The sequence below is a fragment of the Micromonospora sp. NPDC002296 genome (genome assembly GCF_040296145.1).
In the GTDB taxonomy this organism is placed as follows: domain Bacteria; phylum Actinomycetota; class Actinomycetes; order Mycobacteriales; family Micromonosporaceae; genus Micromonospora.
This window is the reverse complement of record NZ_JBEOWQ010000014.1, coordinates 56,517-113,564: the sequence shown is the minus strand read 5'-3', so window position 1 is coordinate 113,564 and position 57,048 is coordinate 56,517. Positions and strand designations below refer to the sequence as shown.

Annotated in this window: 52 protein-coding genes and 3 pseudogenes (2 of these 55 running past the window's edge); 36 read left to right on the top strand and 19 right to left on the bottom strand. The window is 73.0% G+C overall.

Annotated elements, in window-relative coordinates; genetic code table 11:
* Window positions 1-831: the 3' portion of a glycosyltransferase family 4 protein gene (locus ABT023_RS14325; protein WP_350885338.1), read on the top strand. The gene continues 351 nt to the left of window position 1, outside the view; the window shows 831 of its 1,182 coding nt (coding positions 352-1,182); its start codon lies beyond the left edge, outside the window; it ends in the stop codon at window positions 829-831.
* Window positions 832-886: 55 nt separating this feature from the next.
* Here ABT023_RS14325 and ABT023_RS14320 read toward each other — a convergent pair whose 3' ends face one another.
* From ABT023_RS14320 to ABT023_RS14310, 3 genes are read right to left on the bottom strand one after another with little or no spacing between them, the layout of a single operon-like run.
* A complete protein-coding gene (locus tag ABT023_RS14320) occupies window positions 887-2,692 on the bottom strand; it encodes an MmpA family trehalose lipid delivery protein (protein WP_350885336.1) in 1,806 nt (601 codons plus the stop codon).
* 3 nt (window positions 2,693-2,695) lie between these two features.
* Window positions 2,696-4,582, bottom strand: coding sequence for a hypothetical protein (locus tag ABT023_RS14315; RefSeq protein WP_350885334.1), 1,887 nt, complete (start codon window positions 4,580-4,582; stop codon window positions 2,696-2,698).
* Window positions 4,579-5,340 (bottom strand): FkbM family methyltransferase, encoded by a 762-nt coding sequence (locus tag ABT023_RS14310; protein WP_350885332.1) that lies wholly within the window; start codon window positions 5,338-5,340, stop codon window positions 4,579-4,581. Before ABT023_RS14310 ends, ABT023_RS14315 begins: the two co-directional genes overlap by 4 nt.
* 113 nt (window positions 5,341-5,453) lie before the next feature.
* Here ABT023_RS14310 and ABT023_RS14305 point away from each other — a divergent pair, with 113 nt between their 5' ends.
* The 5 genes from ABT023_RS14305 to ABT023_RS14285 all read left to right on the top strand — a co-directional run bounded on the left by ABT023_RS14305 (window position 5,454) and on the right by ABT023_RS14285 (window position 11,203).
* A complete protein-coding gene (locus ABT023_RS14305; RefSeq protein WP_350885330.1) occupies window positions 5,454-6,659 on the top strand; it encodes a nucleotide sugar dehydrogenase in 1,206 nt (401 codons plus the stop codon).
* On the top strand, window positions 6,656-7,450 hold the full coding sequence (locus ABT023_RS14300) for a glycosyltransferase family 2 protein (RefSeq protein ID WP_350885328.1): 795 nt from the start codon (window positions 6,656-6,658) through the stop codon (window positions 7,448-7,450). Before ABT023_RS14305 ends, ABT023_RS14300 begins: the two co-directional genes overlap by 4 nt.
* Window positions 7,451-7,461: 11 nt before the next feature.
* The gene (locus tag ABT023_RS14295; RefSeq protein WP_350885326.1) at window positions 7,462-8,487 is read left to right on the top strand and encodes an NAD-dependent epimerase/dehydratase family protein; all 1,026 of its coding nucleotides are present in this window, start codon (window positions 7,462-7,464) and stop codon (window positions 8,485-8,487) included.
* A gap of 44 nt (window positions 8,488-8,531) precedes the next feature.
* Window positions 8,532-9,716 (top strand): polysaccharide biosynthesis protein, encoded by a 1,185-nt coding sequence (locus ABT023_RS14290; protein WP_350885324.1) that lies wholly within the window; start codon window positions 8,532-8,534, stop codon window positions 9,714-9,716.
* A 230-nt stretch (window positions 9,717-9,946) separates the two neighbouring features.
* Complete coding sequence (locus tag ABT023_RS14285; protein WP_350885322.1) at window positions 9,947-11,203, top strand: PP2C family protein-serine/threonine phosphatase; 1,257 nt, start codon at window positions 9,947-9,949, stop codon at window positions 11,201-11,203.
* Here ABT023_RS14285 and ABT023_RS14280 read toward each other — a convergent pair whose 3' ends face one another.
* Window positions 11,204-11,569 (bottom strand): STAS domain-containing protein, encoded by a 366-nt coding sequence (locus ABT023_RS14280; protein ID WP_350885320.1) that lies wholly within the window; start codon window positions 11,567-11,569, stop codon window positions 11,204-11,206.
* Window positions 11,570-11,770: 201 nt separating this feature from the next.
* Between ABT023_RS14280 and ABT023_RS14275 the strand changes: the two genes are divergently transcribed.
* Entirely contained in the window at window positions 11,771-12,169 is a 399-nt protein-coding gene (locus tag ABT023_RS14275; RefSeq protein WP_350885318.1) for an ATP-binding protein, read from the top strand.
* Window positions 12,170-12,261: 92 nt separating this feature from the next.
* On the opposite strand, the gene ABT023_RS14270 is transcribed toward ABT023_RS14275, so the two are convergent.
* On the bottom strand, window positions 12,262-13,092 hold the full coding sequence (locus ABT023_RS14270; RefSeq protein ID WP_350885316.1) for an arginase family protein: 831 nt from the start codon (window positions 13,090-13,092) through the stop codon (window positions 12,262-12,264).
* 94 nt (window positions 13,093-13,186) lie between these two features.
* Here ABT023_RS14270 and ABT023_RS14265 point away from each other — a divergent pair, with 94 nt between their 5' ends.
* Window positions 13,187-13,753, top strand: coding sequence for an Lrp/AsnC family transcriptional regulator (locus ABT023_RS14265; protein ID WP_350885314.1), 567 nt, complete (start codon window positions 13,187-13,189; stop codon window positions 13,751-13,753).
* Here ABT023_RS14265 and ABT023_RS14260 read toward each other — a convergent pair.
* Window positions 13,701-18,308: an ATP-dependent helicase gene (locus tag ABT023_RS14260; RefSeq protein WP_350885313.1), complete on the bottom strand. Its 4,608-nt coding sequence runs from the start codon at window positions 18,306-18,308 to the stop codon at window positions 13,701-13,703. The genes ABT023_RS14265 and ABT023_RS14260 overlap by 53 nt on opposite strands.
* 198 nt (window positions 18,309-18,506) lie before the next feature.
* Here ABT023_RS14260 and ABT023_RS14255 point away from each other — a divergent pair, with 198 nt between their 5' ends.
* On the top strand, window positions 18,507-18,920 hold the full coding sequence (locus ABT023_RS14255; protein WP_350885311.1) for a hypothetical protein: 414 nt from the start codon (window positions 18,507-18,509) through the stop codon (window positions 18,918-18,920).
* A 16-nt stretch (window positions 18,921-18,936) separates the two neighbouring features.
* Here the strand turns inward: ABT023_RS14255 and ABT023_RS14250 are convergent, their stop codons facing one another.
* The 4 genes from ABT023_RS14250 to ABT023_RS14235 form a co-directional block, all read right to left on the bottom strand.
* Window positions 18,937-19,845: an aminoglycoside phosphotransferase family protein gene (locus ABT023_RS14250; protein ID WP_350885309.1), complete on the bottom strand. Its 909-nt coding sequence runs from the start codon at window positions 19,843-19,845 to the stop codon at window positions 18,937-18,939.
* A gap of 582 nt (window positions 19,846-20,427) precedes the next feature.
* A complete protein-coding gene (locus tag ABT023_RS14245) occupies window positions 20,428-20,781 on the bottom strand; it encodes a hypothetical protein (protein WP_350885307.1) in 354 nt (117 codons plus the stop codon).
* A gap of 110 nt (window positions 20,782-20,891) precedes the next feature.
* A complete protein-coding gene (locus ABT023_RS14240; RefSeq protein ID WP_350885305.1) occupies window positions 20,892-21,077 on the bottom strand; it encodes a DUF397 domain-containing protein in 186 nt (61 codons plus the stop codon).
* The gene (locus ABT023_RS14235; RefSeq protein WP_350885303.1) at window positions 21,074-21,838 is read right to left on the bottom strand and encodes a Scr1 family TA system antitoxin-like transcriptional regulator; all 765 of its coding nucleotides are present in this window, start codon (window positions 21,836-21,838) and stop codon (window positions 21,074-21,076) included. Before ABT023_RS14235 ends, ABT023_RS14240 begins: the two co-directional genes overlap by 4 nt.
* A gap of 253 nt (window positions 21,839-22,091) precedes the next feature.
* On the opposite strand from ABT023_RS14235, the gene ABT023_RS14230 reads away from it, so the two are divergent.
* The 11 genes from ABT023_RS14230 to ABT023_RS14180 all read left to right on the top strand — a co-directional run bounded on the left by ABT023_RS14230 (window position 22,092) and on the right by ABT023_RS14180 (window position 32,503).
* Window positions 22,092-22,370 (top strand): hypothetical protein, encoded by a 279-nt coding sequence (locus ABT023_RS14230; protein ID WP_350885301.1) that lies wholly within the window; start codon window positions 22,092-22,094, stop codon window positions 22,368-22,370.
* Complete coding sequence (locus tag ABT023_RS14225) at window positions 22,370-22,636, top strand: hypothetical protein (RefSeq protein WP_350885299.1); 267 nt, start codon at window positions 22,370-22,372, stop codon at window positions 22,634-22,636. Before ABT023_RS14230 ends, ABT023_RS14225 begins: the two co-directional genes overlap by 1 nt.
* Window positions 22,637-22,771: 135 nt before the next feature.
* Entirely contained in the window at window positions 22,772-25,615 is a 2,844-nt protein-coding gene (locus tag ABT023_RS14220; protein WP_350885297.1) for a Na+/H+ antiporter subunit A, read from the top strand.
* Window positions 25,616-25,632: 17 nt separating this feature from the next.
* Complete coding sequence (locus ABT023_RS14215; RefSeq protein WP_350885398.1) at window positions 25,633-26,085, top strand: Na(+)/H(+) antiporter subunit C; 453 nt, start codon at window positions 25,633-25,635, stop codon at window positions 26,083-26,085.
* Window positions 26,082-27,596 (top strand): Na+/H+ antiporter subunit D, encoded by a 1,515-nt coding sequence (locus ABT023_RS14210; RefSeq protein WP_350885295.1) that lies wholly within the window; start codon window positions 26,082-26,084, stop codon window positions 27,594-27,596. The genes ABT023_RS14215 and ABT023_RS14210 overlap by 4 nt, the downstream gene beginning before the upstream one ends.
* Window positions 27,593-28,291, top strand: a complete 699-nt coding sequence (locus tag ABT023_RS14205; RefSeq protein ID WP_350885293.1) for a Na+/H+ antiporter subunit E — start codon at window positions 27,593-27,595, stop codon at window positions 28,289-28,291. The genes ABT023_RS14210 and ABT023_RS14205 overlap by 4 nt, the downstream gene beginning before the upstream one ends.
* Window positions 28,288-28,551: an MrpF/PhaF family protein gene (locus tag ABT023_RS14200; protein ID WP_350885291.1), complete on the top strand. Its 264-nt coding sequence runs from the start codon at window positions 28,288-28,290 to the stop codon at window positions 28,549-28,551. Before ABT023_RS14205 ends, ABT023_RS14200 begins: the two co-directional genes overlap by 4 nt.
* On the top strand, window positions 28,548-28,886 hold the full coding sequence (gene mnhG / locus ABT023_RS14195; protein ID WP_350885289.1) for a monovalent cation/H(+) antiporter subunit G: 339 nt from the start codon (window positions 28,548-28,550) through the stop codon (window positions 28,884-28,886). The genes ABT023_RS14200 and mnhG overlap by 4 nt, the downstream gene beginning before the upstream one ends.
* Window positions 28,887-29,028: 142 nt before the next feature.
* Window positions 29,029-30,384: a hemolysin family protein gene (locus ABT023_RS14190; RefSeq protein ID WP_350885287.1), complete on the top strand. Its 1,356-nt coding sequence runs from the start codon at window positions 29,029-29,031 to the stop codon at window positions 30,382-30,384.
* Window positions 30,381-31,448, top strand: a complete 1,068-nt coding sequence (locus ABT023_RS14185; protein WP_350885285.1) for a hemolysin family protein — start codon at window positions 30,381-30,383, stop codon at window positions 31,446-31,448. Before ABT023_RS14190 ends, ABT023_RS14185 begins: the two co-directional genes overlap by 4 nt.
* 125 nt (window positions 31,449-31,573) lie before the next feature.
* On the top strand, window positions 31,574-32,503 hold the full coding sequence (locus tag ABT023_RS14180) for a sporulation protein (protein WP_350885283.1): 930 nt from the start codon (window positions 31,574-31,576) through the stop codon (window positions 32,501-32,503).
* Between the two features lie 52 nt (window positions 32,504-32,555).
* On the opposite strand, the gene leuE is transcribed toward ABT023_RS14180, so the two are convergent.
* Window positions 32,556-33,224 (bottom strand): leucine efflux protein LeuE, encoded by a 669-nt coding sequence (leuE, locus tag ABT023_RS14175; protein ID WP_350885396.1) that lies wholly within the window; start codon window positions 33,222-33,224, stop codon window positions 32,556-32,558.
* Entirely contained in the window at window positions 33,221-34,465 is a 1,245-nt protein-coding gene (locus ABT023_RS14170; protein ID WP_350885281.1) for a bifunctional pyridoxamine 5'-phosphate oxidase family protein/GNAT family N-acetyltransferase, read from the bottom strand. Before ABT023_RS14170 ends, leuE begins: the two co-directional genes overlap by 4 nt.
* A gap of 38 nt (window positions 34,466-34,503) precedes the next feature.
* Here ABT023_RS14170 and ABT023_RS14165 point away from each other — a divergent pair, with 38 nt between their 5' ends.
* Window positions 34,504-35,841 carry an aminotransferase class I/II-fold pyridoxal phosphate-dependent enzyme gene (locus tag ABT023_RS14165; protein ID WP_350885279.1) on the top strand — a complete coding sequence of 446 codons (1,338 nt, stop codon included), beginning with the start codon at window positions 34,504-34,506 and terminating at the stop codon, window positions 35,839-35,841.
* A 132-nt stretch (window positions 35,842-35,973) separates the two neighbouring features.
* Here ABT023_RS14165 and ABT023_RS14160 read toward each other — a convergent pair whose 3' ends face one another.
* Entirely contained in the window at window positions 35,974-36,624 is a 651-nt protein-coding gene (locus ABT023_RS14160) for an MFS transporter (RefSeq protein WP_350885277.1), read from the bottom strand.
* A gap of 253 nt (window positions 36,625-36,877) precedes the next feature.
* Here ABT023_RS14160 and ABT023_RS14155 point away from each other — a divergent pair, with 253 nt between their 5' ends.
* From ABT023_RS14155 to rny, 9 genes and pseudogenes are all read left to right on the top strand, one after another.
* Window positions 36,878-37,279, top strand: a complete 402-nt coding sequence (locus ABT023_RS14155) for a uracil-DNA glycosylase family protein (RefSeq protein WP_502890668.1) — start codon at window positions 36,878-36,880, stop codon at window positions 37,277-37,279.
* A 75-nt stretch (window positions 37,280-37,354) separates the two neighbouring features.
* The gene (locus tag ABT023_RS14150; RefSeq protein WP_350885275.1) at window positions 37,355-38,023 is read left to right on the top strand and encodes a hypothetical protein; all 669 of its coding nucleotides are present in this window, start codon (window positions 37,355-37,357) and stop codon (window positions 38,021-38,023) included.
* A 594-nt stretch (window positions 38,024-38,617) separates the two neighbouring features.
* Window positions 38,618-39,025, top strand: a pseudogene (locus ABT023_RS14145) (uracil-DNA glycosylase family protein); the annotation flags it as partial.
* Window positions 39,026-39,225: 200 nt separating this feature from the next.
* Window positions 39,226-40,545 carry an MFS transporter gene (locus ABT023_RS14140; RefSeq protein ID WP_350885273.1) on the top strand — a complete coding sequence of 440 codons (1,320 nt, stop codon included), beginning with the start codon at window positions 39,226-39,228 and terminating at the stop codon, window positions 40,543-40,545.
* A complete protein-coding gene (locus ABT023_RS14135; protein ID WP_350885271.1) occupies window positions 40,536-40,736 on the top strand; it encodes a DUF3046 domain-containing protein in 201 nt (66 codons plus the stop codon). The genes ABT023_RS14140 and ABT023_RS14135 overlap by 10 nt, the downstream gene beginning before the upstream one ends.
* Window positions 40,737-40,923: 187 nt before the next feature.
* Window positions 40,924-41,970, top strand: a complete 1,047-nt coding sequence (recA, locus tag ABT023_RS14130) for a recombinase RecA (RefSeq protein WP_350885269.1) — start codon at window positions 40,924-40,926, stop codon at window positions 41,968-41,970.
* Between the two features lie 14 nt (window positions 41,971-41,984).
* A complete protein-coding gene (locus ABT023_RS14125; RefSeq protein ID WP_350885267.1) occupies window positions 41,985-42,680 on the top strand; it encodes a regulatory protein RecX in 696 nt (231 codons plus the stop codon).
* A gap of 103 nt (window positions 42,681-42,783) precedes the next feature.
* Window positions 42,784-43,488, top strand: coding sequence for a 3-keto-5-aminohexanoate cleavage protein (locus ABT023_RS14120; protein WP_350885265.1), 705 nt, complete (start codon window positions 42,784-42,786; stop codon window positions 43,486-43,488).
* A 547-nt stretch (window positions 43,489-44,035) separates the two neighbouring features.
* A complete protein-coding gene (gene rny / locus ABT023_RS14115) occupies window positions 44,036-45,802 on the top strand; it encodes a ribonuclease Y (RefSeq protein ID WP_350885263.1) in 1,767 nt (588 codons plus the stop codon).
* A gap of 98 nt (window positions 45,803-45,900) precedes the next feature.
* Here the strand turns inward: rny and ABT023_RS14110 are convergent, their stop codons facing one another.
* The 4 genes from ABT023_RS14110 to ABT023_RS14095 all read right to left on the bottom strand — a co-directional run bounded on the left by ABT023_RS14110 (window position 45,901) and on the right by ABT023_RS14095 (window position 49,355).
* Entirely contained in the window at window positions 45,901-46,773 is an 873-nt protein-coding gene (locus ABT023_RS14110; RefSeq protein ID WP_350885261.1) for an amino acid ABC transporter permease, read from the bottom strand.
* Window positions 46,774-46,870: 97 nt separating this feature from the next.
* Window positions 46,871-47,527 carry an amino acid ABC transporter permease gene (locus ABT023_RS14105; RefSeq protein WP_350885259.1) on the bottom strand — a complete coding sequence of 219 codons (657 nt, stop codon included), beginning with the start codon at window positions 47,525-47,527 and terminating at the stop codon, window positions 46,871-46,873.
* A gap of 77 nt (window positions 47,528-47,604) precedes the next feature.
* Window positions 47,605-48,540 carry a glutamate ABC transporter substrate-binding protein gene (locus tag ABT023_RS14100; protein ID WP_350885257.1) on the bottom strand — a complete coding sequence of 312 codons (936 nt, stop codon included), beginning with the start codon at window positions 48,538-48,540 and terminating at the stop codon, window positions 47,605-47,607.
* Window positions 48,541-48,599: 59 nt separating this feature from the next.
* Window positions 48,600-49,355, bottom strand: a complete 756-nt coding sequence (locus ABT023_RS14095) for an amino acid ABC transporter ATP-binding protein (RefSeq protein ID WP_350885256.1) — start codon at window positions 49,353-49,355, stop codon at window positions 48,600-48,602.
* 195 nt (window positions 49,356-49,550) lie between these two features.
* On the opposite strand from ABT023_RS14095, the pseudogene selD reads away from it, so the two are divergent.
* Window positions 49,551-50,623: pseudogene (gene selD / locus ABT023_RS14090) on the top strand (selenide, water dikinase SelD).
* Between the two features lie 161 nt (window positions 50,624-50,784).
* A complete protein-coding gene (locus ABT023_RS14085; protein ID WP_350885252.1) occupies window positions 50,785-51,264 on the top strand; it encodes a hypothetical protein in 480 nt (159 codons plus the stop codon).
* A 166-nt stretch (window positions 51,265-51,430) separates the two neighbouring features.
* Here ABT023_RS14085 and ABT023_RS14080 read toward each other — a convergent pair whose 3' ends face one another.
* On the bottom strand, window positions 51,431-51,664 hold the full coding sequence (locus tag ABT023_RS14080) for a DUF2277 family protein (protein WP_350885250.1): 234 nt from the start codon (window positions 51,662-51,664) through the stop codon (window positions 51,431-51,433).
* A 51-nt stretch (window positions 51,665-51,715) separates the two neighbouring features.
* Between ABT023_RS14080 and miaB the strand changes: the two genes are divergently transcribed.
* Window positions 51,716-53,287, top strand: a complete 1,572-nt coding sequence (gene miaB / locus ABT023_RS14075) for a tRNA (N6-isopentenyl adenosine(37)-C2)-methylthiotransferase MiaB (protein WP_350885248.1) — start codon at window positions 51,716-51,718, stop codon at window positions 53,285-53,287.
* Window positions 53,288-53,498: 211 nt separating this feature from the next.
* Here the strand turns inward: miaB and ABT023_RS14070 are convergent, their stop codons facing one another.
* A complete protein-coding gene (locus tag ABT023_RS14070; protein WP_350885246.1) occupies window positions 53,499-54,707 on the bottom strand; it encodes a DUF349 domain-containing protein in 1,209 nt (402 codons plus the stop codon).
* Between the two features lie 150 nt (window positions 54,708-54,857).
* Here ABT023_RS14070 and ABT023_RS14065 point away from each other — a divergent pair, with 150 nt between their 5' ends.
* The 3 genes and pseudogenes from ABT023_RS14065 to dapF form a co-directional block, all read left to right on the top strand.
* A complete protein-coding gene (locus ABT023_RS14065; RefSeq protein WP_350885244.1) occupies window positions 54,858-55,631 on the top strand; it encodes a class III extradiol dioxygenase subunit B-like domain-containing protein in 774 nt (257 codons plus the stop codon).
* 14 nt (window positions 55,632-55,645) lie between these two features.
* A pseudogene (miaA, locus tag ABT023_RS14060) lies at window positions 55,646-56,566 on the top strand (tRNA (adenosine(37)-N6)-dimethylallyltransferase MiaA); the annotation flags it as partial.
* Between the two features lie 7 nt (window positions 56,567-56,573).
* Window positions 56,574-57,048: the 5' portion of a diaminopimelate epimerase gene (dapF, locus tag ABT023_RS14055; RefSeq protein WP_350885240.1), read on the top strand. 362 nt of this gene lie beyond the right edge of the window; only the first 475 of its 837 coding nucleotides appear in the window; its start codon is at window positions 56,574-56,576; its stop codon lies off the right edge, out of view.

Below are 57,048 nucleotides of genomic sequence, written 5' to 3'. Positions count from 1 at the left end.
GCCCGCCACCCGGTCATCGCGCTGGTCCACCACGTGCACCGTGAGCAGTGGCCGGTGGTCTTCGGCCCGTGGATGGCCCGGATCGGCTGGTGGATCGAGTCGCGGCTGGCGATCCGGGTCTACCGGACCTGCCGGTACGTCACGGTGTCCGAGTCGACGCGCACCGAGCTCGCGGGGCTCGGCGTCGACCCGGGCCGCATCGCGGTCATCCACAACGGAACGCCGGCGGTCGTCGGTTCGCCGGTGCCGCGTACCGCCCATCCGAGCCTGGTGGTGCTCGGCCGGCTCGTGCCGCACAAGCGGGTGGAGTTGGCGCTGCGCGCCACCGCGCTGCTCGCCGCGGAGCTGCCGGAGCTTGAGCTGGTGGTGGCCGGCCAGGGCTGGTGGGACGAGCCGCTGCGGCGGCTCGCCGCCGAACTCGACATCGCCGACCGCGTCCGGTTCACCGGGTTCGTCCCTGAGGAGCGCAAGCACGAGTTGCTGTGCCGCTCGTGGGTGTCTTTGGTGCCGTCGCTCAAGGAGGGCTGGGGGCTGACCATCGTGGAGGCCGGTGCCCGGGGCACCCCGTCCGTCGCGTTCCGCGCCGCCGGTGGGGTCGCCGAGGCGATGGCCGACGGGCAGACCGGCATGCTGGTCGACGACGAGTTCCAGTTCTTTGAGGCGGTCCGGGCGTTGCTGGTGGACGCGGACCGGCGCGCGGAGATGGGCACGGCTGCCGCGGCCTATGCGCGGCGCTTCACCTGGTCGGTGTCGGGGGAGGCGTTCGCCGATGTGGTCGCCGGACAGTTGCCGGCGACCACGCCGCAGCTAACGGATCAGCGGTTGCCGTAGACCTTGGTGACGGCGGTGTCGGTGGTCTCCTCGGCGACGTGGTCGGCCGACGGGCTCACCGCTCCGACCGTTGCGACGAGGCCGATGACGCCGAGCGCACCGCCGAGGACAGCAGCGACGGCGAACGTGGCCAGCTTGGCCATAGCTCTACCTCCCCGGGTTCGTGAGTGCGCGGAATATACCACGATCTTTGTCGACTGAGCAGGAGGGACAGGAGGGCGAGAACCACGATCGCCGCGGCGACCAGGTGCGCGGCGGCTGCGGGCCACCGTCGCCCGGCGGGTGGCGGCGGTGCGGCGGCCGGGTTCTCCCACAGCTCAAGGTGCGGACCGGCGAAGACCGGACGCAGCCCGGCGAGGGCCGTCGCGGGCGGCTCGTCGCCGGGTTCGCGCCGGACCAGCACCCACCGGACCCCCAGCTCGGCGAGCGGGCCGCCCGCGTCGAGAACGGCACGGACCCGCGCCGCCCGTGGGTTCTCGCCGTCGACCGTCACGTCGCCGACCCGCAGCGCGTCGTTCATCAGCACCGGGGAATCCAGGTAGCGCGGCGCGGGGTCGCGCACCACGGTGTCGTCGGCCCAGCCGTAACGCTGGTAGCCCTCGAAGGGCAGCGAGAGCACCTCGCCGGGTGTGGCGGCGACCCGCGCCGCCACCGCGTCCCAGTCGGCCGGGTAGCGCACCGGCCGGAGCTGCCCGGCCGCGCCGAAGGCCAGGTCGGGCAGGACCGCCACCGGCAGCAGCGCGGCCGCGACCAGCACGACCCGGCCCGCATTGGCGTCGAGGCGGCGGGCCAACCTGCCGGCGAGCACCTCGGCGCCGAGGGCCACCCCAAGCGCCAGCAGGACCGCGTACGGGATCAGGAACTTCTGGCCGTCGCGCAGCAGCCCGGCGCCCGGAACCGTGCCGATGAGCCGTTCCAGGACCGACGCACCGGGTCCGGTGCCCGCCGCGGCGAGCAGGAACGCGCCGGCCGCGAGCAACCCCAGCCGCCCGGCCCCGCCCGGCCACCGCCGGCGCAGTTCCCGCACACCCACCACGGCCACGGCGAGCAGCACCAGCGTCGCGGCCGGCACCAGCGGCGAGGACCGGCTGTCGGGAACGGTCTGGGCGTTCCAGATGCCGCCGGTGCCGGCCAGCGCGGTCCACGCGCCGCCCCAGTTCTCGGCCCGCGCGGCGAACGCGGCGACGCCCTGCGGGTCCGAGCGGCCGTCGGCGGCACTCGTCGCGGCGGCGACCAGCCAGGGCGCGTTGATCGCGGTGAGCGCGCCGAGGGCGGCGGCGGTCGACCGGCGCCGGCCCGGGAAGCCACCGGGCAGCAGCACGGCCACGGTGCACAGCGCGATCACGCCGCCGGTCGGGGTCACCGCGGCCGGCGCCGCCGCCAGCACCAGGCGGGCCAGCCCGCCGGGCCGGCCGGTGCGCACGTCCCGCACCGCGGCGATCAGCCAGGGCAGGGCCGCGTACGCCAGCAGGAGGCCCCACTGCCCGAGCAGCAGCCGCTCGGCGAGGTACGGCGTCCAGGCATAGGCGAACGCGCCGGCCACCCGGGTGAGCGTCCGCCCGGTCGGCATCAGCCGGGCCATGCCCAGCGCCGCCAGGTAGACGATCGCGACCAGCGCGATCCGCTGCACCAGCCAGCCCGGCGCGACGAGGTTGGTGACCGAGACCAGGGCGTCCAGCGGGACGGCGCGGGGCAGCGCGTCGGCCGGCGCGACCATCTCCCAGTTCAGCGGCTGACGGGGCACGAAGACCATGTCGTAGCGCAGCACGTAGCCGGGCAGGACCAGCGGGGCGAGCACCACGGCGGTGATCGCCGCCGCGACGGCGTGCGGCACGGCGTGCGGGATCAGCCGGTGGCGCACCGGCTACCCGACCGGCTGTGGCACCAGCGCGCCGATCTCGATCTCGTCGGTGCAGAGGGTGGCCGCCGGGTCGTCCACCGCGAGCTGGACCTCGTTGCCGCCACCGGGCACGAGCAGGAACATCGCGTTGAGCCCACGGTGCACGTCGAACGGCACCAACTCGCCGTCGCCGAGCCGGAACGTCGCGGTGGTGTCCCGGTCGCTGAGGTACCCGATCCGGACCACCTGCCAGTAGTCGACGACCGTCCCCCGCAGCGGGATCCGCGCGGTCCGGCCCCCCGCGACCTGGTAGCCGCAGCCCGGTGCCGGCCCGGGTGCCGCCTTGACGCCCTTGACCCAGGCGGGGCGGACGTGGCCGGAGGCGTCGAAGACCCAGAGCTTGCGGGCCCTGGTCACGAAGGTCGGTCCGTCGTCGAGCGGCGCGAAGAATCGCGACTGCATGTTCCACGGGTGGGACAACCCGGGGACCACGATCTCGGGTACCGGCTGGTCCATGAACACCGTTCCCGGCTCGGCGGCGGCCAGTTCGGCGCGGGCCGTGTGCAGGTAGTCGCGACTGGCCTTGGACCGCCAGTCGGTGCCGAAGTCGACGCCGCTGTAGACGCTGCTGGCGATCAGCAGGACCAGGCCGACGGCGAACGCGGTGGCGAACGGCTGGGGGTGGTTGCGGATCAGCGCGGGCTCGGCGGCACCGGCCGGTTCGGCGGGCTCCGTGGCGTCGGCGGGCTCCGTGGCGTCGGCCGGTTCGGCCCGGCGCAGGCCGCAGAGCGCCACGCCGGCGCAGAGGGCCGCGACGAGCAGCACGTCACCGAAGTAGCGCGGCACCAGGCCGGCCACGCCGCTGAACCCGGACCCGAGCCGGGTGGCGCCGATCAGCCCGGCCGCCAGCGCGGAGTAGAGCGCCAGCAGGGTCCACGCCCGGACCGCCACCGCGCGGCGCAGCCACACCGTGCCCCCGACGACCGCCGCCACGATCGCCCACGAGACCCACTGCGCGGCCTGGACCGGGGCGGCGACGGCGGGGCCGTCCGAGGCGTCGAGCCAGGTCCACGGGCCGCCCACCAGGCCGGCGGGGAGGGACTGCCCGTAGAACTGCTGGAGGAAGGCGCCGACCTCGCCCGCCGAGATCGGCGCGCGTAGCGCGGACACCGACATCGACAGGTAACCGGCCAGGTACACCACGGAGATCCCGGTGAGCACCAGCCAGGCGGGCCACCAGCGGCGGATCGTGGTCAGCACCGCCCGCAGCGGCCCGCCCGGCGCGTAGAGGCAGAGGGTCAGCAGGAAGACCGCCGCGACCACCAGCAGCGCCTTCTCGAAGAAGAGCAGGGCCACGACGACCGACGCGCCGAGCGTGACCAGGTGGCGGCGCCGGCGGGTACGGATGTAACGCACCTGGGCCCCGATGGCCACGATCATGGCCAACTGCATCGGCAGCAGGTTGACCCCCACCGCCCACCACGCGCTGACCTCCAGCGTCAGCGGGTTGAACACGAACAGGCACAGCGGCACCAGCAACGCCCAGCCCGCCGGGAGCAGGAGGCGCAGCAGGCGGTAGAAGGCGACGCTGACGGCCACCTGACCCAGCACCATGAGCGCGGCGTACGGCCAGTACTCGTACTCGGTCAGCCGGTGGGTGACCCAGGTGAGCAGCCGGGCGGCCGGCATGAGGTGGTTGTTGTAGAGCGCGAACAGGTGCCCCGGTGCCAGGCCGCCGGCGTCGGCCTGGGCGATGATCGGGAAGTCGTCGGCGGTGAGGAACCCGCGTGTGGTGATCGACGCCCGCCAGAACACGCTCGCGGTGATCAGTACGACGGCGGCGACGTGGATCGGGTCGACGCGCCGGGCGGCCGTGGTGTCGGGCGTGGCCGTGGCCGCCGGTTCGGTCATCGGGGCGGCTCCTCGCGACGGAACAGGACCATGTTGACGTAGCGCGGCCGTGGGTGGACGACCCGTCGGGCGAAGCTCTGCGCCACCCGGCCGACCGCCGCCCGCTGGTGCGCGACCAGGTCGAAGCCGGCCAGCGGCACCCAGCGGTCGTCCGGCATGACGTGCGGCCGGTAGCCCCACCCGTCAAGCAGCGCGAGCACCGGGTCGATCGGCTGGATCCGCTCCTCCAGCTCGATGAGCAGAAGCGGGCCGTCCCGCCGGATGGTGCGCTCGGCGCCGCGTAGCGCCGGCAGCTCGTGGCCCTCGACGTCGAGTTTGACGAACCGCACGTCGGTGAGGCCGAGACCGTCCACTGTGATCCGGTCGACGGTGATCGACGGGCCGTCGCCACGCTCTACCGACGAGGTGCCGATACCGGGGCCGCCGGCGGGGACGAACAGCTCGGCCCTGCCCGGCCGGTCGGAGGCCACCGCCTCGACGACCCGCACGTCCGGGTAGGCGGCGGCCACGCACCGCGCCAGCTCGGCGGCCGGTTCCACCGCCACGACCCGGTCGGCCAGCCGCCGCAGGCCGCGCGTCCACGGGCCGTACCAGGCGCCGACGTCCACAGCGGTGCCGCCGCGCGGCGCGTAGGAGGGCAGCCGGGCGAGCTCCGGTTCGACCCGCGGATAGGCGAGCCGAACGGCGGCCCCGACGGCGCGGGCCGGCAGCCTGGCGGCGAACCGCGAGCTCAGTTCCGTGGACAGCGTGCTGGCCATGGTGTGGAACCTTAGTCCCTTACCTACGGATGGGTAGACCCGAGGTTTCCTCGCCAGTAACCTGCACTGGCCGGCGGGCGATTTCCGTGCCGGGCCGGCGGAAGGATGCGGCGATGACACAGGCGGACGGTGCGGCGACGGTCGATGTCTGCGTCGTGGGCGGCTGCGGCCGGGTCGGCCTGCCGCTGGGCATCGCGCTGGCCTCCCGCGGCCTGAGCGTCGTGCTGTACGACATCGACGCCGCCGCGGTCGACCGGGTCAACTCCGGTTCGCTGCCCTTCGCCGAGGAGGGCGCCGCGGAGCCGCTGACCGAAGCGCTGGCCGCCGGCCGGTTGCGCGCGAGCACCGAGGCGACGAGCGTCGGTCTGGCCGACACCCTGGTCGTGGTCGTCGGCACCCCGGTCGACGAACACCTCAACCCCGACCTCAGCGCGGTCCCCCGGGCGTTGGAACGCTGCGCCGAGCACCTGCACGACGGGCAGCTGGTGGTCCTGCGCAGCACGGTCTACCCGGGCGTGACGGCGCTGACCGAGAAGCTGCTGGCGAGCAGGGGCCTCACGGTCGACGTGGCGTTCTGCCCGGAGCGGATCGCCGAGGGCCGGGCGATGACCGAGCTGTTCACCCTGCCGCAGATCGTCGCGGCCCGGACGCCGCGGGCCATGGAACGGGCGGAGCTGCTCTTCCGCCGGCTCACCGACTCGATCGTCGCGTTGGAGCCGGAGGAGGCCGAGCTCGCGAAGCTGTTCACCAACACCTGGCGGTACGTGAAGTTCGCGACCGCCAACCAGTTCTGGATGATGGCCAACGACTTCGGCCTCGACTTCGCCCGCATCCGGCACGCCGTCGCGTTCGACTACCCGCGCGCGGCCGACCTGCCGATGCCCGGGTTCGCCGCCGGGCCGTGCCTGCTCAAGGACACCATGCAGCTGGCCGCGTTCAACCGGAACAACTTCGTGCTCGGCCACTCGGCGATGTTGATCAACGAGGGCCTGCCGCTGTACCTGGTCTCCCGGCTGGAGGACCGGTTCGACCTCGCCACGATGACCGTCGGCATCCTGGGCATGGCGTTCAAGGGCGGCAGCGACGACTCCCGCAGCAGCCTGGCGTACAAGCTGCGCAAGATCCTCAGGCTCAAGGCGGGGGAGACCCTGTGCACCGACCCGTACGTGGCCGACGACCGGATCCTCCCGCTCGACGAGGTGCTCAGACGCGCCGACCTGCTGGTGATCGCCGCACCGCACGCCGACTACGCCGACCTCGACACCGACCAGCCGCTGATCGACATGTGGGGCCTGACCGGACGGGGCGTGCGGGTGTGACGCCCCGGGTCACGGTGGTCATCCCGGTCTACAACGAGGGCGAGGACGTCGTCCGCTGCCTCGACCGCATCCTGCGCGAGGTGCTGCTGCCGGCCGAGGTGCTCATCGTGCACGACATGCCGGAGGACACCACCGTCCCGTACGCCCGGGAGGTCGCCCGCCGCGACCCGCGGGTCCGCCCGGTGCTCAACACGTACGGGCCCGGGCCGGCCAACGCGATCCGGTTCGGCATCGACGCGGCGCGGGCACCGGTCGCCGTGGTGACGATGGCCGACGGCTGTGACGACCCACGGCAGATCGACGACCTGGCCCGGCTCGTCGACCGTGGGGTGGTGGTCGCCGCCGCGTCCCGCTACATGCCCGGCGGGCAGCAGGTCGGCGGGCCGCGTTTCAAGCGGATGGCCTCCCGGTGGGCCGGGCGCACCCTGCGGCTGCTGGCAAGGGTCGGCACCCGCGACGCGACCAACAGCTTCAAGGCGTACGACACCGACTTCGTCCGCGAGGTCGGCATCGAGTCCCGGACCGGGTTCGAGATCGGCATCGAGCTGACCGCGAAGGCGACCCGGTTGCGCCGCCCGGTCGCCGAGATCCCGACGATCTGGCTGGATCGGCAGCTCGGCGAGTCGCACTTCGACGTGGGACGGTTCCTGCCCAGCTATCTGCGCTGGTACTTTTTCGCGTTCGGCCGGCGGCTGACCGCGCAGCAGCTCGCGGCGCGGTGGGCGGCCCGGCGTCCGACGCCGGCCGCGCCCGCGCCGGACGTGACGACCGACGCCGACGTGGCGCGGTAGAGGAGGTACGGATGGCGACGGTGCTGGTCACCGGCTCGGCGGGGTTCATCGGCGGCTACCTGGTGGAGGAGCTGCTCGGCCGCGGGCACGAGGTGGTCGGGCTCGACAACCACTCGAAGTACGGCCCGGTGGCGCACAGCTACGACGACCATCCCCGCTACCGGTTCGTCGAGGGCGACGCACGCGACGCCGCGCTCCTCGCCGACCTGCTCGCCGGCTGCGACCACTTCGTCGCCGGCGCCGCGATGATCGGCGGGATCTCCTACTTCCACGCGTACGCGTACGACCTCCTCGCCACCAACGAGCGGATCATGGCGGCGTCCTGCGACGCGGCGATCGCGGCGCACCGGGCCGGCCGGCTGCGCAAGGTCACCTACATCTCGTCGTCGATGGTGTACGAGTCGACCGACCGCTGGCCGAGCCGGGAGGGCGACGAGCGGCGGATCCCGCCGCCGCTGTCCTCGTACGGCTTCCAGAAGCTGGCGGTCGAGTACTACGCGCGGGCGGCCTGGGACCAGTACCGGCTGCCGTACACGATCGTGCGGCCGTTCAACTGTGTCGGGGTCGGCGAGGGGCGTGCGCTCGGCGAGGCGGAGGTGCTCTCCGGCAACGTCAAGCTGGCGATGTCGCATGTGGTCCCCGACCTGGTACAGAAGATCGTCAAGGGGCAGGACCCGCTGCACATCCTCGGCACCGGCGAGCAGGTGCGCCACTACACCTACGGCGGCGACCTGGCGCGCGGGATCGCGGTGGCCATCGAGCACGAGGCGGCGCGCAACGAGGACTTCAACCTGTCGACCGCCGACTCGACCACGGTACTGGAGCTGGCCGAGCTGATCTGGCGCAAGATCAAGGGCCCTGACGTGCCGTTCCGGTACGTCAGCGACGAGCCGTTCGAGCACGACGTGACCAAGCGGGTGCCGGACGTCGCCAAGGCCCGCGAAGTGCTCGGCTTCACCGCGACGACCGGCCTGGACGCCATGCTCGACGAGGTGATCCCATGGGTGACCCGGGCCGTGCACGACGGCCGCCTCTGAGCCGCGCCGAGCCACCCTCCCCTCCGGCGGCTGGTGCCGTGACCATGACGACGTCCGCCCGGCGGCGGATCGGCATGTCCGGGGCGGCGGTGGCCGTGGCGGGCGCGCTGACCAACGGCCTCGGCTACCTCGTGCCCGTCCTCGGCGCCCGGCAGTTCGGCCCCGGTGACCTGGGCGCGCTGGCCACCGTCCTGGCGATCGCGGCGATCGCCGGCGTTCCCGGGGTGGGGCTGCAGATCGCGGTCGCGATCCACCGGGCCCGCACGGGCGGCGCGGCGAGCGGCCGGATCGGCTGGCTGACCGCCGCCGTCTGTGCCGGCGCCGTGGTCGTCCTGACGCCGGTCCTGAGCGCGCTGCTGGACCTTCCGCCGGCCGTGACGCTGCTGCTCGCGGTCTACACCGGCGCTGTGGTGGCGGCCGGCAGGTGGCTGGGCGAGCTGCAGGGTGACGAGCGCTTCCTGCGCCTGGCGCTCGGCATGGCGGTGCTGGCCGTCGGCCGGTACGGGGGTCTGATCGCCGGCCTGTTGCTCGGCGTCGGCCTGACCGGGTCGGTCCTGGCGGGTACGGCCGTTGCGCTGCTGGTCCCGCCGGTCCTGGCCCACCTGGCCCGTTCGCGGGTCGACGCGTCGGGCGGCCACGGCATCACCGCCCGTCAGGTCCTCACCGCCTGCTCGGCGACGCTCGCCATGCTCGTCGTCTCGTACGCCGACCTGATCCTGGCCCGTCACCTCCTGCCCGCGGACGCCTCGGGCGGGTACGCGGTCGGGGCCGTGCTCACCAAGGGGGCGCTGTGGGCGCCGCAGGTGGTCACGGTGCTGGCGCTCCCGCGCCTGGCGCAGGGCAACCGGCGGGCGCTCATGATCGCCGCCGGGCTGGTGGCCGGTTGCGGCACGTTGCTGGTGGCGGCGTCGGCGCTCGCCGGTGGGCTCGCGTTCCGGCTGGCGGGCGGCGCGGACTACGTCGGCCTCGGCCGCCACGCGCCGCTCTTCGCCGCCACCGGTGCCCTGTACGCGCTGGTGTTCGTGCTGGTCAATGCCCAGGTGGCGGCGGGCGCGCGGTGGCCGTCGGCGCCACTGTGGGCGGCGACGGCCGGCCTGGTCGTGGTTGCCGAGTGGATGGTGCCGCACACCTTTGCGGCGATCCTGTGGTGCGCGGTCGGCACGGGCGCGGTGGCGCTCACGCTCACCGCGCTCGCGACCCGCCGGGGAGGCGCGCGGCCGGTGCCGTGACCGGTGCCCCTCCGCGCCGATGCGTGCGCCGATGCCCTCCGCGCCGATGGTGTGCGCTGATGTCAGCCACGTCGCCGGGTCGCCCAGGGCGGGTCGTCGACCGAGGGCGGACCGTATGATGGGGCCAGGCCCATCCACCGGCCCTGCACTGGACCTGGTTGGGGCTGTCGACGCTGCGGTGACGGTCCTCGTGCTCGGCGATGGCAGGCCGGGTCTCGTAGGCTCCGAGAGTGGAAAGCAGCCGGGGGCGGATCATGGCCCATATGTTGGATGCGGCGGAGAACGCGTCGCCGGTCGAGGCGGTCGAGGCGGTCACCCGGGAACTCGGTGTGGCGCTGCGGGCACGTAGCGTCGCGTTCCTGATCGCGGACCTCAGCGGTCGGGCGCTGGTCCGGTTGGCCCACGTGCCGCTCGACGGTGCCAGCGGGGGCCGCCGGGACGGCGATGAGGTCGCCACGGTGATGCCCTTCGACGCCGGTCCCGCCGAGCAGGCGCTACGCACCCAGACGGTGCAGGTTGTCGCCCAGCCTGACGGGTGGACGGTGTTGACCCCGGTGACCGATCGCGGTGAGGCGATCGGCCTGCTCGAGATGATCCTGCCGGCCGAGCCCGCTCCGCAGGCGCTGGAGGAGATCGCCCGCACGGCGCACGTGCTGGCGTACGTGGTGATTGCCAACCGGCGGTACACCGACCTTTTCGAGTGGGGGCAACGCACGACCCCCTTCACCCTGTCCGGGGAGATCCAGCGCCGCCTGCTGCCCGGCTCGTTCACGTGTGAGGGCAGTGCGTTCACCCTGTCCGGCTGGCTCGAACCTGCCGCCAGCATCGGCGGGGACACCTTCGACTACAGCCTTGCCCGGGACGTGTTGCACTTCAGCGTCACCGACGCGATGGGCCACGGGGTGGCCAGCGCGCTGACGGCCACCCTGGGCGTGGGCAGCCTGCGCAACAGCCGCCGCCGCGGGGTTGGTCTGGTGGAGCAGGCCGAGGCCGCGAACACCGACGTGGCCGCACACACCGGTGTGCCCGGCAGTTACATGACCGCGGTCCTCGGCCGTCTCGACCTGCGCACCGGGGTGTGCGCGCTGCTCAACGCGGGGCACGTGCCGCCGCTGCTGGTAAGCGGCGGGGACACCCGGGCGCTGTCGCTCCCGGCGAACTTCCCCCTGGGCATGTTCGCCGAGGCCGATTACCGCGCCGGCGAGATCACGCTGCGACCCGGCGACCGTCTGGTAGTGGTCACCGATGGCATGCGGGAGCGCAACGCCGCCAACCTGGATCTACCGACCATGTTGCGGTCGATCACCAATCTGCACCCGCGCGAGGCCGTCCGGGCGTTGGCCGATGCGGTGCTCAAGGTCAGCGGACCGACTCTGGCCGATGACGCCACCCTGTTCATCCTCGACTGGCACGACGGGCACGGCGAGGACCGGCGTACCAGCGCCGGTGCCGACCAGGCGCGGGCCAGCACCGCGCTGCCCGACTGACTACCGGCCTGTCGCGTCGTCCGTGGACGGCACGCCGGCTTCGGCCGCCTGCACACTGTCATAGACCTGGATAGCTCGATTCACCGACGTGACCGTCAGGACGCTGTGCACGGCGGGCTGCGCCGCGGCGAGGCACAACCGACCGTCGAGGTCACGCAGCGCCTTGAACATCATCACCAGCGCGCCCAGCCCGCTTGAGTCCATGAATCCGACCCCGGCCAGATCCACCACCACCTGGCGGTCACCGGCGTCGACCAACCGTTGCAGACTCTCGCGCAGCTGCGGGGACGTCGCCATGTCCAGCTCGCCGTCCACCTCGAGCACGGTGCAACCCCGGCCCGGCCGGACCGACAACAGCAGACTCACAACGACCTCCCCACGCCGATGATCCTCGCTTACCCTATCCGCCGGCGGGCGAACCGCCCTCGGGCCGGGGCACGTCGAACCGACTTCTTGACCGTTTCACCTCAGCGCCCTCGGGTAGTGGTGATCGCAGCCGGAGCATCCCGCCTTAGGGTGTGACGTAGTGGTCCGGCGGGTCACGCACGGGCCGGGAGGAGCTACGCAATGCGGTTGAGTATGGCGCTGTCACTCCCGCGTCAACCGTCCTCGGTGACCCGGGCCCGCCATGTGCTCGCCACCCTGCTGAGCCTCACCGACGCCGCCGAGGACTCTCGCGGCCACCTCGCCGTGTTGATCACCGAGGCATGCGCCAACGCGGTGCTGCACGCCGACCCCGACAGCGCCGTCGACATCGCCATCGTCATCGAGGACGACGTGTGCCTGCTCAACGTCGGCAACCGCGGCAGTACCCCCGATGGCGCCGGACTCGACGCTGAGCTTCCCGCCCCGCTCACCGTCGGTGGCCGCGGACTGCCCCTGATCGCCGCGCTCTCCGACACGGCCGCCTTCGTCGCCGGGCCGCCGGACCAGGTGCTGCTACGCATCACCAAACATCTCGGTTGATGTACGAAAGCCGCGTCACCACCCTCCGTAGCTCCCCCCCCGGGGATGCGGTGGCGGGTGGCGATGGGCGGATCTCGTGGTGCGTCAGGGCGTCAGCCCTTGTGGAGTAGCGGCTGAAGGGCGTCCAGCAGCGGACCGGGGTGGATCGGGACGCCGTTGGGGTATTCCCCGGCCTCGAACTCGCCGATCTCCAGCCCGACGACGTCGAACTCGCTCATGGCGAGCGCGGCGGATCTGAGGTCGCCGAGCGTGAGGCCGCCGGGCACGAGGTAGTCGGTGGGCACGATGCCGGGCTCGAGGACGTCGCAATCGATGTGCACGTAGACCGGCCGGCCGGCGATCGCGGCCCTCAGCCTCTTCGCCAGGTCTGGGCCTACCCCGACCAGCGTGATCACGCCGTCATCGATCAAGGGCTGTTCGGCTGGGTCGATGTCGCGTACCCCGCAGAGGATCGCGTTCTCTGGTTTCAGTCCCTGTCCCAGACCGGAGTCCCACATCCCGAGCGGGCCACTGAGGGCGAGGCCTCCGAGGTAGCCGGTGGTGGTGCTCCGGGGTGTGTTGAGGTCTGCGTGCGCGTCGAACCAGACGACCACCGCATCGGGGCGGTGCCTGGCGACGACCGGGAGCGTGGCCAGGGCGACCGCGCAGCGGCTCAGCGCGGTGACGGGAAGAGCGCCGTCGCGGAACAGCTCGTCGAAGTGCTCCGACATGGCGTGGAGCGCCGGTCGGGCCAGGGCCAGTTCCTCGTCCCAGTTCGCGCACAGTGCGGGCTGGGGCGACCCGATGACGACCGGCGTCGACCCCAGGCGAGCTGCGAGTTCGGCTGCGATCATGCCCGATCCCCGCATGGCGTGGTCGTTGTGGTCGCCGGCGCGGGCCGCGAAGTGGGTAATCACCGGTTCCGAGGTGTCGGAGGCGGACACGGGTTCTCGCTTTCCCAAGAGCTGGCAGTGACGACCTGACCGTAGGAGCAGTCGAAGTGGTGACACAATGAGCAGGTAGCACGCAATCTGCTGGGTGTGCCAGCAGATTGCGCAGAGGAAGGGGGCGATCTGCGTGCTGGATGATCTCGATCACCGGCTGATCTCAGAGTTGCGTCACGACAGCCGCGCTCCGGTTGCCGTCCTGGCCCGGGTCCTGGGTGTGAACCGGTCGACGGTGACAACGAGAATCGAGCGGCTCCGCGACTCCGGGGTGATCGAGGCGTTCACGGTCCGGCTGAGCAACGACGTCGACCGGGACGCCATCCGGGGCGTCACGATGGTCAGGATCGAACCGAACCGTGGCCAGGACGTGGTGCGGGCGGTGCGGGGCTACCCCGAGGTCGAGACGCTGTTCTCCACGATCGGGGCCTGGGACCTGGTCCTACAGTTGCGCGCCGCCTCCCTGTCGGAGTTGGATCTCGCACTGGAGAGAATCCGTGGACTCGCGGGGGTCCTGGACACGCAGACGAGCCTGCTGTTCAACTCGCTGACGGGTGGCGGCTCAGCCGCTGGGGCAGACCGCCCGGCGGCGACTGCCGCGGGCGCGGTCAGCCGCGTAGGCGCAGGCCGCGCGGAGTCGCCCGGAAGCCGGCGGCGGTGAGCGCGTCGCGCAGCGGGGACGCGGAGATCGCCTCCCCATCGGCCCGCTCCACCGACATCGCGCCGAGCGCGCCGGAGTGCACCGCGTCGGCCAGGGCCTTGCCGGCCGCCGCGAGGGCGTCCGGGTCGTCGGCGAAGGAGAGGATCGTCCGGCCGCCGCGCTCGACGTAGAGCACCAGGTCGCCGCCGACCAGCACGACCAGCGCGCCCGCCTTGCGGCCGGCCCGGTGCCCGGTGGCCGGGGCCGCCCCGTCGCCGGAGTCGACCACGCGCTCGGGCCAGGGCAGCGCCGCGCCGTACGGATTGGCGGGGTCGGTGGCGGCCAGCACCAGGGCCGCGCCGCCCCGGCCCCGGCCAGGCCCGGCCGGGTCGGCGAGGGCGCGAATCCGCTCCACCGCCCCGGGCACCGCGAACTGGGCCGCGCCCAGCCCCTCCACGAAGTACCCCCGCCGCGCCGCGCCGCGCTCCTCCAGCGCCGACAGCACCGGGTACACGGCCGCGAAGCCGCCGGTGACCTGCTCGGCGACGACCGCGCCCCGGGTCACCACGCCGTGCCGCTCCAGCAGCACGTCGGCCAGGGCGGCGGCCCGCCGGGTGGGGTCCAGGTCCCGTTCCGGCAGGCGGGACCAGCGGCCGGCGACGGTGGGCGGGCCGGTGCGGCTGGGCAGCGCGACCCGACCGGGGCGGCGGTACCGGGTGCGCGGGGCGGTCGGCCGGGACCGGTGCGCCCCACCGCCGCCGAGCGCCGCCCGCAGCGGGGCGAGGGTGTCGTTGGTGAGGTGCCCGGCCCAGACCAGGTCCCAGAGCGCGGCGGTCAGCGTGGTGTCGTCGGTGGACTCCACCCGGTCGGACAGCGACCGGAAGAACAGCGCCTGCCCGTCGGCGAGCGCGTCCAGCACGGCGTCGTGCAGCGGGGTACGGGTCAACGCGTCGTCGGGCGGGGGGAGCAGCAGCGGCGCGGAGTCGGCATACGCGAGGGTGACCCAGCCGTCGCCGCCGGAGATCGCCCCGGCCCCGGCCCAGACCACCTCGCCGCCGGCGCACAGCTCGTCGAGCTGGGCGGGGGAGTAGTCGGCGACCCGGCCGGGCAGCACCAGGCGTTCCAGCGCGGACGCCGGCACCACCGCGCCCTGCAACTGCTCGACGGCGGCGGCCAGCGCCTCCACCCCCCGCGCCGACGCCCCGACCTGCTGCCAGCGGGGCAGGAACGCGGCGAGGGCCCGCGGCGGCACCGGCTCGATCTCCCGGCGCAGCGCGGCCAGGGACCGGCGGCGCAGCAGCCGCAGCACCTCGGCGTCGCACCACTGGGTGCCCACGCTGTCGGGGGCGAACTCGCCGGACACCACCCGCCCGGTCGCGGCGAGCCGGCGCAGCGCCTGTTCCACCACGAACACCCCGAGCCCGAACCGGGCCGCGCAGGTGGCCGCGGCGAACGGGCCGTGGGTGCGGGCGTACCGGGCGACGAGGTCGCCGAGCGGGTCGGCCACCGGGGCGAGGTAAGCCTCGGCCACCCCGACCGGCAGCGCCACGCCCAGCGCGTCGCGCAGCCGGGCGGCGTCCTCGACGATCACCCAGCGGTCCTCGCCGGCGATGCGCAACCGCAGGACCCGGCGGGCCGCCGCCAGCTCGGTGAGCCAGTCGACCGGGGCGCCGCGTTCGGCCAGCTCCGCCTCGGACAGGTCGCCGAGGGTGCGCAGCAGCTCGACGGCGTCCTCGGCGTCGCGGGGGCGGCGCTGCTCGGTGCGCCAGCGCAACTGCCGCTCGGTCTCGGCGAGCACCGCCGGGTCGAGCAGCTCCCGCAGGTCGACCCGGCCGAGCAGCTCGCCGAGCAGCGCCGAGTCCAGCGCCAGGGCGGCGGCCCGCCGCTCGGCGAGGGGGGCGTCGCCCTCGTAGAGGAACGCGCCGACGTACCCGAAAAGAAGCGACCGGGCGAACGGCGACGGCTGGGTCGTCTCCACCTCCACCAGGCGGACCTTGCGGGCGGCGAGGTCGCGCATCAGCCCGGCCAGCGCCGGCTGGTCGAAAACGTCCTGGAGGCACTCCCGGGCGGCCTCCAGGGTGACCGGGAAGTCGGCGTACTCGCGGGCAACGTCGAGGAGTTGGGCGGCGCGTTGGCGCTGCTGCCACAGCGGCTGCCGGCGGCGCGGGTCGCGGCGGGGCAGCAGCAGCGACCGGGCCGCGCACTCGCGGAACCGGGACGCGAACAGCGCGGATGTGCCGACCGACTCCTCGACGAGCTGGGTGATCTCGTCGGGCTCGAAGACCACCACGTCGGCCCCGGGCGGCTCCTCGGCGGTGTCCGGCAGCCTCACCACGATCCCGTCGTCGGACGGCATGACCTGGGCGTCGACGCCGTAGCGCTCGGCCAGCCGGCGGCCGATCGCCAGCGCCCAGGGGCCGTTGACCCGGGCCCCGAGCACCGAGTGCACGGCGAGCCGCCAGTCGCCCAGCTCGTCGCGGAACCGCTCGACCAGCACCGTCCGGTCGTCCGGCAGGGACCGGGTGGCGGCCTGCTGCTCCCGCAGGTACGCCATCAGGTTGCCGGCGGCCCAGTCGTCCAGCCCTCCGGCGCGCAGCGCGGCCACCGCCGCCTCGTCGCCCTGGCGCAGCAGGACGCGCACCCGGGCGCCGATGGCCCGGCCCAGCTCCACGGGGCGGCCGAGCTGGTCGCCCTTCCAGAACGGCATCCGCGCGGCCTGGCCGGGGGCGGGCGACACCAGCACCCGGTCGGGGGTGATCTCCTCGATCCGCCACGAGGACGAGCCGAGCAGGAACACGTCGCCGATGCGCGACTCGTAGACCATCTCCTCGTCCAGCTCGCCCACCCGGGCGGCCCGCTCCGCACCGGCGAGGAAGACCCCGAACAGGCCCCGGTCGGGGATGGTGCCGCCGCTGGTGACGGCGAGCCGCTGCGCGCCGGGCCGGCCGGTGAGCACGTCGGCGGCCCGGTCCCAGACCAGCCGGGGCCGCAGCTCCGCGAACGCGGTCGACGGGTACCGGCCGGAGAGCATGTCCAGCACGGCGTGCAGCGCGGAGTCGGGCAGCTCGGCGAAGGGCGCGGCCCGGCGGACCAGGACGGCGAGGTCGCCGACCCGCCACGGTTCGAGGGCGACCATCGCGACGATCTGCTGGGCCAGCACGTCGAGGGGGTTGCGCGGGTGGTGCAGCTCCTCGATCGCGCCGTCGGCCATCCGCCCGGCGACCACCGCGCAGGACAGCAGGTCGCCCCGGTGCTTCGGGAAGACCACGCCCCGGGAGACCGCGCCGACCTGGTGCCCGGCCCGGCCGACGCGTTGCAGGCCGGCGGCGACGCTGGGCGGGGCCTCGATCTGCACCACCAGGTCCACCGCGCCCATGTCGATTCCCAGCTCCAGGCTGGAGGTGGCCACCACGGCGGGGAGCTGCCCGGATTTGAGCGCCTCCTCGATGTGCTTGCGCTCCTCCCGGGAGACGCTGCCGTGGTGGGCGCGGGCGATCACCGGGGCCGCCCCGGCCGCCGCGCCGGACTGGGCCATCACCTCGGCCGGTGGCCGGCCGCCGGAACCGGTGGGGGCGGCTCCGGCTGCGGCGGGTCCGGCGGGGGCGGCGGCCAGCTCCTCGGCGGCCAGCTCGTTGAGCCGGGCGCAGAGCCGCTCGGCGCTGCGCCGGGAGTTGGTGAAGACGATCGTCGAGCGGTGCGCCCGGACGAGGGAGAAGACCCGCTCCTCCACGGCCGGCCAGATGGAGGCCCGGCGCGGGCCGGGGCCGCCCAGATCGTCGGGGGGCTGTTCCCGCTCGTCGAGGCGGGTCATGTCCTCCACCGGGACCTGGACGCTCACCTCGATGGTCTTGGCGCTGGGCGGCTGCACCACGTCGACCGGGCGGGCCCCGCCGAGGAACCGGGCGCAGGCGTCGACCGGCCGGACGGTGGCGGACAGGCCGATCCGCTGGGCGGGGGCGGGCAGCAGCTCGTCGAGGCGCTCCAGGGAGAGCGCGAGGTGTGCGCCGCGCTTGGTCCCGGCGACCGCGTGCACCTCGTCGAGGATGACCGTCTGCACGCCGCGCAGCGAGTCCCGCGCGGCGGAGGTGAGCAGCAGGAACAGCGACTCGGGGGTGGTGATGAGGATGTCCGGCGGGGTGCGGGCGAAGGCCCGCCGCTCGTCGGCGGGGGTGTCCCCGGTGCGCATCCCCACGGTGATCTCCGGCGGGGCCACGCCCAGCCGGGTGGCGGCCTGCCGGATGCCGGCGAGGGGGGCGCGCAGGTTGCGTTCGACGTCGACGGCGAGCGCCTTGAGCGGGCTGACGTAGAGCACCCGGCAGCGCTGCCGGGCCTCGGCCGGCGGCGGTGATCCGGCGAGTCGGTCCAGCGACCAGAGGAACGCCGCGAGGGTCTTGCCGGAGCCGGTGGGCGCGACGACCAGGGCATTTCGGCCCGCCGCCACGGAACGCCAGGCACCGACCTGGGCGGCGGTGGGTGCGGCGAAGGCCGCGGCGAACCACTCCCGGGTCGCCGCCCCGAACCCCGCCAGCACCCGCGCCGCGTCCGCCGCGCCCGGCCCGGCCGTCACCTCTGCCACGCCCCCATCCTGCCCCGGGGGTGGGACATCCAGGCCGCCCGGAGAGACGGCCCACGTCCAACCCAGTCCGGGTGGCTGTTCGACTGCGGCGATATGCGCGTAGAAAGTGCGTTTTCTTCCGTTAAGTCTTACTTAACTGCTTGCTTGTGCAGCGCAACCTAAAGTAACTTCACCCCAACGCTAGGGTGAGGAGAGCGGATGGCTGTCGAGGAACGAGGCGCCGGGTTCGGCGCCGACGTGCTCATTCGCAAGGTCGACAGCCATCTTGCCGCACTCCGCGCCGGCCTGCACGGCCCCGAGCTGGAGCTGGCCGAGCGGCTCGCGAGCTGCCTGCGGGAGCTGGTCCGGCAGACCGCCCAGTCCAGCGCGGCCGACCGGGGGCAGGTCCGCGCCGCCGTGCACTACTTCGTCCTGCGTCGGGAGAGCCGCGGTCGGCTGCTTTCCGTACGCTCCCTCGCCGCCGCCCAGCGCGTGGTCAACAAGGTGGTGCTCCTGCTCGGCCGCCCCGACCTGCTGGTGGAGACCCGCCGCGATCCGCTGTTGGAGGACGGCCCCCGCCTGCGGTTCGAGACCCGCCCCGAGCCCCGACCGCACGATTGTGCGAACCGGTGAACTCTTCGGAAAGGCTTCAGTGCGTGGCGGCGTCGGTGAGGATCGTTTCGAGCCTTGTCCGGCATTCGGTGACAAAGGCGGGCCAGGTGTTCCAGTAGTAGGCGATTCCGCTGATGCCAACGGCAATGGCCCATGCCCGAGCACGTGTCCAGGTGAGATCGTCGAGGTTCGCGGCGTTCCAGTAGGCCTGTCGCGCTGGATGCGGCAGGTCCCAGATAGCGGCGTGCTCGGCAGCGGGGAAGCCGACGGAGAGACCCCCAAAATCGATGACGGCGTGCAGCCGGCCCTTTGCTACCAGGAGGTTGGAGGGCCTGAGGTCCCCGTGAAGCCACACGTGGGGGCCCGACGGCTCAGGCAGCCTGATTGCGGCACGCCAGAGCTGTTCCAACGTTTCGACATCGAGTCCGGTGTCAATGGTGGTCCGGCATTCCTCGAAACAGGTGCTGATCCACTCGTCGCAGGCATTCAGGCTGCCTCCGCGGTACCAGCTCAGTTCACCAGCGCGAGCTGCACCCATGAGGTCGATGTTGTGCAGCTCGTGGACGAACGTCGCCAGCTCGGTTCCGAAAGCGGCCCAGTCCCGGACGGTACTCGGCTCAACTTCGGCCCCGTCGATCCAGCCGTAGATCGACCAGGGCAACGGGAACTCGGGGGCTGGCGTGCCGGCGGCGACCGGCTCCGGGATCCGATACGTCAGAAGTGGCCCCAGCCGTGGGAGCCACGTCCGCTCCTTGTTCAGGGACCGAGCCTTGTCGGCTGTTCGCGGAAGCCGGACGAGTAGATCGTTTCCCAGCCGATACATGGTGTTGTCCGTGCCGGCACCTGCCGGCGACAGTGACAGCGAAGCCCAGTCGGGGTGCTGAATCTGCAGAAGTGACCTGACGACTTCCTCGTCGACCGGGATCTCGTTCTCGTGGAGCTTCACGCCACAGATCCTTCCGTCGGAGGAGACACAAGACCAGCCGATTCTCGGCAGAGTCTTCTGGTCCCAGGCGTCTGGGCCGGGGTTGACGGCCGGGGCCCCGGCAAAGTCGTGAGGGTCTCCGGCTTGGCGGGGCCCTGGGATACGCGCGTTGCCCGCACCGTCGGCCCCTGCCGGGTCGGTCTGCCCTGCGTTGGTCCCTATGGAGCTGCCCCGTTTGTGCGGTCGGTGGAGCGGGAGCGTGGACGGGGCAGCTCCATAGGGACCGAAGGGCAGGTCCCCGAGACCGGGTGGGGGCGTATTCGTCAGGCCGCCGCCCGACTGCCTGGTGCACGGGGCGGTATGGGGCGGTGCAGTGGCGACCTCACGGGGCATGTGCGGGAGGGGGGACATGACTGAGGACCGGCGAGACCGAGGCCCCGGCCAGGATCTCGGGTCACCCGCAAGGAGCGGAACGGAATCTCCGGATCGAGGCCAGCAGTTCGACACACCTACGTTGTTTTCGAGACCAGAGATGGCGGGTGGTCGCGGCATGAACACGACCACCCGCCTTCAGCTCTCAGTGGTCGGAGAAATCGACGGGTGTCAGTAGGACTCGCGCGGGGTGTGGGTCGACCGAAGGCACTCGTAGTCGACGATCAGCATGACCCGGTAGCGACCGAGCGTCGCCATCCTTTCATACATCGACTCCACCTGATCGAGAGTGGGACGTCCGATGAAACCCACCTCCAGCGAGTACGGATGGCTTTTGAACGGTTCCAGTTCGGCCGGGTCAAATGTGAGCCATACCCTCCACAGGTCGTTTCCGCCGGCGTACATTTCCTGACCCGAGCCCTCCCGTTTCAGGTCGAAGCCGAGGGCCTGGCCCAGATGGCGGGCCAACTGGTCGAGCCGAGACTCAGACCCGTCCGCCACGCCGAGCATCAACTCCACTTCCACACTCGCCACTCCCTTGTCGGCCGGTGTTCATTCGGGATTCATGAACCCGTCCCGCGCCGGCCACGGAACAGGCCCCCGGCGTATGCCGAGGGCCTGCGGGTCGAGTGGGGTCAGCCGACGCGCTTCGCCAGGTCGACGAGGCCGCGCCACGCGGCCGGCGAGAAGGAGAGGGTTCCGCCGTCGCGGTCCTTCGTGTCGCGGACGAGGACGACGCCGGGCAGGTTGTCGGCGACCTCGACGCAGTCGCCGCCGTTGCCGCCGCTCTTGGTGCTCTTGCGCCACTGCGCGCCGGTCATGTCCATGCTGCTGCCGCTTCCCTCAGGAGGTCCAGGGACTGCGACCGGGACAGGGCCTCGCCCCGGATGCGTTCCCACCGTCGTTCGAGAGTAGCAAGCTGGGACGCCTGATCGATGATGTGCGCCTGGGCCTGGCTGTCCACGTGTGCCACCCGCGTCCCGCCGGGAAGCTCGGCGATCGTGAATGGGCCGTCGAGCCCCGGATAGGTCGGGGCGTCGCGGGGAACGATGTGCAGTTGGACGGTGGGAAGCTCCGCGCAGGTCGCCAGGTGGGCGAGCTGGGCCGTCATGGTCGCCCGCCCGCCGGCCGCCGCCCGTCGGATCACCTGCTCGTCGATGACAACGACGGTCAGCGGCGCTTCGTCGCAGGTGAGGATCGCCTGCCGGTTGATACGGGCCGCGACCAGGTCTTCGACCTCGGCCGGCGGTAGTGGCTGCCCGTGGAACGTGGCGCGCGCGTACGCCTCGGTCTGTAACAGGCCCGGAACCCACGCGAGCTGGAAGGCCCGCAGCGCCACCGCCGCGCGCTCGATGTCGACCCACGGCCGGAACCACACCGGTTCGCGTCGCAGGGCATCCGGCCACAGCTCGGCAACGTCCTTTCCGAGTATCTTCGCAATTTCGGCACGGTGCCGGGTCTGCGGAATGCGCCCCGGGTTGGCCCAGCGGGCGACGGTCTTCGGGTGAATCCCAATGCGACCCGCCAAGCTTTCGGAGGTCTCGCACGCCTCCGCGAGGGCCGCGACGAACGCATGATTCATGCCTGAGTCCCTTCAAGAGCAAACAGAACGTCCGAAAGAAATCATCTAACGCTGTGTGATTGCTCCGCAACCCTCGGCAGGCTGTCATTAGGACGGCGTGGGTTGGCAGGCAGTAAGTGCGCCCCGGCCCGCGTTCGTCGAGGGGGCCGCCCGGTCCTTCCGACCCACCCGAGCGGGTGGCCCCCTCTCCAATCTCCACGGACAGGGGAATCACCGTGCCGAACCGAACAGGACCTCACCCCGGAAGACCGTGGTGAGCGCCCGACCGATCCAACCGGGCGACGTGCTGCGACTGACCCGCGCCGCGAGCCCGCAGTTCGTCAAGCCGATCACCGTGCGGGTCATCCGCGAGATGAAGAACCAGCACACGTACCACGGCTGGACATGGGTCGAGGCGTACGAGCTGAATACCGCAGGCGACGCGGTCGCGAAGCGCGAGCTGTTCGTGCTGCGTGAAGGGCTGCACCGGCTCGCCGCGCCCCTGCGGCAGGCCACGCCGGTCCGGGGCGCGAGCCCCACCCGGGCGTCCTGATGCCCCGCCCGCACCTGCCGATGCGGCCCGCCTGGCTCTGCCGGGTCTGCGCCGCGCAATGGCCCTGCCCGGCGGCGCAGCTCGACCTGGCCACCGAGTTCCACGGCCACACCGTCGCGCTCGCCTTCTACCTGGCCGCCATGATGCACGACGCCATGGACGACATGTACCGACTCGGCGGCCACCCCGACAGAACGGCGATGCACGCCCGGTTCCTCGGCTGGCTGTCCCTGACACGCCGGCCACGCCGCACCGAACGCCACTGACCGCGCGCCGCCCCTTCTGCCCGCCGACGCTCCCTTAATTCCGGCAAAACCGCCCATAGGGCCGCGAACTGGCGTCTGATCGCTCATAGGCGCTTCCCTCGGCGCGCACGGCTGCCACCTCGACCGGGAGCGCGGGTGCTCGTACTGCTGATCCTTCACCTCGTGGCGGCGCTCGTCGCGCCGCTGCTGGTCCGGTGGTGGGGGCCGCGGGCCTGCTACCCGCTGGCGCTCGCGCCGGCCGCCGCGTTCGGCTGGGCGCTGGCCCGCACGCCTGTGGTGCGCGACGGCGGCGCGGTGGTCGAGACGTACCCCTGGGTGCCGCAGCTACGGCTGGAGCTGGCCTTCCGGATGACCACCCTGTCCTGGCTGATGACCCTGCTCGTCGGCGGCGTGGGGGCGCTGGTGCTGGTCTACTGCGCCCGGTACTTCTCCGCCGGGTCGGCGGGGCTGGCCCGGTTCGCCGCCGTGCTGGTCGCGTTCGCCGGCGCGATGCTCGGCCTGGTGCTCTCCGACGACCTGCTGCTGCTCTACGTCTGCTGGGAGCTGACCACGATCTTCTCGTACCTGCTGATCGGGCACAGCACCGAGCGGCGGTCCAGCCGCTGGGCCGCCGCCCAGGCGCTCATGGTGACCACCCTCGGCGGGCTGGCCATGCTGGTCGGGTTCCTGATGCTCGGCCGGCACGCCGACGGGTACCGCTTGTCCGCCATCGCGGCGGCCGACCTGCCGCACGGCGGCTACCTGGCCACGGCCGTGCTGTTGGTGCTGGCCGGGGCGCTGAGCAAGTCGGCGGTGCTGCCGTTCAGCTCCTGGCTGCCGGCGGCGATGGCCGCGCCCACGCCGGTCAGCGCCTACCTGCACGCGGCGGCGATGGTGAAGGCCGGCGTCTACCTGCTCGGGCTGCTCGCCCCGGTGCTCGCGGCGGCCGGGCCGTGGCGGCCCGTGGTGGTCACCGCCGGGCTGCTCACCATGCTGGCCGGCGGGTGGGCGGCGCTGCGCCAGACCGACCTGAAGCTGCTGCTGGCGTACGGCACGGTCAGCCAGCTCGGACTGCTCACCGTGGTCCTCGGGGCGGGCACCCCGCAGGCCGCGCTGGCCGGTACCGCGATGCTGCTCGCCCACGCCCTGTTCAAGGCGGCGCTCTTCCTCGTCGTCGGCGCGATCGACCACACCACCGGCACCCGGGACCTGCGGGAGCTGTCCGGGCTCCGCCGGCAAGCCCCACTGCTGGCCACGGTCGGGACGCTCGCCGCGGCCTCGATGGCCGGGGTGCCCCCGCTGGTCGGCTTCGTCGCCAAGGAGGCGGTGCTCGCCGCGTTCACCGACCACCCGCTGGTCCTCGCCGGGCTGGTCGCCGGGACCGTGCTGACCGTCGCCTACAGCGCCCGCTTCGTCTGGGGCGCGTTCGCCGACCGGCCGCCCCTCGCGCCCGTCGAGCCGGACCCGGTTCCCGTCGCCATGCTGGGGCCGCCGGCCCTGCTGGCCGTCGCAGGGCTCGTCGTCGGGCTGCTCGCCGGCCCGCTGGGCCGCCTGCTGCGCCCGTACGCCGAGCTGCTCGGCCCGGTCGACGAGGGCCTAGCGCTGTGGCACGGGCCGACCGCCGCGCTCGGCCTCTCCGCCCTGGCACTCGGCGGCGGAGCGGTGCTGTTCGCGCTGCGCGGCCCGCTCGCCCCCGTGGTGGAGCGGGTCCGCGCGCCGGTGGACGGCGCCCGGGGGTACGAGTGGCTGACCCACCAGTTCGACCGGATCGCCATCGAGGTCACCAGCGTCACCCAGCGCGGGTCCCTGCCCCAGTACCTCGGCACCATCCTGATCGTCCTGGTGGTCGTGCCCGGCGGGGCGATGCTGGCCGCGCGCCCCTGGCGGCAGGGGATCGTCTTCTGGGACAACCCGTTGCAACTGATGGTGGGGCTGGTCATCGTGGTGGCCGCGTTGGTGGCCGTCGGCGCCCGCCGCCGGCTCACCGCGATGTTGCTGGTCGGGGTCACCGGCTACGGCATCGCGATGCTGTTCGTCCTGCACGGCGCGCCGGACCTGGCGCTGACCCAGTTCCTGGTGGAGAGCTCCACCATCGCGGTCTTCGTGCTCGTGCTGCGCCGGCTGCCCGAGCGGTTCTCCGCCCGTCCGCTGCGCCGCAGTCGCTGGGTACGCCGCTCGATCGGCGTGGCCGTCGGCGTGGTGCTCGGCGGGTTCTCCCTGGTCGCGGCCGGGGCCCGGACCGCGCCGCCGATCTCGTTGGCCTTCCCGGACCTGGCGGTCGCCGCCGGGTACGGGCGCAACGTCGTCAACGTGACCCTGGTCGACATCCGGGCCTGGGACACCATGGGCGAGATCTCGGTGCTGGTGGTGGCCGCGACCGGGGTGGCCAGCCTGATCTTCGAGCGCTCCCGGACCGGTCCCCGCCCGCGCCGCCCCCGCCGCCCCGAGACGCTCCGCCACCCGGGGCCGCAGCGGCCGGTCTGGTTGCGCGGCGGGCCGACCCTGCGGGAGCACCGCCGATCGATCGTCTTCGAGGTGGTCACCCGGCTGCTCTTCCACACCATCGTGCTGTTCTCCCTGTTCCTGCTCTTCGCCGGTCACAACGCGCCGGGCGGCGGCTTCTCCGGCGGCCTGGTGGCCAGCCTCGCCCTGGTCGTGCGCTACCTGGCCGGCGGCCGGTACGAGCTGGCCGAGGCGGCCCCGGTCTCCGCCGGCACGATTCTCGGCGCGGGCCTGGCCGTGTCGGTCGGCACCGGCGTGGCCGCCCTCGTCGCCGACCGGTCCGTGCTGGAGAGCGTGAAGATCGACCTCGTGCTGCCCGGCGTCGGAGACCTCCACGTCGTCTCGTCGCTCCTCTTCGACATCGGCGTCTATCTGATCGTGGTCGGCCTGATGCTGGACATCCTGCGCAGCCTCGGCGCGGAGATCGACCGGCACATCGAGGCGGCCGGCCAGCGCGAGCGCGGGCTGGTCGTCGACCAGAAGGGGAAGCTGCGGTGAACGGAACCGGGACGACCATGGTGCTGGTGGTGGTCGTCGGTGTGCTCGCCGGCACCGGCGTCACCCTGCTGCTGGAGCGCAGCCTGACCCGCATCCTGCTCGGCGTCATCCTGCTCGGCAACGGGGTGAACCTGCTGGTCCTGCTCGGTGGCCGATCCGGTGCGGCCCCGGTGGTCGGCACCGGCCCGGTCGACCGGATGAGCGACCCGCTGACGCAGGCGATGGTGCTCACCGCCATCGTGATCACCTTCGGGCTCACCGCGTTCCTGCTCGCCGTCGCGTACCGCAGCTGGTACCTGCAGGGCAACGACGAGGTGCAGGACGACCTGGAGGACCGCCAGGTCGCCGAGTTGGCCGCTCGCAACGAGCTGCCCGCGCCCGACCTCGGCGGCGAGGGGCCGGACAACGACCCGGAGCAGGTCGCCCCGGAGCCGCACCTGCGCCGCCTGCGGCGGACGGAGGAGCCGTGACCGGTCACCAGGCGCTCGTGCCGCTGCCGGTGGTGGTGCCCCTGCTGGGCGCCGCGCTCACCCTGCTGCTGACCAACCGGCCCCGGCTGCAACGCGATGTCAGCGTGGTCGGGTTGAGCACCAGCCTGGTGGTCGCCGTGGTGCTGCTGGTCGAGGCGTACCGGCACGGGCCGGTGGTGGTGCGGATCGGCGGATGGCCCCCACCGGTGGGGATCGTGCTGGTGGCCGACCAACTCGCCGCGCTGATGGTGGTGGTCTCCTCGGCGGTGACGCTGTGCGTGCTGCTCTACTCGATCGGCCAGGGGCAGGGGGAGACCGGCGAGTCGGCCCCGCTGACCATCTACCACCCCACCTACCTGGTGCTCACCGCAGGCGTGACCAACGCCTTCCTCGCCGGCGACCTGTTCAACCTCTTCGTCGGCTTCGAGATCCTGCTGGCCGCGAGCTTCGTGCTGATCACGCTCGGCGGCACGGAGGTCCGGATCCGGACCGGGTCGATGTACGTGGTGGTCAGCATCCTGTCCTCGATGATCTTCCTGGCCGGGGTGGGCCTGGTGTACGCGGCCACCGGCACCCTCAACATGGCCCAGCTCGCCCAGCGGCTCGACGCGCTGCCGGACAACGTACGGCTCTGCCTCCAGCTCATGCTGCTGCTGGCGTTCGGGATCAAGGCGGCGGTGTTCCCGCTGTCGGCCTGGCTGCCGGACAGCTACCCGACCGCGCCCGCGCCGGTCACCGCGGTCTTCGCCGGCCTGCTCACCAAGGTCGGCGTGTACGCGATCATCCGCACCGAGACCCTGCTCTTCCCCGGCGGCCAGGTCTCCGGGCTGCTGATGGTGGTGGCCGGGCTGTCCATGGTGATCGGCATCCTCGGCGCGGTCGCCCAGTCGGACATCAAGCGGATCTTCTCGTTCACGCTGGTCAGCCACATCGGCTACATGATCTTCGGGGTGGCGCTGAGCACCGTCGCCGGGCTGGCCGGGGCGATCTTCTACGTGGCGCACCACATCACCATCCAGACCACCCTGTTCCTGGTCGCCGGGCTGGTCGAGGAGCGGGCCGGCAGCACCGACCTGCGCCGGCTCGGCGGGCTGGCCCGGGTCGCCCCACTGGTCGCGGTGCTCTTCTTCGTGCCCGCGATGAACCTCGCCGGCATCCCGCCGTTCTCCGGGTTCCTCGGCAAGTTGGGCCTGCTCCAGGCCGGGGTGGCGGTCGGCGGCCCGCTGCCCTGGGTGCTGGTCGCCGCCGGCACCGCCACCAGCCTGGTCACCCTCTACGCCGCGTCCCGGGTGTGGAGCATCGCGTTCTGGCGGGAGCCCCGGCTGGCCACCACCGAGCCGACGGTCCGGCTGCCCGCCCTGATGGTCGGCGCCACCGCCGCCCTGGTGGTGCTGGGGCTGGGATTCACCGTGGCCGCCGGCCCGCTGTTCGGGGTCAGCACCGACGCGGCCACCGACCTGCGGGCCCGCACCCCGTACGTGCGGGCCGTGCTGCCCGGCGGAGTGCCGTGACCGGGGCCCGCCGCCCGGACTCCTCCGACGGCCCGCGGCCCACGGGCGGGCCGGCCCCCGGACGGGACGGCCCGGACGGGCCGTCGGCCCGGGGCCGGAACCGGGCCGTGCGGTGGCGGGACCGGTTGACGGCCCTCGCCTGGATGGTCGGGGTCTGGAACCTGCTCTGGGGCCGGCCCTCCTGGGGCAACCTGCTGGGCGGGCTGCTGGTCGGCGTGGCCGTGCTGGTGTTCTTCCCGCTGCCGCCGGTCACCTTCGGCGGCCGGCTGCGCCCCTGGGCGCTGCTCGTGCTGGCGGGCCGGTTCGTCACGGAACTGGTCGGCGCCAGCGTCCACGTGGCCCGCGTCGCCGTGCAGCCCGGCTACCTGCCCCGCGGCGCCATCATCGCGGTACGTCTGCGGGTGCGCACCGACCTGAACCTGGCGCTGACCGCCGAGGCGATCTCGCTGGTCCCCGGCACCCTGATCATCGAGGTCGACCGGGAGCGCGGCCTGCTCTACGTGCACGTGCTCGACGTACGCGGCCCGGCGGACCTGACCGACAGCCGGGACCGGGTCCTCGCCACCGAGGCCAGGATCGTCCGCGCGATCGGTTCCGCCGCCGAACTCCGCCTGCTGGACACCCCGGCCCCGGACGTGCCCGCCCCGGCCGTCGCAGATCCCGACCCTCCCACCGACAGGGGGCCAGACCAGTGACCTTGCTGCTCGCCGCCGTGCTCACCGTGCTCTTCTCGGTGACCGCGCTGCTCGCTCTGACCCGGCTGTACCGGGGCCCCTCGCTGCTGGACCGCGTCGTCGCGGCCGACGTGCTGCTCAACACGATGGCCGGCGCGGTCGGGGCGGAGGCGGCGGTAAACCGGCACGCCACCACCCTGCCGGTGCTCGTGGTGCTGTCCCTGCTCGGCTTCGTCGGCGCGGTGGCCGTGGTCCGCTTCGCGGTCCGGGAGGAGTCGTGAGCGCGGGCGCGGTCGCCGACTGGCTGGGCGCGGCCTGCCTGGTCGCCGGCGGACTGCTCAGCCTCGCCGCCGGGATCGGCGTGCTGCGCTTCCCGGACGTGCTCGACCGGATGCACGCGGCCACCAAGCCGCAGGTGCTCGGCGTGCTGCTGCTGCTCGTCGGGGTGGCGTTGCGACTGCGCACGGCGTCCGACATCGGCATGATCGTCCTGGTCGCGGTCTTCCAGTTGGCCACCGCGCCGGTAGCCGCCCAGATGGTCGGCCGGGCCGCGTACCGCTCGGGCCGGGTCGACCGCTCCCTGCTCGACGTCGACGAACTCGCCGAGGAGCGGTGAGGGCGTCCCTCAGCGGGCGCTCAGCCGACGCCGATAAAATGGGCCACATGATCGACTCTTCTGCCCAGGAGGGCAGCAGTAGCCAGCCGGGTCGCGCCCGGCATCTTCCCGTCCCGACGGCCCCGGGAGCCCTGAGCGACCCGTGTTGATCGTCGTAGGACTCGTCCTCATCATCGTTCTCACCGCCGCCACGGGCTACTTCGTGGCCCAGGAGTTCGGCTACGTCGCCGTGGACCGGGGGCGGCTCAAGCAGCTCGCCGCCGACGGCGACCAGGCCGCCTCCCGGGCCCTCGAGGTGACCGGTCGGCTCTCCTTCATGCTCTCCGGCGCGCAGCTCGGCATCACGGTGACCGCCCTGCTGGTCGGTTACGCCGCCGAGCCCTACCTGGGCGCGGGGCTGGCCGAGCTGCTCGACGTGGCCGGGGTGTCCACCGCGGTCGCCCTGCCGCTGTCCGTCGTGCTGGCCCTGCTCATCGCGACCGTCGTGCAGATGGTCCTCGGCGAGCTGGCCCCGAAGAACCTGGCCATCGCCCGAGCCGAGCAACTGGCCCGGGCGTTGAGCCGGTCCACCCTGATGTACCTGAAGGTCGCCGGGCCGGTGATCACGCTCTTCGACAAGGCCGCCGTCCGGCTGCTGCGTCGGATCGGCATCGAGCCGATCGAGGAGCTGCCCAGCGGCGCCACCCCGAAGGACCTCGAACAGATCATCGCCGAGTCCCGGGAGGAGGGGCACCTGAACGCCGAGATGTCCGACCTGCTCGACCGTGGGCTCGACTTCCGGACGCTGACCGCCGGGGAGGCCATGGTGCCCCGGGTCGACGTGCACACCGTCCGGGCACACGAGCCGCTGAGCCGGGTGGTGGAGCTGCTCGACACCGGGCACTCCCGGTTCCCCGTCCGCGGCACCGAGGGCGTCGACGACCTGGTCGGCGTCGTCGGCATCGCCGACGTGCTGGCCGTGCCCCCGGCCGAGCGCGCGACCACCCCGGTCAGCGCGGTGGCCGGGCCCCCGCTGCTGGTGCCGGAGACGCTGCCGCTGCCGACGGTGCTGGATCGGCTCCGGGTCGGGCACCGACAGCTCGCCTGCGTGGTCGACGAGTACGGCGGCTTCGCCGGCGTGATCACGCTGGAGGACATCGCCGAGGAGCTGGTCGGCCCGATCCGGGACGAGGACGATCCGCCGGATCGGGCCCCCGCCCGGCAGGACGACGGCTCCTGGGTGGTGCCGGCCCGCTGGCGGATCGACGAGGTCGCCGACAGCACCGGCATCGCCCTGCCCGAGGCCCCCGAGTACGACACCCTCTCCGGGCTCGTCATGCGCGAGCTGGGCCGGGTGCCCGAGGTGGGCGACCGGCTGGAGATCGCCCTGGTGGCCGACGGCGACGCCCGGACCGAGCGGCGCGCCCTGGTCGAGGTGCTCGCGGTGGACCGGCACGTCGCCGACTCGGTGCGGCTCCGGCTCACCGGGGTCACCGCGGGCGAGGGGGAGGCGGCATGAGCCCGGGAGTTGCGCTCATCGTCTCCGTGGTGCTGCTGGCGCTGAACGCGTTCTTCGTGGCCGCCGAGTTCGCGCTGGTGGCCAGCAAGCGGTACCGGCTGGAACAGGCCGTCGCCGAGGGCGGCGGCCGGGGGGCCCGCGCGGCCCTGGACGGCGTGCGCGAGCTGTCCCTGATGCTGGCCGGCGCGCAGCTCGGCATCACGCTGTGCACGCTGGGCCTGGGCGCGTTGGCCGAGCCGGCGATCGAGGGCCTGCTCAGCCCGCTGCTGCACGCCGTGGGCCTGCCGACGGCGGCCAGTCACATCGTCGCGCTGGTGTTCGCCCTGACCCTGGTCACCTTCCTGCACCTGGTGGTCGGCGAGATGGCCCCGAAGTCCTGGGCGATCACCGACGCGGAACGCTCGGCGACCCTGCTGGCGCTGCCGTTCCGGGCCTTCGCCCGGGTGGCCCGGCCGGTGCTGTCGCTGCTCAACGCCCTGGCCAACGCGATCCTGCGGCTGGTCCGGGTGAACCCGCAGGACCAGCTCGCCCAGGTGCACGGCCCGGCCGAGCTGCGCATCCTGCTGGAACAGTCCCGCGAGCACGGGCTGCTCGGCGCCGAGCAGCACCAGTTGCTCACCAGCATGCTGGAGCTCCAGGGCACCACGGTCGCCCAGGTGATGGAGCCGTTCGACCGGATCGTCACGGTCCGCCGGGACGATCCGGCGGAGCGGATCGAGGAGGTCTCCCGGGACAGCGGCCGGTCCCGGCTGGCGGTGCTGGACTCCGGCGGCGAGGTGTGCGGGCTGGTGCACGTCCGGGAGGCCGTGCGGGCCACCACCACCGGCCGGGCGGCCACCGCCGGCGAGCTGATGAGCGCCGCGTTCACGCTGCCGGGGACGGCGTCGGTGACGGAGGCGGTGACCGCGATGCAGGGCCGGCAGGCCCAGCTCGCCCTGGTCCGCAACGGCGGCGGACCGACCCGCCCGATCGGCTTCGTGGCGCTGGAGGACCTGCTGGAGGAGGTCATCGGCGAGTTCGACGACGAGACCGACCCGGTGCCCAGGGGCCGCCGGCTGCGCTGAGGACCGTCCGGGGGCCGGTCCGGCGACCAGCCGGGCCGCCGCCGGCGTCCGCGCCGGTCCGGCAGGACTGTCCGGCCGCCGACCGGGAAAGCCGTGCCACCACCGAGGGGTACGGAGGGAGCGGCGTGCGGCTGACCGGGGTGTCGCCGGAGTCCGGCCGGACCGGGCTCGCGGTGCACACCACGCTGGCGAACCCGAGCACCCGCCCCGGGTTGCGGCTGCCCGGGCGGGTGACGCTGCACGCCGGTCGCGACGACGTCCCCGTCCGGCGGCTCCGGCTCGGCCTGGTCACCCAGGTCGAGCCGGACGACCCGGGCGCCCCCCGCCGGCTCGTGCAGTTCCACCAGGTGCCGATCGCCGGGGCGTTCGTGGTGCCGGCCGGGCGGCGGCGGGCGGTCGACTTCGCGCTGCCCCTGCCCTGGGAGACCCCGGTCACGATCTTCGGTGGGGTGCCGCTGATGAGCCTGCGGATGGGCCTGCGCACCGAGGCGTCGGTCGACGTCGACCTGGAGCAGGGCGCGATGGTCCCGATCTTCGTGCACCCCCTGCCGACCCAGCAGCACATCCTCGCCGCCCTGGACGCGCTCGGGTTCAGCCTGCGCCAGGCCGGCCTGGCCGCCGACCGGCTGCCCGGGGTGGAGCAGGCGCTGCCGCTGCACCAGCGGCTCGGCTGGTGGGTCGCGCCGCTGTACGCCGGCCCGATCACCGAGTTGGAGGTGATCTTCGTGGCCAACTCCGCCGGCCTGGAGGTGATCCTCTGGGCCGACCGTCGGCTCTCCCTGGCCGGGGTCACCCACCAGAGCATCAGCCGGTTCCGGGTCTGGCATGCCGGCGCGGACCGGGCCGACTGGGTCGCCGTGGTGGACGGCTGGCTGCGACACGCGATCAACCGGCACGCCGCGGCGGCGGCGCACGGTCACTGGTCGGCCCGGATCAGCGAGTCGGCGCACGTGAGCCGCCGGCCGGACCAGCCGGTCCGGCCGGGCTACGGGCTGGGTGGCACCGCCGGCGGCGCGGGCATCGGCGGGGGCGGGGGCGGCGGCGACGGCACCTGAGCCGGCACGCCGCCCCCGGTGGTGGCGCTGGCGGGCGGGCGGTCGTGCCCTCCTACACCGAGGCGGTGGCGAGCTTGACGCTGAAGCCGAGGAAGAGCGCGGCCACCCCGGTGGTCGCCCCGGCGGCCAGCCTGCGGCGCTGGCGGAACTGGGCGGCCAGGTACGTCCCCGCGAAGATCAGCATCGTCAGGTACAGCACGCTGGTCACCTCGGCGATCAGCCCGAGCAGCAGGAACGACAGCGCCGGCCAGGCGTACCCGGGGTCGACGAACTGGATGAAGAACGAGACGAAGAACAGGATCGCCTTCGGGTTGAGCAGGCTGATCACCAGCGCCCGCCGGAACGGGCTGCGCAGCTCTGCCGGCTCGGCGGCGTCGATCAGCCGGGGCGCGGCCGGGTCGTTGCGGTCCCGCCAGCGCCGCAATGCGCCGAGCAGCATCGCCAGCCCGACCCAGCCCAGGTACGCCGCGCCGACGTACTTCACCACCAGGAACAGCGGCGGGTACGCCTGGAGCAGCGACGCCACCCCGGCGGCGGAGAGGACCATCAGCACCGAGTCGCCGAGGAACACCCCGGCGGCGGCCCGGTAGCCCGTCCGTACCCCGCGTTTGGCGGCGGTGGAGAGCACGAAGAGTGAGTTCGGGCCGGGGAGCAGGATGATCGCCACGGTCCCCAGCAGGTATGTCCAGATGTCGGTGATGCCCAGCACGCCCGACATCATTGCGCCGGGGCCGGCGCAGGGGAAACCCATTCCCGCAGCATGGCCTGTGCATTCGGCCACTCGTCGACGATCATCGAATACTGGACGGTGTCCCGCCAGGAGCCGTCGGGCCGGATGCGGTGCCGGCGCAGCACCCCCTCCCGGGTGGCGCCCAGCCGCTCGATGGCCCGCTGCGAGCGCTCGTTGCGCAGGTCGGTGTGCCACACCACCCGCTCCGCGCCCAGCTCCTTGAAGGCGCGGGTGAGCAGCAGCAGCTTCGCCTCGGTGTTGACCCCCGTCCGCCACCAGGGCCGGCCCAGGTACGTGTACCCGATGGCCACCGTCCGCAGCGCCGGGTCGACCTCGTAGAAGGAGGTGGTGCCGACCGCCGTCCCGGTGACCGCGCACCGCTGGACCCAGGGCACCCGCTCGCCCCGGTGGTGGGCCGCGAGTGCCGCCCGGATCAGCTCGGCCGTCCCGGCCGGATCGGCCGGCTGCGGCCAGCCCAGGTGCCGCCACACCTCCGGATCGGCGGTGGCGGCGTGCAGTTCGTCGGCGTGCGCGAGGTCCAGCGGTTCGAGCACGACGTGCGCGCCCCGCAGGGTGGCCGGCTCCAGCCACGGCGACCGTTCGGCCCGCAGGTACGCCGGCAGCGGCGCGGTCACTCCGGGGGCCGGCTCGGCCGGCCCGGCGGTCAGCCGCAGCGGCAGCACCCCGGCCCAGTGCGGCAGGTCCAGGTCGGTTTCGTCGTCGCGCACCCCGCCGGCCCGGGACCGGACGGACACCTCGCGCAGCGGCAGCGCCAGCACGGCCGTCTCGGCGAGTTCCCGGCGGCTCGGCGGCCGGCTGTCCGCGCTGCGCCCGGCGGCGGCCTTCTCCACCAGGGCGGTCATCGCGGCGGCCTTCTCCCCGGCGTCGGTGACCAGGTGCGCGGTGCCGTGCGCGACCACCGACCGGTAGTTGGCACTGTGGTGGAACTGCGAGCGGGCGTAGACCAGCCCGTCGAGCAGGGTCACCGCGACGCAGACCGGCAGGCCGTCGCCCCGGGCGGCGAGCATCGACGGGCTTCCGGTGGAGCCGTGCAGGTAGAGGGTGTCGCCGATCCGGACGTGCAGGGTGGGCAGCACCCGGGGCTCGCCGTCCACGGTGAACCCGAACGCGCAGTGGTACGCCTCGTCGATGACGGCGTGCGCGGCGGCCCGGTCGTAGCTCATCCGGTCGCGGGTGCGGGTGGCGGTGGTCCGGGGCGTGGGTGGGTACATGCGACAGCCCGCCTTTGTTCTAGTACAATACCAAAATTGTGTCAGCACATTATCAGGTGAGCGGTGGTACGGCCGCCGAGATCTCGGCCAGCGTGGAATCGGGCATCCGGTCCGGCGAACTGCCGGCCGGGGCGGCGCTGCCGCCGGTGCGGGCCCTCGCCGCCGAGCTGGCGGTCAGCCCGGCCACGGTCGCCCGCGCGTACCAGGAGCTGCGTCAGCGCGGGCTGCTCGCCACCGCCGGCCGGCACGGGACCCGGGTGCGCCCCCGGCCGCCGGTGGCCACCCGCCGGGCGTTGCGGCCGAGCCCCGCCCTCGGCGCCCGCGACCTGTCCCGCGGCGAGCCCGACACCCGGCTGCTCCCGCCGCTCGGCCCGCACCTCGCCGCCCTCGCCGCCGAGTTCGCCGCCCCCGTGGGGTACGCCTCGGCCGGCGTCCTGCCCGAACTGGCCGCCGAAGCCCGGGAGCGGCTCGCCGCCGACGGGGTGCCCGCCGACGAGCTCACCGTGACCGGGGGCGCGCTCGACGGCATCGAACGCCTGCTCGCCGCCCACCTGCGGCCCGGCGACGCGGTCGCCGTGGAGGACCCGGGCTGGGCCAACCTGCTGGACCTGGTCGCCGCGCTCGGGCTGCGCGCGATCGGCGTCCCGGTCGACGACGACGGGCCGGTCGAGGCCGGGGTACGGGCCGCCCTGGCCGCCGGGGCGCGGGCCCTGGTGGTGACCAGCCGGGCGCAGAACCCGACCGGGGCGGCCGTCTCCGCCGACCGGGCCGCCGCGCTGCGCGCCCTGCTCGCCGGCCGCGCCGGCCTGCTGCTGATCGAGGACGACCACGCCGCCGAACTGGCCCGGGTGCCGCTGCACCCGCTCGCCGGGGCCACCCCGACATGGGCCTTCATCCGGTCGGTCAGCAAGCCGTACGGCCCCGACCTGCGGCTCGCGGTGCTGACCGGCGACGAGGCCACGGTGGCCCGGGTCGCCGGCCGGGCCCAGGCCGGCGCCGGCTGGGTCTCCACCGTGCTGCAACGCCTCGTGCTGGCGCTCTGGCGTGACCCGGCCACCGCCGCGCTGGTGGACCGGGCCGGCGAGAGCTACGAACGCCGCCGGGGCGACCTGCTCGCCGCCCTGGCCGCCCGCGGCCTTACCGGTCACGGCCGTACCGGCATCAACGTCTGGCTCCCCGTGCCGGACGAGACCAGCGCCGTCACCGCGCTGCGCGACGCGGGCTGGGCGGTCGCCCCGGGCGCGCTGTTCCGGATCGCCGCCGAGCCCGGGCTACGGATCACGGTCAGCTCGCTGGCCGCCGCCGAACTCCCGGCGCTGACCGCCGCACTGGCCGCTGCCGTCCGCCCCGTCCCCCCGTCCGGTTTCACCGCCTGACCCGCCGGGCCGAGATAGCTCAAAGGCTCTCCCAGTGCTTCTCACCTGAGGGCTGAGCCTTCTTGCGATCTCAGAGAGTGTTCGATCGGGTTGGGCGCGCTCGGCTTGCCTCGCCGACAGCCGCCCGCTTCCTCATGCCGACGGTGTGGTCGGAGGCTGAGCCGGCGGGGACGCGCGCCGCGTCAGCACAACGATCCCGCTCACGGCCGTGACCAGCAACGCCACCACCTCGACTGGGATGGCCAGCACGAACGGAAATCTCCATGTCTGTGCCAGAAACGTCCCCGCCACGGCCCCCAGACACAGCGTCAGCACGACCGCGCCGGCTACGAGCGACGCCACCCACACGCGCCGCGCCCCCGTCTGCGCGACCAGCACGGCCGTGACGCCCCAGGCCAGACCGGCCCCGAACCCGGTCACCGCGCGGCCGAGCAGTAGCGAACCGCTTCCTGGGGCAAGCGCGGTCAGCAGTGTTCCGAGAACCAGCAGCACGATCGCGGACAAGGTGACGGAAGTGGGCCACCGCCGGCCGACGAGAGCGCTGACCGGAACCGCCAGCACTGCAGGAAGCAGGTACGCGACGAAGATCCAAAGCATCGTTGAGGTCGGCAGACCCATGGCCCGCTGGATCGCGGCCAATGCCGGCCCGACAGTGACGGCGAGCAGGAAGGCGCCCACCGACGCGGCAAGTGCTGGTCCGATCACCAGCCACACTGGGCGGACGCCGGAGCGTGGGCCATCCGAGGGAACCTGGTTGGCGGTGCCGGGGAGGGGCGGGGTCACTTGGGCAGCATATGGCCCCTGGGCAGTGCGGCAGGTACCGGTATCAGCGGCTGGCGCGATCTGGGCCGGAACTATGAGTGGGCGGTTGGGAAGTTGTGTCCTTTGTGGGCTCGGCGGTGGGGCAGCGAGGATGTCGGTTGGCCGCGGACCGATGCGTGAATGTGAGCCGCGCCCGGGCCGGCTGGCGGCGAGCGAGGACGTGTCGGGCGGGGGTGCCCGCGTGGGCGCGGGGATGGAGGGTAAAAAGATCGCCATGACCGACAAGACCGACACCGCCCCTGGTGCGCAGCAGTTCATCCCGCCGCGGGCCGACACCATCGACGAGTTGCGTGCCGCCGCGCGCGGTTGCCGGGGCTGTGAGCTGTACCGGGACGCCACCCAGACCGTCTTCGGTCGCGGCGACGAGGCCGCCCGGGTGGTGCTGGTCGGCGAGCAGCCCGGCGACCTGGAGGACCAGAAGGGGCTGCCGTTCGTCGGGCCGGCCGGCCGGCTGCTGCGCCGGGCGGTCGACGACGCCGGGCTCGACCCGAGTCAGCTCTATCTGACGAACGCCGTCGCGTTCCGCCCTGTAGATGCTGCTGTCTGCGCTGCGCCGGTTTGCTCACGGCGGCGCTCGCTTGGCCCGTCAGGAGCCGAGTGGGGCCGCCTACGTTGAACAGCGACGAAAGATTCGATTGAAAAATTTCCCGTGAAACTTGTGGTGCGCGTGAGATATCGATAGATTCGTTCCATGACCGGTCCCGGTGTCGATGGGGTCGTGCGTGATCTAGGGTTTTCGCGCGCGGTCCTTGCCGCGCTAATCCCTTCGCTGGTGAGGCGAATCCGGGCTGCCAAGGCAGCCATCGAGGCGATGAATGTGCTCTACCCCGAGCAGGTTTCCAACCTCGCTGGCGATCCTTCCGCCCCTGACCTGGGTCAGGTCGATGAGTGGCTGATCATCGGACGCACCGCCGACGGCCGCGAAGTTGTGACTCTTCCAGTGCCTCACGAGCGTAAGCCAGCTAGCGTTCAACATCGATCTCGACCCGGAGTGATGGAGGCTAGCCCTCTGGCTGCAGAGGGCGCACTCACCACTGATGATCAACTAGAAGCCTTGGCGAGCGCTGCGGCCGGCACTACGGGCAGACCAGTCGAGGCGGAGCCGGTAGAGATCCGCGTGTTGTCGGATTGGGCCCTTTCGTATCTGAGAGAGCACCCGGGGGAGCATTTCAGTGTGCGTCGCCTGCGCGAGGTTGCTCTCGCGCGGTTGAACCTGAGTTCGGAACAGGTTGAGCATGACAGGTTCCGTCTCGCTCTGATTGAGGCGCGAACTCAGGATTCCGCGTTGGTTCAGCCGAACCGCAAGGCGTGGATGTATCGACGAAACGCAAGCGTGTCATCAACTGAGCGTGACGAGTGAGCAAAGTGTTGTGGAGGCGTCTGCATCCCAGCCTCACTACCACCACCAGGGGGCGCGCACCCCCAGCTGGCTCGCTGCCACCCGAAAAATCCCTCCGAGTGAAAGGAGGTCCCCCGTGCGACGTCACGGCCGAGGACCACTGGGGCCGGGCGGGGCCTGGAAGAGCGGACAGCGTGTGGAGCGGAGCGGGATCTACGCCGATCAGTATGGCGTTCAGTCCGTGCACTGGATCCACTCAACCTTCCCTCCCTGTATCGGGAGGAAAGGTGAGGGAGCGCTTCGTCAGCTCGTTCGGGCCCTACCAGACCATCAGCTAGCTGCATAGGACGCGCGTCGGGATCGGTGTTGCACCACCGGTCCCGACGCCCATGCTGCCACAGCAGCGAGGCCAGGGCATGACTCCCCCTAATTTGTGCCCGGTACGCAATACTCGAAGCCGTGGCGGGTGCCCGGTCTGTATCCAACCGTGTGCTTTGAGTCAAGCATCGGACCGCAATGCGCCGATCAAGGCCTTTTCGGTGGGTGTGTCTACAAACCTCGCCGACGCCCATCAGGCTGCTGGCCTAACGTATGCATCTACAAACCCAGAAGTACGCGGTCAAGCACTTCCGCTTCGAGCTGCGCGGCAGGCGGCGCATCCACCAGACCCCGGACCGGGTGCACGTCACCGCGTGCCGGCCCTGGCTGGTGGCCGAGTTCGCCCGGCTGCGCCCGGACGTCGTGGTGGTGCTCGGCGCGACCGCCGCGAAGGCGCTGCTCGGCCCCGCGTTCCGGGTCACCCGGCAGCGGGGCTCGCTGATGCCGTGGCCGGCCTCGGCCCAGCACCCGGAGGACTTCGCCCGGGTGCCGGTCGACTCCGCCGGGAAGGTCGCCGACGCCCCGGCGGCCCGGCTGCTGGCCACCATCCACCCGTCGGCCGTGCTGCGCGCCGACGACCAGGACATCGCGTACGCCGGCCTGGTCGCCGACCTCACCGTCGCCGCCGGCGCCCTCTCCGCCTGACCGACCCGCCCATCCACCCAGGATGCTCTCCCGGGTCGATCCTGGACAGTTGTCGTCCCCGGGGCCGCCTTCTGCCCGGCGACGGCGATCGGAAGTTCGGCCTGTGGCAGACCAGGGTGCCGGCCGGGGCCGGGCTGCGCAAGGATGGGGCAGCCCACCGCCCCTTACCGGGAGCCCACCGCCCTTCCCGAGGAGTCCCGATGGCCACCGACCTCACGGCGCCGGCCCCGAGCCGGATCGACGTCGCCCCGATCCAGCGCCGGACGGTGCGGTTGCTCTTCGTGACCCAGATCATCGGGGGTGTCGGCGTCACCATCGGCGTCACGGTCGGGGCGCTGCTCGCCGCCCGGATCGCCGGCACGGCGGTCGCCGGCCTGGCGCAGAGCGCCGGGGTGGTGGGCGGCGCGCTGCTCGCCGTCCCGGTCACCCGGATCATGACGGGGTACGGCCGCAGACCCGGCCTGGTCACCGCGTACCTGGTCGGGGCCGCCGGGGGCGTGCTGGTGGTGCTCGCCGCGATGACCCGCCAGGTGCCCCTGCTCTTCCTCGGCATGCTGCTGTTCGGCGGCGGCACGGCCGCCAACCTCCAGGCCCGCTACACGGCCGTCGACCTCGCCGAGCCGGCCCGCCGGGGCCGCCAGCTCTCCGTGGTCGTCTGGGCCACCACGGTCGGGGCGGTGGCCGCGCCGAACTTCGCCGCGTTGGCCGACCGGACCACCCGGGGCTGGGGCCTGCCGCCGCTGGCCGGCCCGTTCGCGTTCAGCGCCGTGGCGTTCACGCTCGCCGCCGGCGTACTGCTGGCGCTGTTGCGGCCGGACCCGCTGCTCACCGCGCGCCGGCTCGCGGCGGCCGAGGCCCCCGAGGCGGCCGGGGAGCCGGCGGCGATCGGCCGGCGCGGGGCGGGCATGCGGGCGGCCTGGCGGGTGGTCCGCGCGCGGCCGGCGGCCCGGCTGGGCATCGCCGCCGTCGCGGTCGGCCACCTGGTGATGGTCGCGGTGATGTCGATGACCCCGGTACGCCTCGGCGAGTACCACTCCGACGCCGCCGTGCTCGGGGTGGTCGGGGTCGTGCTCAGCCTGCACATCGCCGGCATGTACGCGCTGTCCCCGGTGGTCGGCTGGCTCACCGACCGGCTCGGCCGACGCCCGGTGATCCTCGGCGGCCTGGCGGTGCTGCTGGCGGCCTGTGCGGTGGCGGGCGTCTCCGGGCACCACACGGCGGGGCTCTCGGTCGGCCTGGTCCTGCTCGGGCTGGGCTGGTCCGGGACGATGGTGGCCGGCTCCACCCTGCTGTCGGAGTCGGTGCCCACTGCCGTTCGGCCCAGCGTGCAGGGGCTCTCCGACCTGACGATGGGCCTGGCCGGGGCCGCCGCCGGCGCGCTGAGCGGGTTCGTCATGCAGGTGGCCGGGTATCCGACGCTCACCCTGCTGGCGGCGATCGCGACGGTGCCCCTGCTGGCGCTAGCGTTGCGTCCGGCGTCCGTACCGGCGCCGGACGAGGAGGACCGACAGTGCGGCTGACCGACTTCTGGACCCGGCTGGAGGAGGTGTTCGGGCGGGGCTACGCGGCCAGCATCGCCTCGGACCAGGTGCTGTCCCAGCTCGGCGGGCGGACCATCGAGCAGGCGCTGAGATCGGGTGAGCAGACCCACGTGGTGTGGCGGGCGGTGGTCGCCGCGTACCCCGACCGGGTGCCTGCGCGGCTACGCTGAGCAGCCATTTCTTCCGGTCCGCGTGTCGCTTGCCGACTCGTACACCTGTTCGGCTATTGTCCACAGCGTGGTGCTCGTCCACAGCTCACGGCCGGTCGGCTGGTTTTCTGTCGGACCCAGCGCCTAGCGTGTCCGCGTGACGAGAAGCTCAGCAGCAAAGACGCCGGCGAAGGCAGGGGTGGCAAACATGGCGGCAGGGCCCGACCGGGAGAAGGCGCTCGACCTTGCTCTCGCCCAGATCGACAAGCAGTTCGGCAAGGGCTCGGTGATGCGGCTGGGGGAGCGGCCGGTTGTCCAGACCTCGGTCATCCCGACCGGTTCCATCGCGCTCGACGTGGCGCTCGGCGTGGGCGGTCTGCCCCGCGGCCGGGTCGTCGAGATCTACGGCCCGGAGTCCAGCGGTAAGACGACGGTGGCACTGCACGCGGTGGCCAACGCCCAGCGGGCCGGCGGCATCGCCGCCTTCGTCGACGCCGAGCACGCGCTCGACCCGGACTACGCGAAGGCCCTCGGCGTCGACACCGATGCCCTGCTGGTCTCCCAGCCGGACACCGGCGAGCAGGCGTTGGAGATCGTGGACATGCTGGTCCGCTCCGGCGCGATCGACATCATCGTGATCGACTCGGTGGCGGCCCTGGTGCCGCGCGCCGAGATCGAGGGCGAGATGGGCGACAGCCACGTGGGCCTCCAGGCCCGGCTGATGAGCCAGGCGCTGCGGAAGATCACCGGTGTGCTCAACAACACCGGCACCACGGCGATCTTCATCAACCAGCTCCGCGAGAAGATCGGCGTGATGTTCGGCAGCCCGGAGACCACCACCGGTGGCCGGGCGCTGAAGTTCTACGCCTCGGTCCGGCTCGACGTGCGCCGCATCGAGAGCCTCAAGGACGGCACCGACGTGGTCGGTAACCGCACCCGGTGCAAGGTCGTGAAGAACAAGGTCGCCGCGCCGTTCAAGCAGGCCGAGTTCGACATCATGTACGGCAAGGGCATCTCCCGGGAGGGCTCGCTCATCGACGTGGGCGTGGAGCAGGCGATCATCCGCAAGTCCGGCGCCTGGTACACGTACGACGGCGACCAGCTCGGCCAGGGCAAGGAGAAGGCCCGGGAGTTCCTCAAGGAAAACCCGGACGTGGCGGCCGAGATCGAGAAGAAGATCCTGGAGAAGCTCGGCGTCGGGGTCGGCGCGGGCGACGCCGCCGGTGGCCCGGAGCTGCCGCCGGTCGACTTCTGACCGGTAGCTGACCAGTGGCAGGACGACGCGCCCGGACGGGGCGGGGCTGGGATGCCAGCCCGCCCCGGTCGGGCGATGCCGACACTCCGCCCCGTCCCCGGCGTGGCCGCCCCGAACCGGCGACCGACCCGGAGGCCGGCGGACAGGCCCCGTCCCGGGACGAGGCCGAGGTGGCGCGGGAGATCTGCCTGCGCCAGCTCGCCCTGCGCCCGCGCACCCGGGCCGAGCTGGCCGCCGCGCTCGTCAAGCGGGGGATCTCCGAGGAGGTTTCCGCCGCAGTGCTCGACCGGTACGACGAGGTCGGCCTCATCGACGACGCGGCCTTCGCCCGGGCCTGGGTGTCCAGCCGGCACGCCGGCCGAGGGCTGGCCCGCCGGGCGCTCGCCAACGAGCTGCGCCGGCGCGGCGTGGACGGCGAGGTGGCCACCGAGGCGCTCGGCGAGCTGGACGAGGAGACCGAGGCCGAGACGGCCCGGGTACTGGTCGAACGGAAGCTGCGCACGGCCCGGGGCGAGCCGGACGCGGTGTTCCGCCGGCTCGTCGGCATGCTCGCCCGCAAGGGCTACCCGCCCGGCGTGGCGATCCGGGCGGTGAAGGACGCGCTCGCCGCGCAGAGCGACGAGGCGGCCGAGTTCGCCGACCGGATCGACGCCGACGCGCTCGCCGACGCGGAGGGCGACGTCGACCGGGACAGCCGTAGCCTCGACTGACCGGCGCGGCCGGCCGTGTGGGATGTCCGGCGGAGGTGGTGGGCGTCCCTGTGGGGTTCGTCAGGCGGTGACCGGCGAGGGCTGTGGTGGGAAGGCGGCATCGATGTTGAAGGCGTGTCTCAACGGCGGCCGGAGCCGGGCCGAACACCCCGCCGTGCCGGTTACCCCGGCCGAGTTGGCCGCCGACGCGTATCGCTGCGCCGCCCTCGGGGTCGCGGCGGTACACGTCCACCCACGCGACGCCGACGGCGCGGAGTCGCTCGCCCCGGCGGCGGTCGACGCGGCGGTCGCCGCGCTGCGCGCCGCCTGCCCCGGGCTGCCGGTCGGCGTGAGCACCGGCGCGTGGATCGAGCCGGATCCGGCCGCCCGGGTGGCCGCCGTGCGGGCCTGGCGGGTGCCGCCCGACTTCGCGTCGGTCAACGTGCACGAGGTCGGTGCCGAGCAGGTGGCGGCGGCGCTGGTCGAGCGGGGCGTGGCCGTCGAGGCCGGCGTCTGGACCCGGGACGCGGTCCGGGCGTACCGGGGCTGGCGGGTGCCGGCCCTGCGGGTCCTCGTCGAGTGCATGGCCCCCGATCCGGCGGACGCGCTGGTCGACGCGGCCGGCATTCTCGCCGCCCTGCCGCCCGGTGGCCCGCCGGTGCTGCTGCACGCCGAGGGCCCGGCGGTGTGGCCGATGCTCGCCGAGGCCGTCGGTCGCGGGCTCGACACCAGGATCGGGCTGGAGGACACCCTCGTGCTGCCGGGCGGCGCGCCGGCCGCCGACAATGCCGCGCTGGTCGGCGCGGCCCTCGCGGGTGGAGCCCACTGAGCCGAGCAGGGCTGATACCCCGACGGCGGGCGTGCCACGCCACCTTTGTCCGGCGGTGTCCGGCGTCGGATCGGCGTTCGGTGACCCCTTAACTTCGCTCCGTTCGAGGGGTTTGATCATGAGTCCTTGACCAGACGGCCCCCGGAGACCTAGCCTCGCCATACAGGCTCACATTGCCCGACCAGCGCAGGCTAAGCGCACAACATAGATCGTGTAACAGAACAGCATCACTTTGGCCGGCTCGCCGGCCTGCGGTGTCAGCTCCGACAGGCCGGACCGGAGCTGGTGCGACAACTGCATCCGGCTGCCGACGATGCCCGCGGGCACCGCCGGTGGTGAGAGCTACCCATGGCCAGCCGCTCAGGTCGGGCGTCTCAGAGTCGCAGCGTGCGTGCCCAGTGGCACGAGCACTGCGGCGCCGACGTTCAGGGGAGGCGGCCATGACGGGGTGGCACAGGTACACCGGTGGTCCCGACAGGACGGCCGTGGGTCGCGGCGCACCGACCCGTCGGCTTGTTCCGGCCCGCGTCGACGTGGCGGTGCGGTCGTGAACGCCTTCGATGCCCTTATTCTCGCCGTGGTGCTGGTGCTGGCCGTCGTGGTGGTCGGCGCGGTGCTGGTGGGGCTGCGCACGATGCGCCGGATCAGCGCCGCTCCCCGCCCCGAGGACCCGGCCTTCGTCGCCGAGAAGGACCGCCAGGAGCAGTCCCTGGCCGCGCTGCGCACCGCCGCCGACGAGGTGAACAGCACCATCGACGTGGCCAAGTCCGCCGCCGCCGCGGCGCGCGCCGAGGCCGCCGCCGCGAAGGCCGAGGCGAAGGCGGCCCGCTCCGAGGCCGGGCGGGTGCTCGACGGCGCCCGCGCGGAGGCGGACACCGTCCTGGAACGGGCCCACAAGCAGGCCGAGGCGGACGCCGAGCAACTGCGCACGGCGGCTCGGCGCAGCGGCGAACGCGAGGTGGCGGTGCTCGCCTCTACCACCCGGGAACAGGCCGCCGAGGTGGAGCGGCGGGCCGCCCGGATGGACGAGCGGGAGCGGTTGCACACCGAGGAGGTGGAGCGGTTCGCCGGCCGGGAGCGGCAGCTCACCGCCGCCAGCGCCGCCCTGGCCGTCCGGGAGTCCGCGCTGGTCGAGCGGGAACGGGCCCTGGCCGAGGCGGAGGAGCAGGCCCGCCGGGAGCTGGAGCGCGTCGCCGGGCTGACCGTCGACGCCGCCCGCACAGAGCTGATCGAGGCGATCGAGACGCAGGCCAAGCGGGAGGCCGCGCTGCTGGTCCGGGACATCGAGTCGGACGCCCGCAGCACGGCCGATCAGCGCGCCCGGCACATCGTCGTGGACGCCATCCAGCGGATCGCCAGCGAGCAGACCGCGGAGAGCGTGGTCAGCGTCCTGCACCTGCCCGGGGACGAGATGAAGGGGCGGATCATCGGCCGGGAGGGGCGCAACATCCGCGCCTTCGAGTCGGTCACCGGGGTCAACCTGATCATCGACGACACCCCCGAGGCGGTGCTGCTCTCCTGCTTCGACCCGGTGCGGCGCGAGGTCGGCCGGGTCACCCTGGAGAAGCTGGTCCTCGACGGCCGGATCCACCCGCACCGGATCGAGGAGGTCTACGACCTCGCCCGGCAGGAGGTGGAGCAGCTCTGCCGCCGCGCCGCCGAGGATGCCCTCGTCGAGGTCGGCATCACCGAGATCCACGACGAGATGGTCACCCTGCTCGGCCGGCTGCGCTACCGCACCTCGTACGGGCAGAACGTGCTCAAGCACCTGGTGGAGACCGCGCACATCGCCGGGATCATGGCCGCCGAGCTGCGACTGGACGTGCCGACGATCAAGCGGTCGGCGTTCCTGCACGACATCGGCAAGGCGCTCACCCACGAGGTGGAGGGCAGCCACGCCATCATCGGCGCCGACCTGGCCCGCAAGTACGGCGAGAGCGAGGACGTCGTCCACGCCATCGAGGCGCACCACAACGAGGTGCCGCCGCAGACCATCGAGGCCGTCCTCACCCAGGCTTCCGACGCCTGCTCCGGCGGCCGGCCGGGGGCGCGGCGGGAGAGCCTGGAGGCGTACGTCAAGCGGCTGGAGCGGATCGAGGAGATCGCGGCCGGGAAGATCGGCGTGGAGAAGGTCTTCGCCATGCAGGCGGGCCGGGAGATCCGGGTGATGGTCAAGCCCGACGACGTCGACGACATCGGCGCGGCGGTGCTGGCCCGGGACGTGGCCAAGCAGATCGAGGAGGAGCTGACCTACCCGGGTCAGATCCGGGTGACCGTGGTCCGCGAGTCCCGGGTCACCGAGATCGCCCGCTGACCGGCGGGCAGGGGCAGGGGCGGCCCCGGATCGACCGGAAACGCCGACGGGCGGGTGGAAACCTCTCCACCCGCCCGTCGGCGATCAGGACCGGAAGGTTACACCATCCGGGAGGCGTCCGCGCCGGCATCCTGGGCCGGGAGCACCTTTGCGGCGGTGCGTGGCATCCGCCCCATCCGCTTCTGCAACCACCACGCGAAGATCGACAGCAGGCCGCAGATGGCGATGTAGATCGCCCCGACGATCAGGTACGTCGGCACGTACGGCAGGCCGAACGCCAGCCGGCCGCCGATCTGCTTGCCGACGAAGAGCAGCTCCGGATAGGTGATGATGAAGCCGAGCGCCGTGTCCTTGAGCAGCACCACGAGCTGGCTCACGATCGCCGGCAGCATCGACCGGACCGCCTGCGGCAGCAGGATCAGCCGCAGCACCTGGTTCTTGCGCAGGCCGATGGCGTACGCGCCCTCGGTCTGGCCGTAGGGGACCGCGTTGATGCCGGCGCGGAAGATCTCCGCCAGCACCGAGCCGTTGTAGAGCACCAGGCCGATGACCAGGGCCCAGAGCTTGTCGATCGACCAGCCGTACTGCAACGGCACGTAGTAGCCGAAGAAGATCAGGATCAGCAGCGGGATGGCCCGGAACAGCTCGACCACGAACGTGGCCGGCGCGCGCAGGACCCACTTGTCGCTGAGCCGGGCGCTGGCGAAGACCGCGCCGAACAGCAGCGCCAGCACCGTGGCGATGCCGGCCGCCTTGAGGGTGGCCCACAGACCGGCGACAAGTTCCCGCTGCACCGCGGCGTACTGGAACTGCTCCCACTTTCGGGCCTCGAACTGGCCGGTGTCGTAGAACTTCCAGCCGACCCAGGCGAGCAGCGCGACGATGCCGATGATCGAGGCGATGCCGAGGATCGCGTTGCGCCGCCGGGCCTTCGGCCCGGGCAGGTCGTAGAGAACCGAAGCCTGGCTCACCGGTCCCACCCTCCGTTCGCGACTGCGGAATTCGCACGTTCGGTCATCGGGCAGCCTCTGTTTGCGACTGCGGGGCTCGCAAGCTCACTCCTCGCGCTCACCGTGCCACCCGCCACTTGCGCTCCATGAACCGCTGCAACGCCACGAGCGGCAGGATCAGGATCAGGAAGCCGATGGTGATCCAGAGCAGGACGGCGAACTGCGGCTCGCCCCGCTCGGCCATGTACGCCGGAATGGCGCCCGCCTCCAGCACCGAGAAGCCGGCCGCGATGGTGGTGTTCTTCAGCATCGCGATGAACACGCTCATCATCGGCGGCACCATCGCCCGCAGCGCCTGCGGTAGCACGATCAGGGTCAGCACCTGGGCGAAGGTCATGCCCAGCGCCCGGGCGGCCTCGGCCTGCCCGGTGGCGACCGTGTTGACACCGGAGCGGACCACCTCGCAGACGAACGCCGAGGTGTAGACCGTCAGCGCCACGTAGGCGCTGTCGTCGTAGTCGATGTTCACGTCCAGCTTCGGCACCGCGAAGACGAGGAACGCGAAGACCAGGGTCAGCGGGGTGTTCCGGACGATGTTGACGTACGTCGTGCCGAACGCCCGCAGCGCCGGCACGGGGGAGACCCGCATCGCGCCGAGAAGGGTTCCGAGGACGAGGCTGCCAACCGCGGCGATCAGGAACAGCTGAACGGTGGTGGTGAACCCGTCCCGGTACAGGATCCAGTTGTCCGTCAGGACGCGGAAGAACTCGCCCATGCCTCGCTCTCAGTCCTCGGGAGGGCGCCGGGCGGGGAGGACCCCGCCCGGCGCCGCGACGCGTGGTGAACCGTCGGTCAGTAGCGCTCGAGCGGCGGCGGGGTCGCCGACGAACCGGACTTGCCGAGCGTGCCGTCGTAGATCTTCTGCCAGGTGCCGTCCTTGTACGCGGCCTCGATCTGGGTGTTGACGTAGTCGCGCAGGGCCTTGTCCTCCTTGGGCAGGCCGATGCCGTACTTCTCGGTGCTGAACGGCTGGCCGACGACCTTGAGCCCCTCCGGGTTCTGCGCGGCGTAGCCCTTGAGGATGGCGTCGTCGGTGGTGACGGCGTCGACCTTCTTGTCGAGCAGCTGCGAGACGCACTCGGAGTAGGTCTTGAACTCGACGATGTTCTCACCCTCGGTCAGGCCCTCGTCCCGGACCCGCTGGATCGGGGTGGAGCCGGTGGCCGAGCAGACCTTCTTGCCCTTGAGGGTGTCCTTGCCGGTGATCGCCGTCTCGTCCTTGCGGACCAGCAGGTCCTGGCCGGCGATGAAGTACGGGCCGGCGAACGAGATGTCGTTCTTGCGCTTGTCGGTGATCGAGTAGGTGCCGACGTAGTAGTCGATCTCGCCGCCCTTGATCGCGGTCTCCCGGTTGGCGGAGGCGATCTCCTTGTACTCGATCTTCGCCGGGTCGACGCCGAGCGTGCTGGCGACGTACTGGGCGATCTCGATGTCGAAGCCGCAGCGCTTGCCCTGGGCGTCCTTGTAGCCGAGGTTCGGCTGGTCGAACTTGACGCCCACGGTGACCTTGCCGGCGCTCTTGATCTTCGTGAACGCCGGGCTGCCGGCGACGTTGGCGTCCGCCTTCGGGGTGAAGGTCGCGCCGGACGACGTGCAGGAGTCACCCTGCGCGCCGCCGGAGGCGTTGCCGCCGCCGCTCGGGGTGGGGCTCCCCTCCTTGCCGCAGGCCGCGGCCGAGAGGGCGAGTGAGGCCATCATGGCGACCGCCGCCACGCGCTTGATACGCATACTTCTCTCCTTCTACGAGCGGAGCCCGCCAGGGGACGACGCGCTCCACGGACGGACGCCTAGTGCGTCAGGATCTTCGACAGGAAGTCCTTGGCGCGCTCGCTGCGCGGGTTGGCGAAGAATTCGGCCGGGGGAGCGTCCTCGACGAGCTGACCGTCGGCCATGAAGATGACCCGGTTGGCCGCGTGCCGGGCGAAGCCCATCTCGTGGGTGACCACGACCATGGTCATGCCCTCGCGGGCGAGCGAGGTCATCACGTCCAGCACCTCGCCCACCATCTCCGGGTCCAGCGCGCTGGTCGGCTCGTCGAAGAGCATCGCCTTGGGCTGCATGGCCAGCGCGCGGGCGATCGCCACCCGCTGCTGCTGACCGCCGGAGAGCTGGGCGGGGTACTTGTCGGCCTGGTTGGCGATGCCCACCCGGTCCAGCAGGGCCAGCCCGCGCTCCCGCGCGCTCGCCGGCTTCTCCTTGCGGACCTTGACCGGGCCGAGGGTGACGTTCTCCAGGATCGTCTTGTGCGCGAAGAGGTTGAACGACTGGAACACCATGCCGACCTCGCTGCGCAGCTTGGCCAGCGCCTTCCCCTCAGCCGGGAGGACCTGGCCGTCGAAGGTGATGGTGCCGGAGCTGATCGGCTCCAGCCGGTTGATCGCCCGGCACAGCGTCGACTTCCCGGACCCGGACGGGCCGATCACCACGACGACCTCGCCCCGGCCGACCGAGAGGGAGACGTCCTGCAGCACGTGCAGCGGCCCGAAGTACTTGTTGACCCCGTCCAGCACGATGAGCGGTTCGCCCGTCGTCACGTCGTCCACCGTCCCTGTCGTCGTGTACGCCAGGGAGTCGGATGACCCCCGGTCCGGCCACTGTAGGCGGGCCGAGATGGCGGAACGCAACTCGTCTGGTCACGGTGCGGTAACACCGGTAACGATCCGCTCCGGGAGTCCGAATTCCGGGCCGGACGGCCGGCCGGGTGGCGGGGGCCACCCGCTCTCGGAGACCATTGGGGGATGACCGAACCGGTGCGTCTGACCGAATACGCCCGCGGTGGCGGGTGCGCGTGCAAGATCCCGCCCGGCGAGCTGGAGACGCTGGTCGCCGGCCTCGGCCCCGCCAGCGGCACGGCCGAGCTGCTGGTCGGCCTCGACCACGGCGACGACGCCACGGTGGTCCGCCTCGACGAGCGGACCGGCCTGGTCAGCACCGCCGACTTCTTCACCCCGGTCGTCGACGACGCGTACGACTGGGGGCGGATCGCCGCCGCGAACGCGCTTTCCGACGTGTACGCCATGGGTGGCACGCCGCTGGTCGCGCTCAACCTGCTCTGCTGGCCCCGGGAGCGGCTGCCGATCGAGCTGGCCGGGGAGGTGCTGCGCGGCGGCCAGGACGTGGCCCGGCAGGCCGGCTGCCACCTGTCCGGCGGGCACAGCGTCGACGACGACGGCCCGAAGTACGGCCTCGCGGTCACCGGTGTGGTCCGGCCGGAGGAGCTGATCACGCTGGACGCCGGGCGGGCCGGGCTGCCGTTGTCGCTGACCAAGCCGCTCGGCGTGGGGGTGCTCAACACCCGGCACAAGGCCACCGGGGAGTGGTTCGCCGAGGCGGTGGCCTCGATGGCGGCGCTGAACCGGGACGCCGCCCGCGCGGCGGTCGCCGCCGGGGTCCGCTGCGGCACCGACGTGACCGGCTTCGGGCTGCTCGGGCACGCCTCGAAGCTGGCCCGGGCCAGCCGGCTCACGGTGGCGATCGACGCGGCCCGGGTGCCCTACCTGCCGGGCGCGCGGCAGGCCGTCCGCGACGGGTACGTCAGCGGCGGCACCCGCCGCAACCTGGACTGGGTCGCCCCGTGGACCGACTTCGGCGCGGCCGGCGAGGCGGAGCGGCTGCTGCTGGCCGACGCTCAGACCTCGGGCGGGCTGCTGGTCGCCGGCGAGCTCCCGGGGGCCACGGTGATCGGCGAGCTGCTGCCGCGCGGCGACCACCTCGTCGTGGTGCGCTGAACCGGGCTGTAGCGCCGGGCCGCGCAGAGCAGGGCTGTGATCGTCGATCGGAGCGGGTGCCGGGTGGTCACCATACCCGATAAACTGTCATCTTCCCGTCACTACCCGCAACGGCGGGTAAGGAAATTTTGCCCAGAATGGTCACAGACCGGTAACTTGCGCCCGGCTGAGGTCAAATGCCCCCCACCATCGTCATTAAGGCCCGATCCGGAGGCCGGTGGGACGAACGCAGCGAGGAGGCGGCATGACCGAGCTGTGGAACTGGAGAATCGACGGGGTACCCCCGGTGGAGGTCTACCCGGCGTTGGCCGAGGCCCTGGGGCGGGTGGTGATGCCGCTCGCGGTGGCCGACCCCGCCCGGCTGCCCACGTACGCGGTGATCTGCGACGTCTGGCAGGCGCCGGGGGAGTTCGGCACGATCGTGGACTGCTACGGGGTGCCCGAGAGCCTGCCCGAGCTGCCCGGCATCGCCGCGCTGGCCCGGCTGCTCGGCCGTAACTGCCTGCTGCGCGACGACACCCTCGACGCCGGCCGGCACCTGCTGGTCGCACCCGACGGCACGATCCGCCCGGTGCACTTCGACGTCGCCGAGACCGACGACGGCGAGGTGCTGGGCAACCAGCGCCTCTGCACGCTGGCCAACCCCGGCTGCCGGGGCTGGTCCCGGTGCCACCGCTCCAGGTGGGCCCCGGACTCGGTCGTCCCGGCCCTGGCCGCCGCCTGACCGGGCCAGCCCTCGCGGTGCGCCCGGCGAACCCACGCCGACCACCCCCACCCCTGCGCGCACTTTCATGGAATATTTGGCGTCGGCGCGCCTATGGCCACACATTCCGTGAAAGTGCGGGCACCGGAACGCCGGGAGCACGCAGGGGTGGGGCGGGGCGTCCGGGTCAGGCCCCGGCGGCCGGCTGCTGGCTCCCGCCGCGGACCACCAGCTGGTCCAGCAGGGTCGCGGTGGCCTCGGCGACGGCGGCCACCGCCGCGTCGAACGCCGCCGCGTTGTGCGCGGCCGGCGCCCGGAATCCGGAGATCTTCCGGACGTACTGCAACGCCGCCGCCTCGACGTCGGCCCGGGTCACCTCCGGCACGTACGGCTCACGCAAGGTCTTGATGCTTCGGCACACGGCTCCTCCTCGTTCGAGTTGATCGGCTCGCCCGGATACGCTGTCCGGGTCATGACTACCGCAGCGGCGGGCAGCCCGCGCACCTACCAGGTGCGCACGTACGGCTGCCAGATGAACGTGCACGACTCCGAGCGCATCTCCGGCCTGCTGGAACAGGCCGGTTACCTGCGTGCCGCCGAGGCCGACGACAACCCGGACGTGGTGGTGTTCAACACCTGCGCCGTCCGGGAGAACGCCGACAACCGGCTCTACGGCAACCTGGGTCATCTGCGCCCCGTGAAGGACAAGCATCCGGGAATGCAGATCGCCGTCGGCGGTTGTCTCGCCCAGAAGGACCGCGGCGACATCGTCCGCAAGGCCCCCTGGGTGGACGTGGTGTTCGGCACGCACAACATCGGCTCGCTGCCGGTGCTGCTGGAGCGGGCCCGGCACAACGCCGCCGCCGAGGTGGAGATCCTCGAATCCCTCGACGTCTTCCCCTCGACGCTGCCGACGCGGCGCGAGTCGACGTACGCCGGCTGGGTGTCGATCTCGGTGGGCTGCAACAACACGTGCACGTTCTGCATCGTGCCCTCCCTGCGCGGCAAGGAGAAGGACCGCCGCCCCGGCGACATCCTGTCCGAGGTCCGCGCCCTGGTCGACGAGGGCGTGCTGGAGGTGACCCTGCTCGGGCAGAACGTCAACTCCTACGGCGTCGAGTTCGGCGACCGGTACGCGTTCGGCAAGCTGCTGCGGGCCTGCGGGGACATCGACGGGCTGGAGCGGGTCCGGTTCACCAGCCCGCACCCGAAGGACTTCACCGACGACGTGATCGCCGCGATGGCCGAGACCCCGAACGTCTGCCCCTCGCTGCACATGCCGTTGCAGTCCGGCTCGGACGACGTGCTGAGGGCGATGCGCCGGTCGTACCGGTCGGAGAAGTACCTGGGGATCATCTCCAAGGTCCGGGCGGCGATGCCGGACGCGGCGATCACCACCGACATCATCGTCGGCTTCCCCGGCGAGACCGAGGCGGACTTCCAGCGCACCCTGGACGTGGTCCGCGAGTCCCGGTTCTCCTCGGCGTTCACCTTCCAGTACTCCAAGCGCCCCGGCACCCCGGCCGCGACGATGGACGGCCAGATTCCCAAGCAGGTGGTACAGGAGCGGTACGAGCGGCTGATCGCCACGGTCGAGGAGATCACCTGGGCGGAGAACAAGCGGCTGGTCGGGGAGACCCTCGAGGTGCTGGTCGCCGTCGGCGAGGGTCGCAAGGACGAGCGCACCGGCCGGATGTCCGGCCGGGCCCGCGACGGCCGCCTCGTGCACTTCGCGACGGGCGCAGCCGGAGCGAACGGCCAGCTCGGTGCGACGGGCGCAGCCGCAGCGAACGGCCAGCCGGGCGACGCGGGGGCCCTCGCTGGGCGGATCCGTCCCGGGGACATCGTGCACACCACGGTCACGTACGCCGCCCCGCATCACCTCAACGCAGACGGCGTGCCACTGTCGCACCGCCGTACCCGGGCCGGTGACGCAGCCGAGGCGGGCCGCTCCCCGCGTACCCCCGGGGTGTTGCTCGGCCTGCCCACGATCGGGGCGCCGGCCGCGGCCCCGGCGTCGACGACCGGCTGCGCCGCCCACTGACGCGATCGGGGCCCGCCGCACGGGCGGGCCCCGACCAGCCTTGCGACGATCAGACCGAGATCTTGCCGCCGCCCGCGCCGCCCGTCAGACCGCTGCCGGAGCCCACGAGGTGGTTGTTCCGGGCGACCAGGGTGCCCGGGGCGGCGAGGGTCCGGACAGGCGGAAGCCCCCGGTCCCGGGGTGGGACCGGGGGCTCCCGGCGTTGCTGGGCTCAGCCGGCCTGCTCGGCGAGCTGGAGGAACTGACGCTTCGAGGCGAGTGCCTGCTCGGCATCCTTGACCCGCCGGGCGTCCCCGGCGGCCTGGGCCCGGGCCAGCCGCTCCTCGGCCTCGGTGACCTGCATCCGCATCTGGGCCAGCAGCGGGTTGTCCTCCTTGGTGGTCCGCCGCCACGCGGAGTCCATCACCTCGCGGACCTTGTCGTCGATCGCGCGCAGCCGGCGCTCCAGCCCGGCAGCCGCCTCCCGAGGCACCCGGCCGGCCTCGTGCCACTGCGCCTGGATGTCCCGAAGCTTGGCCTGGGCACCCTTGGGGTCGGCGTCGATGTTCAGCGCCTCCGCCTCGGCGAGCAGCGCCTGCTTGCGCTCCAGGTTGCCCCGCTGCTCGTCGTCCCGGGCCGAGAAGACCTCGCTGCGCCGAGTGAAGAAGGCGTCCTGGGCCGCCCGGAACCTCTCCCAGAGCTTCTGCTCGGCCTCCTTGGAGGCGCGCGGGGCCGCCTTCCACTGGGTCATCAGGTCCTTGAGCTGGTTGGCCGTGGCCGCCCAGTCGGTGGACTCCTTCAGCTTGTCCGCCTCGGCGACCAGCTCCTCCTTGACCTGCTGCGCCTGCTTGCGCTCAGCGTCCAGGGTGGCGAAGTGGGCGCCCCGGCGGCGGGTGAAGGCGTCCCGCGCAGCGGCGAAGCGCTTCCACAGCTCACCGTCGGCCTTCTTGTCGACCCCACGGACGGTCTTCCACTCGTCGAGGATCTCCTTGAGCCGGTCGCCGGCGGTCTTCCAGCCGGTCGACTCCGCTGCCAGCTTCTCCGCCTCCTCCACCAGGGCGGTCTTGCGGGCCAGCGCCTCGACCCGGGCCGCGTCCTTGGCGGCGCGGGCCTCGCCGGCCTTCTCCTCGGCGACGACGGCGAGCTTGTCCAGCCGCGCGACCAGCGCGTCGATGTCGCCGACGACGTGCGCCTCGGCGAGCGAGGCGCGGATCCGGCGGATGGTGGTCAGCGATCCGCCGGCGTCAGCCGCGCCCGAGTTGAGCCGCGCCTCGGTCAGGTTCACCTCGGTGACCAGGTCCGCGAAGCGGCGGGCGAAATGGGCCAACCCCTCCTCAGGGGCTCCCGCCTGCCAGGATCCGACCACCCGCTCGCCCTCGGCGGTCTTGACGTACACGGTGCCGTCCGCGTCCACCCGTCCGAAGGCCGTCCAGTCGCTCATGTGCCCATCCTCGATCTCCCGGCGTCAACGGGACAAGCCCGCGATCGCCGCCACGGCGCAGCAAAGTTACTCCCGGCATTGTCACAGGTCCGCCCCCGTCCGCGTCGAGCGCCTGTCGTCGACCGTGACCATACGGTGTCCTAGGGCCGGATGACCGGATCGGCGCGGGGACGCACCGGCGGGTCCGGCTACGGTGAACGGGTGCCTCTGGTCGCCGCCGCCGTCTGCCCCCATCCGCCTCTGCTCGTGCCGGAAGTGGCCGGCGCCGCCGCCGGCGAGCTGGACGAACTCCGCGCCGCCTGCGCCGCGGCCGTGACCCGGCTGCTCGCCGCCGGGCCGGACGCGATCGTGCTGGTCGGCGCCGGGCCGGCGACCCTGTCGTTCGGGTCCGCCGACTACGGCTCGCTGCGGGCGTACGGGGTGGACCGGCAGGTGCGGCTGTGGCGGGTCAACTGCGCGGGGGGTGAGCGACTCCCGCTGAGCCTGACGATCGGCGCGTGGCTCCTCGGCCGCTCCGGCACCGGGCTGCCCCGGTTCGCACACGCGATCGCCGCCGACGCGCCCCCGCAGGAGTGCGCCCGGGTCGGCATCGAGCTGGTCGGGGCGGCGGCGGACCACCGGGTGGCGCTGCTGGTGCTGGGGGACGGGTCGGCGTGCCGCGGTACGAAGGCGCCCGGCTACGACGACCCGCGCGCGCAGGCGTACGACGACCGGGTGGCCCGGGCCCTGGCCGACGCCGACGCCGAGGCCCTGCTCGGCCTGGACCCGGCGCTGTCGGCGGAGCTGAGCGTCGCCGGCCGGGCACCCTGGCAGGTGCTGGCCGGGGCGGTCCGGGCTGCGGGCGGTGACTGGCGCGGCGAACTGGGCCACCACGACGCGCCCTACGGCGTCGCCTACCTCGTGGCCAACTGGGAGCCGGCGTGAGCGCGGCGGACGCGGGCGGCGTCCCGCCCGGCGCGGTGGTGGCGGTGGTCGGGCCGACCGCCGCCGGGAAGTCCGCGTTGAGCATCGCCCTCGCGCACGCCCTGGACGGCGAGGTGATCAACGCCGACTCGATGCAGCTCTACCGGGGGATGGACATCGGCACCGCGAAGCTCACCCGGGCCGAGCGGGAGGGCGTGCCGCACCACCTGCTCGACATCTGGGAGGTGACCGAGCCGGCCAGCGTCGCCGAGTACCAGCGGCTGGCCCGCGCGGCGGTCGACGACGTCCTGGCCCGGGGCCGGGTGCCGCTGCTGGTCGGCGGCTCCGGCCTGTACGTGCGGGCGGTGCTGGAGCGGTTCGAGTTCCCCGGCACCGACCCGGTCGTGCGGGAGCGGCTGGAGGCGGAGCTGGCCGAGGCCGGCCCGGCCCCCCTGTACGCGCGGCTGCGCGCGGCGGACCCGGCCGCGGCCGGGGGCATCCTGCCCGGCAACGGCCGGCGGATCGTCCGCGCCCTGGAGGTGATCGAGCTGACCGGGGCGCCGTTCACCGCGTCCCTGCCCCAACCCACCCCGTACTACCCGTCCGTGCAGCTCGGGGTGGACCTGGACACCACGGCGCTGGACGAGCGGATAGCCCTGCGGGTGGACCGGATGTGGGCCGACGGCCTGGTCGCCGAGACCCGGGCCCTGGTCGGGCGCGGCCTGCCCGAGGGCCGCACGGCCAGCCGGGCGCTCGGCTACCAGCAGGTGCTGCGCCTGCTCGCCGGGGAGCTGACCGAGAGCGGGGCGCACGACGAGACGGTCCGGGCCACCCGCCGGTTCGTCCGCCGGCAGCGCTCCTGGTTCCGTCGCGATCCCCGGATCCACTGGCTGGACTCCGCTGCCCCGGGCCTGGTCGCCGACGCCCTGCGTCTCGTCCCCGCCGCTGCGCGATGATGGGGGCGTGGAGTTCACCAAGGGGCACGGCACCGGCAACGACTTCGTCATCCTCCCCGACCCGGACGGCGCGCTCGACCTGACCCCGGGGATGGTCGCCGCGCTGTGCGACCGGCGGCGGGGCCTCGGCGCGGACGGCGTACTGCGGGTGGTGCGGGCCGCCAAGCACCCCGAGGGCGCGGCCCTGGCCGGCGACGCCGAGTGGTTCATGGATTACCGCAACGCCGACGGGTCGGTCGCCGAGATGTGCGGCAACGGCGCCCGGGTCTTCGTCCGCTACCTGCTGGAGACCGGGCTGGCCACGCCGTCCGGCGCGGCGCTGCCGGTGGCCACCCGGGCCGGCGTCGTGCGGGCGCTGGTCGAGGGCGACACGGTCTCGGTCGAGATGCGCCGCCCCCGGCTGTACGACGTGGCGACCGCCGCCCTGGGCGGGCTGACCCTGCCGGGCACCGCCGTGGACGTCGGCAACCCGCACCTGGTGT

Coding starts and splice junctions, on each gene's coding strand:
- ABT023_RS14315 (WP_350885334.1), bottom strand. CDS start 4,582: ATGACCGAACCGGCGGCCACGGCCACGCCCGACACCACGGCCGCCCGG.
- ABT023_RS14310 (WP_350885332.1), bottom strand. CDS start 5,340: ATGGCCAGCACGCTGTCCACGGAACTGAGCTCGCGGTTCGCCGCCAGG.
- ABT023_RS14305 (WP_350885330.1), top strand. CDS start 5,454: ATGACACAGGCGGACGGTGCGGCGACGGTCGATGTCTGCGTCGTGGGC.
- ABT023_RS14295 (WP_350885326.1), top strand. CDS start 7,462: ATGGCGACGGTGCTGGTCACCGGCTCGGCGGGGTTCATCGGCGGCTAC.
- ABT023_RS14290 (WP_350885324.1), top strand. CDS start 8,532: ATGACGACGTCCGCCCGGCGGCGGATCGGCATGTCCGGGGCGGCGGTG.
- ABT023_RS14275 (WP_350885318.1), top strand. CDS start 11,771: ATGCGGTTGAGTATGGCGCTGTCACTCCCGCGTCAACCGTCCTCGGTG.
- ABT023_RS14255 (WP_350885311.1), top strand. CDS start 18,507: ATGGCTGTCGAGGAACGAGGCGCCGGGTTCGGCGCCGACGTGCTCATT.
- ABT023_RS14240 (WP_350885305.1), bottom strand. CDS start 21,077: ATGACCGGCGCGCAGTGGCGCAAGAGCACCAAGAGCGGCGGCAACGGC.
- ABT023_RS14235 (WP_350885303.1), bottom strand. CDS start 21,838: ATGAATCATGCGTTCGTCGCGGCCCTCGCGGAGGCGTGCGAGACCTCC.
- ABT023_RS14225 (WP_350885299.1), top strand. CDS start 22,370: ATGCCCCGCCCGCACCTGCCGATGCGGCCCGCCTGGCTCTGCCGGGTC.
- ABT023_RS14215 (WP_350885398.1), top strand. CDS start 25,633: ATGGTGCTGGTGGTGGTCGTCGGTGTGCTCGCCGGCACCGGCGTCACC.
- ABT023_RS14185 (WP_350885285.1), top strand. CDS start 30,381: ATGAGCCCGGGAGTTGCGCTCATCGTCTCCGTGGTGCTGCTGGCGCTG.
- leuE (WP_350885396.1), bottom strand. CDS start 33,224: ATGATGTCGGGCGTGCTGGGCATCACCGACATCTGGACATACCTGCTG.
- ABT023_RS14170 (WP_350885281.1), bottom strand. CDS start 34,465: ATGTACCCACCCACGCCCCGGACCACCGCCACCCGCACCCGCGACCGG.
- ABT023_RS14155 (WP_502890668.1), top strand. CDS start 36,878: ATGACCGACAAGACCGACACCGCCCCTGGTGCGCAGCAGTTCATCCCG.
- ABT023_RS14150 (WP_350885275.1), top strand. CDS start 37,355: ATGACCGGTCCCGGTGTCGATGGGGTCGTGCGTGATCTAGGGTTTTCG.
- ABT023_RS14140 (WP_350885273.1), top strand. CDS start 39,226: ATGGCCACCGACCTCACGGCGCCGGCCCCGAGCCGGATCGACGTCGCC.
- recA (WP_350885269.1), top strand. CDS start 40,924: ATGGCGGCAGGGCCCGACCGGGAGAAGGCGCTCGACCTTGCTCTCGCC.
- ABT023_RS14120 (WP_350885265.1), top strand. CDS start 42,784: ATGTTGAAGGCGTGTCTCAACGGCGGCCGGAGCCGGGCCGAACACCCC.
- ABT023_RS14105 (WP_350885259.1), bottom strand. CDS start 47,527: ATGGGCGAGTTCTTCCGCGTCCTGACGGACAACTGGATCCTGTACCGG.
- ABT023_RS14100 (WP_350885257.1), bottom strand. CDS start 48,540: ATGCGTATCAAGCGCGTGGCGGCGGTCGCCATGATGGCCTCACTCGCC.
- ABT023_RS14085 (WP_350885252.1), top strand. CDS start 50,785: ATGACCGAGCTGTGGAACTGGAGAATCGACGGGGTACCCCCGGTGGAG.
- miaB (WP_350885248.1), top strand. CDS start 51,716: ATGACTACCGCAGCGGCGGGCAGCCCGCGCACCTACCAGGTGCGCACG.
- ABT023_RS14070 (WP_350885246.1), bottom strand. CDS start 54,707: ATGAGCGACTGGACGGCCTTCGGACGGGTGGACGCGGACGGCACCGTG.
- ABT023_RS14065 (WP_350885244.1), top strand. CDS start 54,858: ATGACCGGATCGGCGCGGGGACGCACCGGCGGGTCCGGCTACGGTGAA.